Here is a 48,597-nt window from a genome sequence, read left to right as displayed (position 1 = left end):
CACCGCAAGCTCGCCGCCTAACATCAACCCCCAGACGAGGCCCGCTCTCCGCTAATTTACGTCCTCATCTGCGCCAAATGTCCTGACGACGGACAAGCGGCGAGCGCGGGGCTAAGGCCTGTCCAGCGGGCGGGCTGAGAAGCGGATCGGAGGCCTGATCGGACGAGGGCGCCAGGGAGGCGGATGGCTGGTGTTGGGACGCAACGGGGGTGAGCTTGGCGTCGAGCAGGATCAGGACGACCTGGAGGGGGACGCAGAGGATGAGGACGGACGGAAACAGCGACCAGAACGGCAAGAGCTGGGTCCCGTCGTTGATGGCCGGGGCCAAAGCATAGACGATCAGGGTGATCGGCACCGCAGCGGTCACGATCCCGGCCGCAATCCAGAACAGTCTCGGCAGGCCATGCTCGCGCTTCAGCGCCACGGCCAAGCCATCGCAGGCCGCCAGAAGCAGGGCGCCGACCACGCTTGACCAGATCCAGAAGGCGTAGCGCTGCGGCGCGTTGAAGATCGTCGCGGTCTGATAGGGCGCCATCAACGCCAGGATCAGGCCCGCTATAAGGCCGGTCGCGAGCGGTCTGACGAACAGACGCAAGGTTTTGCCGCCCGGCTCGATGGTCATGTGGTGCTGCAAAACGCCCCCTTTGGAGATGTCTTAAAGCAGCCTGTCAGGCAAGCCAACACCAGTCAGACCTGGCTGTCGCGCACCATTGGCGAAGGCGCAAAACCGTTGGCGAAGCGCCAATGGCCGTCCACGAAAACCCGCCTTGGCCAAGCGCAAGACCCGCTCCAGAGGTCCTGGTCGTCGGAGGGCGTCAGATCCTCCCCACCCTCAGGAGCCCGCCTCTTTCCATGCGATTTTCGATCACCTCCAACCCGTTCCCAGGCCTTGCTCTGGCCTGCGCTCTGACCGCTCTGGCGGCCTGCACCCACGCCATGGCCCCCGCAAAGGCGCCGGCCCAGGGCCTGGCTAAGACCGCCGCTAGCGCCCCGGCCAGCGCCTACACCCTGACTCTGCGCGTCGAGGGCGTTCGATCGGCCAAGGGGCAGCTGCGCGCCGAACTTCTGGGCCGCGCCCCCGGCGAGAAGGCTCACAAGCGCGTCACCTTCGGGGTTCAGGACGCCGCGCCCGGGGTCAACCTGATGCGCTTTGAGAACCTTTCGGCCGGCGACTACGCCGTGCAGCTCTATCATGACGAAAACGGCAACGGAAAAGTCGACATGAACGTCCTGGGCGTTCCGCAAGAAGGCTACGGCTTCTCCAACGTGCCGGTGGTCCAGGGCGGCATCCCGCCCTTCGACCGGATGAAGGTCACGCTGGCGGCTGATGCCTCGGCGACCGCCGTTCTGGTGTACCAGCCATGAGCCCGCCGATCAGCCAACCAGACCGGCGCGCCTTTCTGGGCCTGGCCGGGGTCGGGCTTGCGGCGATGGCCGCTGGCTTGCCGATGCCGGCCGCGGCTCGGGCGCAGGACCAAGCCGGGCAATTTGCGGTGGCCCGCCGCCAAGATCCTCGCCTAGTGGCCTTCGATAACGGCCAGGAACGCGATGTGGAACGCGTCCGGATCGAGGGGGTGATCCCCGCGGCGCTGGCGGGTCACTTCCACCGCAACGGTCCAGCTATCTTCGAGCGCGCCGGGGTGCGTTACCATCACTGGTTTGATGGCGATGGCTTTGTGCAGCGCTGGCGGATCCAGAACGGAGCGGTGAGCTACAGGAGCCGCTTCCTACAAACCTCGAAGTTCGCCGTCGAGCAGCCTGCCGGGGCCTTCCTGCTGCCTGTCAGTGGCGGCGGCATCGCCCCGGTCGCGGCCTTTAGCGGTGCCAACAGCGCCAATCCTTCGAACACCAGCATCATCTCGATGGGCGCCGAAAGCTGGGCCCTTTGGGAGGGGGGCAGCCCCATGCGGGTTAATCCCGATACGCTGGAGACCCTGGGTCTTGTCCGCCTCAATAGCGAGGTCGACGGAGCGCCGTTCTCGGCCCACCCGCGGCGCGGCGAGGACGGCCGCCTGTGGAATGTCGGCTCGCTGGGGCCGCGCGCGTTTTTGTGGCGGTTGAGCGCCTCGGGCGCGCTGGAGGCCTTCCGTATCCAGCCCTTGGGCCAGGAAGGCTACTACCACGACTTCCTGCTGACCCAGCGATCGCTCGTCCTTGTTCAGTGCTCCACCGAGGCGCGGGGCGAGCGCTCACTTGAGCGCGGCACATTCGGCGCCACGCGGGGCGTGGCGGGAAAACCGATGCGGGTCCACGTCTTTGACCGCGAGACCTTCGAGCTGGTGCGAGAGGCTGAGCTGCCCAGCGGCTTTGCCTTCCACTTTGGCAATGGCTGGGAGGAGGACGATGGAACCATCCATTTCGACATCGCCCACAGCCTCGACGGGGATCAGTTTCAGGAGTTCTTCAAGCCGATGACGGGGCGGTTCCCGACCTGGCAAGCGGTCTCCCACCGGGTCACTCTGCCGCCCAAGGGCGCGCCGCGGTTCGAACGGCTTCACGCACGTGTGGAGTTTCCCAAGATCAATCCGAACTACGATGCGCGCCGCAACCGCTTCGTCTACGCCACGACCTTCAAAGATGACAAACGCCAGGACTGGTTCGACGCCGTCGTCAAGATCGACGTCGAGCAGGGGCGAAGCCAGATTTTCAACTATGGCGCCGAATGGATGGTCGAAGAGCACGTGTTCGTCCCGCGACCGGGCGCGACGCGTGAAGACGACGGCTGGCTCGTGGGCACGGCATTGAACTGGGTCAAGCAACAGACGGCGCTGACGGTCTTTGACGCGGCCCAGCCTGACAAACCCTTCCTGGCCAGAGCCTGGTTGGACAACGCCATGCCGCTTGGCCTGCACGGCGACTTTAGACGTCTCTAGCGCCTGGGGGCGGGCGGCCTGACCCCACCATCAGCCGTCCGTCCGTGAGCGCCGCCGTCTCGGGGGAGGCGGCGGACAACGTTCAGGCGCCAGGGCGGCCCGCTTAGAACAGCGGGCTGGGCGCGGGGCTGCAAGCCCTGCGCCCGCTTTGGCCCTCGCCTTGACCTGTCCCGTTGTTTCTTTCGCAGATCTGGACGCTTTCCATGGACACCCTTGCGCGCCTTACCGCCGTGCCCGCGCCACGCCCTCTCTGGGCGATGGGCGCGCGTCCTCTGGCGCCAATGAACGGCACGCTGATCCGTCCTGGCTGCGATGCGCAGGCGCTTGTCGGCGCCCAGCGCCAGATCCTGGCCCATACCGCCCCTAGCGCTCCAGCGCACATAGTCGCCGCCCCCGCGCCGGCGGCGAGCGGTGATGCGCCCGCGTCTGGCCCCGTCTTGGCTGGCGGTCTGCGGCTACAGATCACGGTCGAGATCGATCTTGCTGATCTGACCCTGGCGATGGAGACCTTCAAGACGAACCTTCCGGCCAGCGCCCGCCATGAGGCCCGTCCGACTTTGGCTCTCAGTCAGGCCCAAGAGCCTTGCGCGTCCTTGGCCCTGACGGCGCGGCAATGGCAGATCCTGGCGCTGATCGGCGAGGGGCTGAGCAACAAGGCGATCGCACGCCGGCTGGGCTTGTCGCATTTCACGGTCAGGAACCATCTGAGCCAAATCCTGCGCACCATGGGCCTGACGTCCCGTCAGCAGGCGCGGGCGGCGTTCTCAGCCCTGACCCGCGAGGCCTTGCCAGACGCCGCGCGCTGACCCGCCTCGGTGGCGGCTCCATCAGCCTTGGCGTCAAGCGGGCGTGCTGTGCTGGCTGCTTCAGGAGCGGCGGCGTTGGACGCAGTCGCTCAAGTGCTGACGGGCCTTGGTCCCGCTGTGCCACTCCCCCCAGACGAGGGGGAGGTCCTGCAGCATCACCTCGAAATCCTGAACCGGCTCGATGTTGTCGATCAGCGCTGAGGTCGAGGGCACCTTGAACATCAGCATGCCAAGGCGGGGCTCCCAGGGGAGGGGGCCGTGAAAGGCTTGAACGGTCTGAACATGGCCGCCTTGCTTCAAGCTGACCCTCAGGCGCTGGATCTGGTCAACCTTGCGGATCGCGCCGCCAAAAAAGGCCAGATAGCTGCCCGGATGCGCGCCGCCCCAATCCATCAACACCACACCGCCCCGGCGGGTCAGAAAGGTGGCCATGCAGATCTGTTTGGGATCGGCCGGATCCGAGGCCAGGTACTCCCAGTACCCCGCGCTTAGACGCTGATAGACCGGGTCCTTCATCCGCTCGTTCTCAAGCGCGGTTTCCCTCTGGATCGCCACCTCGTTCCAGATTTTGAGCTGTTCAGGATCATAGCGCATCGGCGGCAGACCATCGCGGTATCCGCCGCCCGAGCCCTCATCGGGCGTGTCCTGGCCCTCCATAGGACCCATCGGCGCGCAGCCCAGCCATCCGGCCGCTTCACTGCCGGTCGGATAGAAACCTGGCGGGCAGCGGCCCTCGGCGCGGGCCTGGGGCGTGGCCAGGCACGCCAGGGCCAGCGCCCAAGCAAGGACCCATCCGCTTATTCCAAGGCGTCTCATCGTTTGGGTCCTAAGCTGCGGTCTGAGTGCTGAGCCGAGCGCTGGCAGCCCAGAGTTCGGGCGATCGCCAGCGGCGCGCGCGCGATAGGATGCGCCAGGCGGCCCAGCGGCCCCAAGCGTAAAGATGACCCAGTACAGATTGCACGCGGACCCCGGCTTCAGCCCTCAGGAAGTCCTTCACACGACCCGCCCGGGACCTGCGCAAAGCCGCGCGCGGTGTAGGAGAGCTCAAGACCGCGGTCCTTGGCGATACGATAGGTGACGGCTGGCCCGGTCCCGTCGGTGGCCTCCACCAACCACGCGGCCAGAGGGCCGCTTGGTCCTGTGACGGTTTCGGTTCCGACGACCTTGAGGGCAAAGTGGCCAAAGCCCTTCTCATAGTGCCAGAACGGCAGGCTGATCTGGCTGTCGGCCGCCAGTGGCAGTGCCGCAAACACCAACCCCCAGAGGTTGCCGTCCCAAACCGGTCCATCCAGCGGCGCAGACAGGGGCTGACGGACGTCATCCTTGCTCAGGCGGTAGCCTGTGACCGTATCGCTTCGGTAGGTGACATCGACCATGATCTTGTCGCCGCGCCGGCTCACATAGCGGATCGGCCGCAGATCGGCCGCCTGCAGCACAAACTCATCGCGCACGTCGAAGGCGCCGCCTTGCGCCTGCTGATGGACGATCACCCTGACGGCGGCGCGACCCTGGACCGTCTCACGGCGGACGATCTGCAAGGTTCGTCCCAGAGGGATCATGGTTTCACCCGAGCGCCTTTGCAGCGCATAGCAGGTCCGTCCCTCTTCAAGCCGGGCCCCGAGCGGGTGTGTCGCGCCGCCCTGAGCGAGCGCCTGTAGCATGAGGGCCGCCAAGGCGGACATAGTCGTGATCATCGCGTGCTCCGGTTGCAACGGCGGGGGCGTGAGCTTGCATGTCCCCCTTGCTGTTCAAGGTGGGCGAAGCCTCCGGCGGCGCGCGGCGCCTGCCTAGCGGCGCAGATGCACCGGGTCACCTTGGCTGCGGCGTCAAGGATCGATCGGGATTAAGCCGATTGCGTCTTTTTGGCTTGGCCTGTCGATGCCGCATCCACCTTACCGCTCCTTAAGTCCGCCACCATCGCGGTTGGCGCGCGCCGTCGCGCATTGCCGCACAGTCGTGGGCGATCGCGCCGGGCTCATCATCGCAGTTCTGGCCTTGGCCCTGGCGAGCGCTGCGGTGGGACGTGGCGTGCTGACCGGGCGTGGGGATCCGTGGCCACCGGGGGCAGAGCCAGGACTAGAGCCAAGGCTGGCGGCGGCCGAAGGATCGGCAGGGGTGGCCAAGCCAAGCCTGGCGCGACTGGACCCGCACGCGGCCTTGGCCCTGGTTTTACGCGCGGACCCCAAGCTCGCCACAGAGGCGGGCGAGGCCTTGGCCTTTGAGGCCAAGACCGTCCTGAGGCTTGAGAGTGACGCGGTGCTGATCGCGGCGTCAAAGGCCAGAGCGCCCGCCTCAACGGTCCCGGGCGCGCTGGGGATCTTCTATCTTCGCGCCACGGCGGCGGGACCCGAGGTCGCCGGCGCCTGGCCACGCGCGGCGATCGGCGCGCCAAACGCAGCCGCGCCGGGGTTTGGCGTCACCAACGCGTTTGGCCAATGGCCGGTTGTCGTCGCGCGCAGCCAGGAGGCGCGCTCTGGGGTGGTCTGTGAGCGCACCCAGCTCATCGAGCTTCGGCCAACGGGCCCGGTGGTCTCCGCGCCGTTCGTCTCTGGCTTTGACGCGCGCGAGGCTGAGGGGGCTGCGGGGCGGTTCTGGGTCGGGCGCTTGCGCGATGTCGGATTTGGAAGCGGCTTCACGCTCGACACCGGCCAGGCCAAGATCCGCTTTCATCGCGTCCAGGGGCGCTATGCGCCCGCCAAAGGCGTCAAGCCGCCACACTGCTAGGCCCCCCCGCGGCCAATATCTCGCAGCGCTGGCTAGGCGGTCCCATTCTGCAGGCGCTCGGCGGTTAGGTCCGAGCAAGCTCTTGGGCCATGATCGCCTGGACCAGGCGGATGCTGGGGCGCGATTGCAGTTCCTGATGGGTGACAAGCCAGACCGGCACAGGGATGGGTTTAAGGTTAGGCAACAGGCGCACGACGCCGGGCGTCTGCTCGCCCACCTCGCGCATCATAACCCCGACGCCCATCCCGCGCTTGACCATTTCCCAGACCACGACCGCCGACTCCGAAACGATCCGGAAATCCTCCGGTGAAATCGGAACGCCCAGATCGCGCAAGACGCTGGTGAAGAGCGGATCGTCAAAGCCCATCAGTTCTGCGGTGGCCAGATCGGCTGGCGATTGCGGCTCGCCATGGCGCGCGATCCAGTCCCTGGACGCAAAGAAGCCGGCCTGGACGTCACGGATATGCTGAGCGACGAGCCCTGGACGATCGGGGCGGACATGGCGCACGGCGATGTCGGCTTCACCCCGATGCAGATCGCTGATGGCGTTGGAGGCGGCGATGACCACGGTGATCTGGGGCGCTTCAGCGCGAATGCGAGCCACGATCTGAGGCAGCACATAGGTCGCGGTGACATCTGTCGCCGAGATGCAAACCCGCCCGCCGATGTCCTGAGCGCGCCCGCTGGCCGCCAGGGCTAGGTTGTCGGCCGCATCGCCCATGATCTGGATGTGATCGAGCAGCGCCGAACCGGTCGGGGTCAGCAGCAGCTTGCGACCGCGCCGTTCAAAAAGCCCCACCCCGAGCTCAGCCTCCAGAGCCAGAACCTGGCGCGACAGGGTCGGTTGGGTGAGACCCAATCGGCGCGCCGCAGCCGATAACGATCCGTCCATGGCGGTCGCGTGAAAGGCGCGGATATGGTTCCAGTCCATCGGCTTCATGCAAATATGCATATCATAGCTTCATATTTGCGCAATTTACCTGAATTTTGCATGTGATATGCGCCGGGTGTCAGGAGCAGTTGACCATGCACAAAGCCAGCGACGCGCGGTTCTGGAATCGGATCGCCCGCAAATACGCCAAGGATGTCATCGCCGATCAGGGGGGCTATGAGCGCACGCTGGATTTCACGCGGGCGCTCTTGGGGCCTGAGGATAGGGTGCTGGAACTGGGGTGCGGAACGGGCAGTACGGCGCTGCGCTTGGCTGGCGGGGTCAAGCGTTACCTGGCGACCGACCTGTCGGCGGCCATGATCCAGATCGCCCGGGAAAAGCAGGCTTTGGAGACGCTGCCCAGTCTTTCGTTCCAGATCGCCACCGCAGAGTCGCCGATGCTGGCCCTGGGGGGGTACGACGCGGTCCTGGGCTTCAACTATCTCCACATGGTCCGCGATGTACCGGTGACACTGTGGCGTATTCACAATCTGCTGGTTGCAGGGGGATTGTTCGTCTCCAAGACGCCATGTCTAGGCGACATGACCCCGCTGCTCAGTAGGGTTCTGCTGCCGGGCATGCGCGCCATCGGCAAGGCCCCCTATGTCAGTGTTCTCAAGGAAGCCGATCTTTGCGCCCTGGTCACCGCCGCCGGCTTTGAAATCCTGGCGGTCGAAGATCACGCCACGCGGGGCAAGGGTCACCGACCTTGTATTGTGGCGCGCAAGTCCGCAGCGGCTCAGGCCAGCCCATCCCCGGCGATCTATCTGGACGCCTGACGTTGAGGCTTGGGTCTTGCGAAGGCCCCAGGCTCCCGGGCTCAAGCCCTACACGCCCGGAGACGGCCAGTCTTGAGGGCGGCGATCACCCGGACGGCTTGTCGCGTGCGGCGTTGGGCGTCGCCGGCGCGCGCCCGATCCTTCTCCCGATCCTTCTAAAGCCCCTATGAGAGCGGACCCCAACTATGCGGCCAAGAAAGCAAACGCCAACCGTGCTTGAAGACGTGCGTGTGAACCCCAAGCTGAAAATTGCAGCGCTGTGGACGGGGTTCATGTTTCTATACATCTACGTCGACTATTTTCACCTTTACATGCCCGGCGCGCTGGATGAGATCTTGCAGGGGCAGGTGTTTCTGTTCGACATCAATCAGGCGTTTGTCTTTACGGGGCTCGCTTCGGTGACTTTGCCCGCGCTAATGATCTTTTTATCGGTCGCACTCCCTGCGGAACTCAACCGGTGGGTCAATATGATCATCGCGGCGGTCTATATTCCCTACAGCCTGTTCAATCTGCTGGGCGTGGCTTGGGTCCATATGTACTTCGCCGCCGCGATCGAGGTGGTCATGCTGCTGCTGATCATCCGCAGCGCCTGGACCTGGCCGCGCCGAGCGGTTGTGGCGGGGTAGGGCGCTGTCGGATCAGCCGCGCCAAGTTGAAATGAGTCAATACTTGGCCGTTTCAGGCCGTGGCCTTCGCCCAAGCCGCATGTGCCTGAGCGCGGAAGCGGCGAAGGTCGGCTCGACTGATCAGATGTCGCTGGGGGCAGGACGTGTTGTGGACGGCGGCGTGGGCGGACAGGCAGCGCTGAGCTGATGATGGCTAGCGATGGCGGGTGCTGAGTAGGCCCGCCGTAAGGGTCAGCAGAGCGCCGATCACCAGGCCCACGCGCGGAGCTGTGTCCAGGGGCAACGCGCCGAAGAGTAGCGTCATGACGATGACCCCGGTCGTCTGGCCGGTCAGTCGCGCCATCGCCTGCAGGCCGCCCGCCGCGCCGGTGCGCTCAACAGGGGCCGACAGAAACATGCTGCGGTTATTGGTCACCTGGAAGAGGCCAAATCCAAGACCGCACAGCATGACGATGGGCATGAGCGTCATCGGCGCCTGGGCCAATGGCCAGGCCGAGGCCGCAAAGAGCCCGGCTGAGAGCAATGCGCAGCCGGTCGCGCACAACATGGCCGTCGTGGAGGGTCTAGCCATCCTCCCGGCCAGACTCGCCGCTACGGCGGCCATCAGGGGCCAGGGCGTGATATAGAGTCCGGCTTCCAAAGGACTAAGGCCCAGACTGTGCTGGAGATAGAACGGTAAGGCGACAAGGCCAGCGCCATGTCCGACAAAGCAACATATTGACGCGGTGGCGGACCGGCGGAATGAAGACCTGGCCAGCAAGTCCAACGGCAGGAGCGGAGCGTCATGCTGGGCGTCACGACGGGCGAGCACCGTCAGGCTGATCGTCCCGCAGGTCATAACGATCAGGGCGAGGATTGGGGCGCTCGCCAGCGTCTCGGCGCCAAGGATCAAAAGCCCAAAGCCGCCCATGTTCAGGGCCACGCTGACCCCATCCAGGCGGCGGAGCGATCCGTCTGCATGTGGAAGGGCTCTGGCCGCGCCTAACACAAATAGGCCCAGCGGCAGGTTGATGGCGAAGAGCCAGGGCCAGCTCGCCCACGACAGGACAAGCGCGCCGACCGTCGGGCCGGCCGCCGAGGTTAGTGCGACCACAAGCGCGTTCCAACCGATGGCGACGCCCAGTCTGTGCGCGGGGATCACCGTGCGCAGCAGCGCCACGCCCAGTGACATCGCCGCAGCCGCGCCAAGGCCCTGGACGAAGCGCGCCGTGATCAGCCAGGTCAGGTTCGGCGCGCTCGCGCAGAGGGCCGATGCGGCTGTGAAAAGCGTCACGCCGGCCATGAAGATCCGGCGATGGCCAAGGCTCTCGCCCAGAGCTCCGCAGGGCAGCAGCGCCATGACCAGACCCGCTTGATAGGCCGTCACAACGAGGACGGCCGATGCGGCCGAGACGCGCAGGTCGCAGGCCAAGGTTGGCAGGGCGACGTTGACGATCGAGGCGTCCAGCACCACGAGCATCAACGCCGTCAGGACCGAGGCGATCGCCAAGCTTTGCGCGCGTCTGCTCCGGGTCATCGCGGGGCGACCCGGAACACCCCGTCCTCCTCGACATAGCGGGTGATCTGGCCTTCCTGCTTGTCCTCCTGCAAAAGGTCACGCTCGGTGAAGCGGAACAACAGGGCAGGTCCGGCTTTGCAGTGCGTATCGTGGATGTCACCCGGCAGGTAAGCTAGGGCCATGCCTGGGCGGACCAGGGTGGCGTCACGCTTGACGAGGCGCGCCTTTCCGTCCGGACCAAGATGCTGCGCATAACCGCCCATCTCGGATACGCCGCTTTGGACGCCGTAGAGCACCCAGCTGCGGCCATGATCGTGGGGGCGCCGATAAAGACCTTCCTCTTCGGTGTGGGCCAGGAGCACGAACCCATGGTCGGGATCGCTGTAGAGTTCTTGGCTCGCCGGCTGTTCGTTGAGCAGCGACGCGAGCCAGTCTTCTGTCGGCGGGGCTTGAAGAAGGGTGCGTAGGTGACCACGACAGTCTGCGATCAGTTGGCTTGAGAGCGGCCCCCAACTGGCCCTGACTTCGGCGATGAAGGTCTCGAGCGCGTTTCTAGACATCGGCTATCCTTCCGTGCGGGTGAGAAGCGTCCGAAGAAGGCTAGCGATCGTCAAAACATGGCGGAACGCGCACGGTTTTCAAAAAATCATTGCGTTTGACGCCTTATGTCAGAGCGCGTGATAGTCGCCGCATGCAGATCCCAGACCTCAACCTGCTCGTGACGCTGGATGTGCTGCTCGCCGAGGGCAGCGTCACGCGCGCCGCCAAGCGCCTGCAACTCAGCCCTTCGGCCATGAGTCGAGCGCTGGCGCGGCTTCGCGACGTGACCGGCGACCCGCTATTGGTCCGGGCCGGCCGGGAGCTGGTCGCAACCCCCAGGGCTATAGCGCTTCGCGAGCCGGTCGCCCGGTTGGTCCAGGACGCCCTGGCGGTGTTGCGGCCGCTGGAAGCCCTCGATCTTGGGCAGGTGCGCCGCGTTTTTACCCTGCGCACGAGCGAGGGCTTCGTGGAGACCTTTGGTCCGGCCTTGATCGACAGGCTGGCCCTCGACGCGCCGGGCGTCCAATTGCGCTTCGTGCAGAAGCCGGACAAGGACAGCAAGCCGTTGCGTGACGGCGCGATCGACCTAGAGACGGGCGTCCTGGACGGTGACACCGGGCCGGAGCTTCGAACTCAGGGACTGTTCCGAGATCGTTATGTCGGCGTAGTGCGCCAAGGGCATGCGCTGGCGACGGGGGCGATGACGCCGGCGCGCTATGGGGCCGAGCGCCACGTGGCGGTGGCGCGCGACGCGCTCGCCAAGGGCCTGATCGATGAGGCCCTCGCAAAACACGGCGTTATACGCGAGGTGGCCACGATCGTGGGTGGCTTTGCTACGGCGATTTGGCTAGCGCGCTCGTCTGGACTGGTCGCCACCGTGCCCGAACGCCATACCCGAGGACTGCGCGAAGGGCTAGTCAGCTTCGAGCTTCCCATCTTGGTCCCCTCCTTTCAGGTGTCGCTCCTCTGGCACCCTCGGATGGAGTCCGACCCGGCGCATCGCTGGTTACGCGGGCGGCTGCGCGAGATCTGCGCCGATCCGACGATATAGTCTCTCTTGCCGTCAGCCACGTTTGAGGGGCGCAGAAAGTGCGCGAGGCCGGCCAGTAGCGCCAAGAGGGTGAGGAGGCCAGGAAGGCTGGCCTCAAGGCCAAAGGCGCCGCCGGTGAGCCAAGTTGGCGCGTCGCTGAAGCGGGGAATCAGAAGGCTTGGCTCGCTCTGACCACTGACGCCAAAGCCCAGGATCACGCCCTGCGTCACATTAGCCATGAAATGTAAGCCGATCGGCAGGGCCAGGCTTTGCGTGCGCACAAAGGCCAATCCGAAAAGCACCGACGCCAGGAAGATGTTGCTCGCCGCCCAGAGCTTGGTTGCGCCTTCCATGCCCGGATTGTTGAGATGGGTGAGCACAAAGAGCAGGGCGGTCAGCGCCTGGGCTGGCCAAACGCCAAGTCCATCTATGAGGCGTTGGAAAAGCACGCCGCGAAATAGCAGCTCTTCAGCCATCGCCACGGCCAGCATGAGCGCGATCGTGTTGGCAAGCCGTTGCGGCGTGGCGGGGGCAAGTTCGAACCTTAAGAGGCCGGCGGCCGCGAGGCCAAGCGCCGGTAGCGCCATCAGCAAGCCGCCCAACAACACACCGATCGCCAGACACACGATCCAGCGCCTGTCCATCGCGCCGGTGACCTCGACTAGGGGCCTTCGGCGCAGTGTCTGGATGATGATGGTGGCCACCGCGATCAGCCCAAGCTGTTCCCAGAGGCTCACCTCGCGATTGAAATGCGCCGCAACAAGGATGGCCGGAAACAGAAGCGCTGCAAGAACAAGGAAGAAGGCGGCTAGCCACCAGCCGTTCCGCAACCTGCCTTGGCGGTTGACGAACGCAAGGCTGATCCAGGGTGGCATGGCGGGCTCCGTCCGTGACTGAGCGTTCGTACGATCAGGTGGTCGCACTCTAGGCGAGCGCCAGGCGCAGAAAAGGCTCCCAAGGGCAATACATCTTTGCGCGTCGCGCCTGACCACGCCTGGCAGGCGCGATGCACCGGTACGCCGGGCCGTGCGCCTATCGATCGCGCCTTCGCTAAAGTGCTGGCGGGCCCCGGAAGCGCAGGGGTCAATCCAAGTTACCGGGAATGCCACTGTGATGAACAATTGCCGCAACGGTCTTGCCGTCGGTTTGGCGCTCACGATGTTCCTGCCCGCCGCCGCCTTCGCCCAGGCTAAGGCCAGCAAAGGGCAGAGCTTGCAACAGCAAGCCTCGGCCGAGACGCCGCGTTGCGCGCGCAAGCTTGGGACGCTGTCGATCGTCGACGGCGATGATCCAAGCGGCTGGACGCAATACAATCTCGCCTCGCCGCAGAAGGTCCTACGCGCCATCGTCCAGCGCTCTGATTGCTTCAGTCTCGTCGACCGGGGCGCGGGTCTTGGCGCGGCCGAGAAGGAGCGCGCGCTCAGTGGAGCCCTTGGGCTTCAACGGGGCGCCAATGTGGGCAAGGGGCAGGTCAAGGCCGCCGACTACGTGCTGGTGGCGGAGGTCCAGGGCAGCAACAGCAATGTCGGCGGCAATGCTGTGGCCGGCGCGCTGGGCGGGCTCATCGGGGGGCGCGCCGGCGCGCTGGTCGGTGGCCTTAAAACCAAAAAGCTTGAAGCCAACACCGTGTTGTCTTTGACCAATGTGCGAACCACCGAGACGATGGCTGTCGCTGAAGGCTATGCGGTCAAGAACGATATCAGCTGGGGTGTTGGCGGCCGTCTAGACTTCGCCGGCGCTGTGGGCGGCGGCTACGAAGACACCGATATCGGGCGCATCATCACCCTGTCCTTCATCAACGCCTACGCCAAGATGATCGGAGACCTTGGGCTTGTGGCTGAGGGCGGGGCGGCAGCGGCCGCGCCCGCAAAGTCTTTCACCGCTCAGCGTCCTGTCGCGCTTCGCGCAACGCCCGTGGCGAGCGGCAAACTGGTTCGCACCCTTCCCGCCGGAGCGATCGTCTTTCCCACAGGCAAGAAGCAGGAGCTTTGGTGGGAAGTCTCCGATGAAAACGACAATGTCGGCTGGGTTCTGAACACGGGCTTAGCCCCGAGCCGCTAGAGCCCTGACCCCGCAAGATTTCGGACCCACCCCGAACCTACGGGGGCGTCGGGCTGAAAAATCAACCTTAAATAGTTAATCGCAACCTCTTCGCGCTCGATAGGGCGTGGCGTTGGGCGCGGCGCTTTCCAGCCACAAGGGAAAAATCATGGCCACGATCAATGGGACAAGCAGCTCCAACACGCTTGCCGGCACGTCGGCTGACGACTTCATCAATGGCCTTGGGGGCAATGACCAACTGACGGGGGGCGGGGGTAACGACGTCTTCCTTTACCTCGCGCGCGCCTTCGACAAGGACATCATTACTGACTTTTCTCCGGGAGATCGCATCGACCTCTCGGGACTAAACATCGCCAACTTCTCCCAGATTCAACAATTTATCACTCAAATTGGGCCGGATACGGTCATCGCATTCAAGTATTTTAGCGACATCGAATCGATAACACTTCAAAACGTTCAGGCGTCTTCTCTTTCGGCGGCGTCCTTTATTTTCAATACATCGACCACTGGCCTTGCGGTCACCGGCACCACCGGATCCGACGTTCTCTTTGGAGGACTCGGCTCGGACCGCATAAGCGGCGGCTACGGTAACGACACGCTTTCAGCGGGCGCTGGAAATGACTTCCTGACCGGCGACAGAGACGATGATCTTCTGATTGGCGGTCAAGGCGCGGACACGTTCCAATACGTTGATCGTCGCTTTGACCAAGATACGATCGCAGACTTCTCCGCTGCGGAGGGCGATCGCATCGATCTTTCTGCATTGAACATCGCAGACTTTTCCCAACTTCAGAGGTTCATAACTCAAGTTGGGGCCGATACGGTCGTTACGCTCAACTATTTTAGCAATGTTGAGTCTATAAAAATTCAAAATATGCAGGTCTCGTCGCTTACGGCGTCCGCCTTCATATTCAACACGTCCGCCGCCAACCTCACGGTGAGCGGCACGACGGGAGCCGACGTCCTGTTTGGCGGGATCGGTTCAGACCGTGTCGATGGCGGGATCGGCAACGACACCCTATCCGCCGGCGCGGGCAATGACTTTCTGACCGGGAGCGGCGGCAACGACCTGCTGATTGGGGGGCGAGGCGCCGACACGTTCCAGTACATTGATCGGCGCTTTGACCGAGATACGATCGCTGACTTCTCCGTCTCGGAGGGAGATCGAATTGATTTTTCGGCGCTGAATATCGCCGAGTTTTCTCAATTGCAGCGTTTTATCACCCAGGTCGGACCGGATACGGTCATCACCTTGAGCTATTTTACAGATGCTGAGTCTATAACGATTCAAAATTTCCAGGCGTCGTCTTTGACGGGGTCGGCGTTTATTTTAAACACGTCAACCTCTGGCCTGACTGTAAATGGCAGCACCGGTTCCGACGTTCTATTCGGCGGTCTCGGCTCCGACCGAGTCAATGGCGGGAGCGGCAACGACACCCTTTCCGCAGGCGCGGGCAATGACTTCCTGACCGGGGGCGGCGGCAACGATCTCTTGATCGGTGGCTCTGGCGTCGACACCGCGATCTTTTCCGGTCGGATGTCGGATTACGTTATCACGCAAGTCAATGACGGAACGGGGAACTGGCAGGTTAGGGACATTCGGTCGGGATCCCCTGACGACACGGACACGCTCTCGAGCGTCGAGCTTTTCCAGTTTAGTGATCAGACGTTTCTCACGCCCGTCGGGGCGCTGGCCGCCGGTGTCGTGGACGCCTTCCAGAATGTGCTCCGAAGCGACCCTTCGGCTTTGACGAACGCCGCGTTGGTGACGTCCTTGGCGGGACTGTCGAGCAGCGGGGCTTCCAACGCCATTATTGTCGCCGCGCGCGCGACCACCTCGGTCGCGACGCTGGCCTATCAGTTCTTCACCGGACAAATCCCCAGCCAGGGCGGCGTCGACTATCTGGTCTCGCCAACAGGTCCCAACGGGAACAACCTGAACTCCGCCTACTACCAGAGCTTCAACCTGGAAAACCGCTACATCAATTTCGCGGTGAATCTGGGCAAGCTTGGTGAGGGTAAGGAGGCGTTCTTGGCCAAGTACGGCGCGCTGTCGCTGTTTGACGCCACCCGCGAAGCCTACAAGACCATTTTCGGCTCGACACCGACGGACACCAAGATCCACGCCCTCATCGATACCCGCGCCAACTATTTCGCCTCCTATGGGGGCGATGGCGCAAACGGCCAGGGAACTAAGGCGGCGATGGTCGGCTGGCTGCTGGCTGAGGCGGCGAAGGCCGATGTGGGCATGTACGCCAAGTCCAATGATGCTTTTCTGGCGGACCTTGCGGACGGAGCGGCCTTCGCGATCGATTTGATCGGTGTCTACGGTAAGGCCGAATACGCGTTTATCGGCTGATCCAACGGCGTGAAGACCTTAAGCATCGTGGGCGAAGGTGAGCGCCGATCGTCTTTGAACACGATGCGACGGCGCCAAGCTAGAGCCCACGGCGTGAGTGTGATCGCGCGCCGTTGGCTCTAGGGCATCGTGGGCCCGCGCGGCAGGGCGCGCTTTGATGGCGTTGAAGGCGAGGTCTTGTACCTGCCTTTGGGACGAGCGCTGTTCCTGATCGTTTGAACGATCGGCGGCCAAGCCCAGACCCCCCCCTGTCGTCGCCGACAAAACGGTTGATAGCGCCGAAAATGGGGGCTGATCACTTGGACTTAGCGATTTGACACAGATTGAGCTTCGGCCCGTCACCAGAGAGACCGTGCGCGCGGTCTGCGCCCTGTCGGTTCGAGACGACCAAAGGGCCTATGTCGCGGCCAACGCGCTTTCAATGGCGCAGGCGCATTTTGAGCCCACGGCGGTCTTCCATGCGATCCATCGCGGTGAAGACCCCGTGGGCTTTATCCAATGGCGAAACGCCGACGCCCCCGGCGTGGCGGACCTTTGGCGTTTCATGATCGACCAGGCCCATCAGTCGTCGGGCTTGGGCGGCCAGGCGCTGAGGTTGGCGCTGGCCAAGATGACATCTAGCGGCTTTACCGCGGTGGAGACCAGCGTGGTTCTGGGACCGGTAAGCCCGCTCAAGTTCTATCTTTCCCAAGGCTTTGTTCAAGCCCATCAGACGACGCCCTGTGGCGAGTGGCTGCTGACCCGCCGACTATGAGGCGATCATCGATTGACGCTCCTGCGGGGGTTGTTCGCGGTGTTCCCAGCGCGCCCGGGGCGCAACAGACCGCAACGAGGCCAATATCTCGCTACTAGAGGTAGCTCGCCTTCAGAAGATGGACGTCCAAGTTCCTGACGGCAAGCCAGTGTCCGATGATGGCGCTGGGCGGACGCGCTCGCGGGCGCTAAATGGCCATCGCCCCAAGCCTCGGCGCGGCGAGGCCTGGGGCGATCACGGTCCTCAGGTCAGAGCGAGATATCCAGGTTCGATCTGGCCGACCACGCCTGCTAGGTTCACAACACCGTAACCCTCAGCGACCTCCGTCCATCGGCTATCGCCGTTGCCATCGGCGTAGACCGTCCATTCCGAGCGTCCATCGTCCCACTCGGTCTTGACGACGAAGTCGCCGACCCGCGCGTAGCTCTCATCACGCTCGATCGCTTCGAACTTCAGCTGGCCGTTCTCCTTGATTTCCGCCACCGAGGTCACCGCGCCATCGGCGCTAAAGGTGAAGACATACTGGTCAGAATCTGATCCGCGCCCGATCCCATCATAATCGTCGTGATCCATTGAGCTGTCGTCGTCCCGACCCGGGCCGTGCCAAGCGTCGGCCGAGAAGTCGTTCTCGCTATCATCATCGTGGCCATCCTCCTCCCAGGCGCCGGAGGGGGCGCTCTGCGGTTGGGCGGTTTGGACTGAAGACTTCAGCAGGGTCGCCAAGCCAGGCAGATCGGGCGCTCCATAGCCCGAGGCCAGCTTGGCCCACAGGCCATCGCGGTCGCTGTCGGCATAGGCGGTCCACTCCGTGGATCCGCGTTCGGTCTCGAGCTTGACGACCAAATCGCCATTGCGATTGTAGGTCTCATTCCGGTCGATCCGTTCGTAGGAAAGCCGACCATCACCATCGAGCTCGGCGACGGACGTGACCTTGCCTGACGCGTCAAAGGTGAAAACGTACTTTTCTTGGCTCGATTGAGCGCTGTTGTGATTTCCCGACATTTGAGCTGCCTTCCCATTATGCGAGTTATGTTGCCCCTCCCTGTTAGCACTCGCACCTGAAATGAACCTGAACTGCCCGTGTATAGGTCAATTTTTTACTTGGTGAATATTTTTCTATATTTTGTTTACCGAGTACAGTGACCCGTTTTGAGTAACGCCTCTATGGTTGTGCGATCGCCGCGCTTCCCGTGCGGTCTCTCGAAGCGCGGGCGAGGTTAGTTGTTGGTTCGCCGCTAGGGGCGATCGAGACGCCACCGCACGGCCTGAGGCGGGATCTCCGACGGCAAGTCGATCTTCAGAACCCGGCATTCATGCGTCCGGCCAGGGGCGAAGGTGGGCGTCGCCACAACACCCCTCCAAATCGTCGCGCCTGAGGCGTCTTCAGCCGTCACGGCGAGACGACGGAGCGACGCGCCAGGGGCTCGGCGGCACATCCATCCGCGTAGCGCCGGGGGATTGTCGGGACGTGGATCGAGGTGGACCGACTTTAGAACGAACGCACGGCTGCCGATCTCACCGATCACCACGTCGGGCCGTGGTTTTGCCTGTGAAAGCGCCAGGGCGAGCGCGAGGCTGATCATGGCCGTCATTGCGACACCTCTTCTTCCGAAAGCCAAAGTTCATGGGCGTCCAGGGCTAGTCTCAGCAGTGCGCCCTGGGCGGCGGCGCGGGCCAAGACCTCAGCCCGGCGCGCGTCAAACAGCTGGCGACGCGCCGCAAGCAGGTCCGTCAGGTCCCGCTCGCCGAGCGCGTAGGCGCGCTGTACGCGATCGGTGGCCTGAGCGGCGGCGGCGGCGGATTCGCGGCTGCGCGCCCAGGCGGCGAGCCCCGATCGGGCCTTGGCCACGTCATTGCGTCCCTCTGCCTCGACATTGCGCGCCGCCATGCGATAGCGCGCCTCGGCGGCTGAGGCCGATGCGGCCTGCCGTTCGGCGCTCGCCGAGCGTCCGGCGACGCCGAATGGAATGCTGACGGTGATACCTGCGCCCGTCTCGGCGCCGCCGCGCTCGTTGAAAACGCGCAGGGCGAGGGTCGGGTCGGGACGTTGGTCAAGCTTGGCGCGTCGGGCCAGAGCGCCGTCGCGCTCGGCCAGCGCCTTGGCGATGGTGATTTCGTGGCTCCGCGCGACGACCAGGGGGATCCAGTCGTCCAGGGCGCGGGTTGGCGTCACGGGCTCGGACAAGCTCGGCGCCTGGGCTGGGGTCAGGCCTGGGTAGAGCATGTCGAGCGCCGAGCGCGCCGCCTCGGCGCGTCCTTGGGTTTCGGCCAAGGTCGCATGGGCGCGAGCCAGCGCCGCCTGCGCCAGTTCTAAATCAAGCGCGGCGGCGTCCTTTAGTTCGACCCGCCGCCGCAGGGCCGCGACCTCTTTGTGCTCGACAGCGATCTCGTCGCGATCGACCGCCGCGCGGGCCTCGGCCTCCAGCCATTCGACCCAAAGACCAGCCAGGCGCAGGGAGGCTTGGTGGCGCGCGTCATCCACGCTGTCGCGCGCCGCCAGCGCGCCCGCGGCGCCCGCTGTGATATCGAGGTTACGCTTGCCCGGCGAGCGCAGGGGGCGACTGGCCTGCACGGACCATTCGGCGAAGTCGCCTTCGCCCCGAACCCGGCGCCGATCGCTGGAGAGACCGATGGTTGTCTCATAGGGGCCGGCCGCCAGACCGCGCTGCTCGGCCTCGGCGCCGCGCTGAAGGGCTCGCGCCTCGGCCAGCTCGGGGGAACCCTCCAACGCCGAGAGAATGTGAGCGTCGCTCGGCAGGAAGTCTGGCCGTGTCCAGCCGGTGTCCGCAGCGTTAGCGGCTGAGGCTAGGACGAGGCCGGCCGCAGCGGCGAGAAGAAGGGTCTTCACGATGAAGCCTCCAGGACCGCGGCGCCAGGCTCAACGCCAAAGCGGCGATAGAGGATGGGCAGCAGGATCAGGGTGAGCAGAGTCGAGGTTACGAGACCGCCGACCACGACGATGGCGAGCGGGCGCTGAATCTCGGAGCCGGGACCGGTGGCGGTCAGCAGTGGAACTAGGCCCAGCGCCGTGATGCTGGCGGTCATCAGCACCGGCCGCAGCCGGCGACGGGCCCCTTCGGTCACGGCCGTGGCGACGTCGCGGCCGCGCTGCACCAGCTCGTTGAAGTGCGAGACGAGAACCAGGCCGTTGAGCACCGCGATGCCCAGCAGGGCGATCAGGCCGACCGAGGCGGGGACCGACAGGTATTCGCCCGAGATCCAAAGCGCCACGAGACCGCCGATCATGGCGAACGGGATGTTGGCCAGGATCAGCAGCGATTGGCGCGTGGATTTTAGGCTGATGAACAGGACCAGGAAGATCAGGGCCAGCGCCATCGGCACCACCACGCCCAGACGCGCGGCGGCGCGCTTCTGGTTCTCGAACTGTCCGCCCCACGCGATGCGATAGCCGGGCGGCAGCGGAACCTCGCGCGCGACATTGTCCTGGGCTTCCTTGACAAAGCCCACGAGGTCACGGCCCTGGACATAGGCCTGGATCACGGCGAAGCGGGAAGCGTTCTCGCGGTCGATCTTGACCGGCCCTTCGCGGCGCTGAATGCGGGCCACGTCGCCGGCGCGCACGAGGCCGCCATCAGGCGTGGCGATCTGAGCCTGTTCGAACATAACGGGATCCTCGCGAAGGTCTTGCGGCCCCCGGACCAGGATCGGCGTGCGCTTACCCTGTTCGAAGACGACGCCGGCCGGCGCGCCTTCCAGCTGGGCGCGGAGCTCCTGCTGCAGGGCCTGTGCCGAAAGGCCGGCCCGCACAGCGGCGGCGCGATCGACGTCCAGCTGCAGATAGGTCACGCTGTCGCCGGCGACGGTATAGACGTCGGAGGCGCCGCGCGTTTTCTTGAGGGTCTCTTCGATCCGACCGGCCAGATCGCCCAGGGTCCGGAGGTCGGGGCCGAACACCTTGACGGCCAGGTCGCCGCGGCTGCCGGTCAGCATCTCCGAGACCCGCATCTCGATCGGTTGGGTGAAGGTGGCCTCAACCCCGGGGAACTGAGCGGCGACCTTGCGGATCTCCTCGGTCAGCCAGGCCTTGTCCTTTCGGCGCCAGTCCTTGCGGTCGGCCAGCACCAGGAAGCTGTCGGTCTCGTTCAGGCCCATGGGGTCAAGGCCAAGCTCGTCGGAGCCGACCCGGGCGACGATCCGCTTCACTTCGGGCACTTGCGCCAGGATCGCGCGCTGCACGGCCATGTCCTGTCTGGCGCTGGCGTCGAGATTGATCGAGGGCAGCTTGGCCAGCTGCATCAGGATCGCGCCCTCGTCCATCGTCGGCATGAAGCTCTTGCCGATCAGCACATAGGCGATCGCCGCCAGCACCATGCCGCCGCCCGCCGCCGCGAACACGGGCTTGGGACGAGCCAGGGCGCGGGCGAGCTGTTGTTCATAGAACGGTCCGATCCTGCGCATGATCCAGGACTCTTTGTGCGGATGGGCCTTCAGCAGCAGAGAGGCCAGGACCGGGATCACGGTGAACGACAGCAGCAGGGACGAGCCCAGGGCGAAGACGATGGTCAGGGCCACCGGCGCGAACAGCTTGCCCTCCAGGCCCTGCAGGCTGAGCAGGGGCAGGAACACCAGGCAGATGATCAAGACGCCCGACGTCACCGGCGCGGCCACCTCGGCGACGGCTTCATAGATCGCGTGCAGGCGACGGGAGCCGGTGAGGCTCGGGTTGTCGAGGCGCTCGACGGTGTTCTCCACCACGACGACGGCGGCGTCGACCAGCATGCCGATGGCGATGGCCAGTCCGCCCAGACTCATGAGGTTCGCCGATAGGCCGAAGGTCTGCATCAGCAGGAAGGTGGTCAGCGCGGCCAGAGGCAGGGTCACCGCCACAACGGTCGCGGCGCGCAGATCGCCCAGGAACAGCAGCAGCAGGATGACTACCAGGATGGTGGCTTCCACCAGGGCCTTGTTGACCGTTCCCGTCGCGCGCTGGATCAGGTCGGAGCGGTTGTAGAACGGGCTCACCGTCACGCCCTTGGGCAGGGACGGCTGAAGCTCCTGGAGCCGCGCCTCAACCGATCGGACGACCGCCTTGGCGTCGGCGCCGCGCAGGGCGATGACAATCGCTTGGACGGCCTCTTCCCGGCCGTTCTCGGTGACCGCGCCATAGCGGGTCAGGGCGCCTTCGCGGACCTTCGCCAAGTCGCCCAGGCGTGCGACACCGCCTCCGGGCAAGGCGATGGCGGTGTCGCGCAGGTCGTCCAGGCTGGTGATGGCGCCCGCCACGCGCACGACCAGGGCCTCTTCACCCTCACTAAGACGGCCCGAGCCATCGTTGCGGTTCGAGGCGGGGATAGCGTCGATGATCGCCTGGGCGGTCAGGCCTGAGGCCGCCAGGGCGGTAGGATCAGGGGAGACCTCGAACGTCTTGGCTCTGCCGCCCAGGACGTTGACGTCAGCCACACCGGGCAAGCCGCGAAGGGCGGGGCGGACGGTCCAATCGAGCAGGGTGCGCTTCTGCTCCAGCGTCAGGCCCTCGCCCTCAAGCGTGAACATGAAGACGTCGGACAAGGGCGTGGAGATGGGCGACAGACCGCCGCTGACGCCGTCCGGCAGAGCGCCCAGGGCGTTTGAAAGCCGCTCGGCGGTCTGCTGGCGCGCCCAATAGACGTCCGTGCCTGGCGCAAAATCAATGGTCAGGTCGGCGATGGCGTACTTGGCCGTCGAGCGCAGCATGGCCTGCTTGGGAATGCCCAGCAGCTCCATCTCCAGCGGCGTGATGACCTGACTCTCGACCTCCTCGGGGGTCATTCCGGGGGCCTTGAGAATGATCTTCACCTGGGTCGGTGAGATGTCGGGAAAGGCGTCGACGGGCAGTTTCAGGAACGCGTTGGCGCCCAGACCGACCAGGGCGATGGCCAGCACGGCGGCCAGCAGGCGCTGCGAGAGCGCGAAGGCGATGAGCTTGCGCATCCTAGTGGCCCAGCGCCGACTTCAGCTGCGCTGCGCCAGAGGCCGCCACACGCGCGCCGGGGAAAAGGCCGGTGACGACCGCTTCGGCGCCCGCCGCGCCCACCACGGTCACCGATCGCGCCTCATATCCGGCGGCGGTCTTGACGAACACGCGCGCGCCGGCGCTGTCCTGGGCCAGGGCGCTGCGTGGAATGGCTTGAGCGCCGGTCGGGGCGGGGCTCAGAACTGTCACCGTGACGGTCTGGCCGGGCGCAATCCCGACGGCGGTGTCGAGTTCGGCGCGCAGGGGCAGCGACCGGGTCTTGGGGTCTATGCTGGCGCCCAGCGCCACGATGCGTCCGGCGATGTCGCCGACCTGGACCCGATAGCCGACCTTCAGCTTTCGCGCGATCTCAGGTGACACCCGCGCTTCGACCCACAGGCGATCGGCGCGGTCCAGGGTGACGGCGGGGGCCATGGCCTCTAGGCCGCCGCCAGGCTGGGCGGTGACGGCCGCGACGCGACCCGCGATCGGGGCGCGCAGGACATATTCACCGCTCGTCCCGCCGGCGCCGGAGAGTAGTCGGCGACGCTCGTTGACCATGGCGCGAGCCTGGGCGAGGCGGGCCTGGGCCTCCTCGGCGCGGGCGCCGGCGATCACCCCCTCATTGGCCAGCTGCTGCAGGCGGCGCGCGGCGGCCTCGGCCACGCGCAGCTCGGCCTGGCTCTGGACGAGCTCGGACGACACCGTTAGCGCCTCGCGGCTGAACAAGGTCACCAAAGGCGCGCCGGCCCTGACCGATTGGCCCTCCAGCACGTGGATCCGCGTCACCGTGCCGGCGAACGGGGCGGCGACCACTCGCCGGTCGTTGAGGGGGGGCGTGATCGCGCCGGGCAGCGCCGCCAGGGGGGCGCCCGAGGCGGGCTTGGCGGTGGCCAGGACGATGCCCATGGCCTTCTCCTGAGCCGCGCTCAACGCCATCGGACCCGCAGCTAAGGCGGAGGTGCTCAAAAGGCAGGTCGCGAGCGCGGCGGCGATCAGGGGACGGGCGGGGGGCATGGGCGTCTCGCAAGGCTTGATCCCGCCCAGATGCGCCGCCAGCCTGAAGCCTGTCTGAAGCGAAGCTGAAACGAACCTGAAAGCGCCGTGTCAGGTTCTTTTCAGGCGGTGCTGCTATGATGAGGTGTTAATCAGAGGAGACCCGCCATTCGCATCCTGCTCGTCGAAGATGATCCGGAGATCGCCCGTCGCCTGGCTGCGGCGCTGGCGGAAGCCAGCTTTGTCGTCGAGCAGGCCGAAGATGGCGAGACGGCCTTGTTCCTGGGGCGGACCAACGACTTCGACGCCGTGGTGCTGGATCTTGGCCTGCCGCGCCTTTCGGGCCTGGATGTTTTGAAACAATGGCGCCGCGAAGGACGCGATATGCCGGTGCTGGTGCTGACAGCGCGGGACGCCTGGACCGACCGTGTGGATGGCCTGAACGCCGGGGCCGACGACTATCTGGGTAAGCCCTTCCAGAACGCAGAGGTCGTGGCGCGGCTGCGGGCTCTGACGCGCCGCTCGGCGGGCCGCTCCTCGTCTGTCATGCGCCGCGGCGATATTGTGCTCGATCCCGAGGCCGGCACCGTCCAGCGCGGCGACGACGCTATCGAGCTGACCGCCCGTGAGCTGAAGGTCCTGGCCTATCTGATGCACCGCGCCGGCCGGGTGGTCTCTCAGGGTGAGCTCATCGACCATGTCTACAGCCTGGATGAGACGCGAGAATCGAACACTATCGAGGTCTATGTCGCCCGCCTGCGCAAGAAGTTGGGCAAGGACGCCATCCGCACGATCCGGGGCCTGGGATACAAGTTCGCCTGATGCGCCGGCTCTGGACCAGTTTCCGCACCCGCCTGATTGTTGGCGCCGCAATCTGGATCATTGTCGGCCTCACGGTCAGTGGCGTCCTGCTGTCAGAGCTGTTCAGGGCTCACGTGACCCAACAGTTCGACGACGAACTCCACGGCCATGCCGCCGAACTGGCGGCGCTCCTCGACATTGGGCCAGACGGCAAGCTCTCCTTGCACCGGCGCCTCAGCGATCCGCGTTTCCTGCCCAAGGACTCGGGCTTCTACTGGCGCGTGGAAGCCTCCGGCGGTCAGGCGATCACCTCGCCCTCCTTGGCGGGGCGAGACCTGGCGTTGCCCGATCCGCCGCCCGCGCTTGGCGTCGAGCGGCATGTCTTCATCGACGGCCCCTCCGGACAGCTTCGATTAGTGGAACGTTCGGTGGCCAATCCGCAGGGCCCGCCCTTGCGCCTCGCCATGGGCGTGGAGCAGCGTCTTCTCGATGAGGTTCTGGGACGCTTCAACTGGACGCTCTTCCTCTCGTTGGCCATCGTCGCGACTGGTCTGATTGGGGCGGCGATGCTTCAGGTCTGGTTTGGCTTGCGGCCGCTCACGCGGATGCGTCATGCGCTGTCGGCTGTCCGCTTGGGCAAGGCGAGCCGCTTGCCTGACGATCTTCCCAGTGAAGTGCGCCCCCTGGCGATCGACCTCAATGCTCTGCTGGAGGGGAACCTTGAGATGCTACGCCGCGCCCGCACCCAGGCCGGCAACCTCGCCCATGCGCTCAAGACGCCGCTCGCCGTGCTGACAGACGAAGCAGGGCGGCTGCGCGCCGCTGGGCAAAACGACGCCGCCGACGTCATTGAGCTGCAATGCGAGCGGATGCGACGCCAGATCGACTACCAGCTCGCAAGAGCCCGCGCGGTGGCGTTGAAACGCTCGCCAGGCATCGCTGCTGATCTGCGCTCGAGTCTGGACCCTGTCGTCACGGCGCTTTCACGCCTCTATGGGCGCCGGGACGTGGCGTTCAGCGTGACCTACCAAGACCAGCCGATGGTCGCGCTCGACGCTCAGGACCTCAACGAGATTGTCGGCAACGTCCTCGACAACGCGGGAAAATGGGCGAGGTCGAAAATAGAGGTCCTGGTTCGGCGTCGGGGCGAATTTGCCGAGATCGTCATCGACGATGACGGACCCGGCCTGCCGTCAGAAGCCTACGAGCATGTCTTTGGCCTTGGCGAACGGCTCGATGAGCGAACGCCTGGCCATGGGTTGGGGCTAGCGATCGTCCGAGACCTGGTGGAGCTCTACGAAGGAAGCGTGGCGCTGGACGTCGCGCCGGCCGGTGGGTTGCGGGTGATCCTCACCTTTCCGGCGATCACGGAGTAGCCGACGGCCTTGCGCAGCAAGATGGTGGGCTAGCGCTCGACGAGCGCTGAGCAGATGCGCGTATGTGAAGGTTTCGGTCCGGAAGGCGGCGCGACGTCAGTTCATGATGGCGTCTTACGGGCGGTCTGCTTCAGCACGCGGTTCGCGGGTCGGCGGGGATCTTTAGCCCGCCAGAGAGCACGCTTGGGGGGGATAAGCCCGTGCCGGGAACTTGAGGAACCTGCGCCACTCGTGCGAGGCTTGGCCTCGCCCGTGGGCTTGCTTCGGTTAGGGCGTGGCGGTGGTCCCCAAGGTCCCTACGCCTTGAAGAAGGCCAGGAGGTCCTTGTTGATGATCTCCGGGTGGGTGGTCGCCATGCCTTGGGGCAGGGCCGGGTAGGTCTTCAGCACGCCCTTCTTGACCAGCTTGATGGCCAGGTGAGCGCTGTCGGCGATCGGGACGATCTGGTCGTCCTCGCCGTGCATGATCAGGACCGGGATATCGACCGCCTTGAGATCGTCGGTGAAGTCGGTTTCCGAGAAGGCCTTGATGCAGTCGTCGTGGGCCTTGGCGCCGCCCATCATCCCCTGGCGCCACCAGTTGTCGATCTGGCCCTGGCTGACCTTGGCGCCGGGACGGTTGAAGCCGAAGGGCGGGCCTTCGGGGATGTCGCGGAAGAACTAGGCGCGGTTGGCCAGCAGGGCCGCGCCCAGAGTCAATCGGTCTTGGGCCAGGGTTGGGGATTGAGGCGAGGGCGGCTAGCCCTGAACGGGCGCGGCTTGGCCGGGAGCCATGCTTTCGGCGAGCTCGGTCAGCGCCCGCTGCTGGCGCGGCTCAAGCTTGGTGAACACACCGGCCAGACGCGTGGCGTAGGGCGTGGCGAAGAACGCCGCGAAATGCTCGGCGAAGCCATCGCCGGGATCGGTCTCAAGACCCTCAAAGAGGGCGCCGGGCGGGATCTGCAGAAGGCGGGTCGCTTCGAAGAGCTTGGAGGCCGAGATGCGGTTCATCCCGCGCTCGTACTTCTGGATCTGCTGAAAACTGACGCCGAGCGACTCTCCCAGGGCCTCCTGCGATATCCCCGCCGCAAGGCGATAGGCGCGGATCAGCTTGCCGACATGAAGGTCGGTGGGGTGCGGCGTGGTCACTGGCGCATCGCTCATGGCGCTGGACCTTAGATGCTCAATCCCAGATAGCAAGAACGGCGAGGCGAGGCTGGCCAGACTCGCGCCTGTTGGACTAGGACGGGGGCGATGAGATGGAGATGATGATGTTGCAGCGTATGACCGCCCTGGCCTTGGCCCTGTCACTTAGCGCCTGCGCGGCGGGCCCGACCAAGGCCGCCGAGCCGCTGCGGATCGCCACCTGGAACCTGGAGCATCTGGCGCAAGACGGAGCCCAGGGCTGCCGACCGCGCAGCGAGGCCGACTACGCCTTGCTCAGGAGCTATGCTGATCGTCTCAACGCCGATGTCGTCGCCTTCCAGGAGGTGGAGTCGATCAAGGCCGCCGCGCGCGTCTTTGATCCGTCCCGGTATCAACTGGTGATCGAAGAGCGCCCTGCCGGCGACCGCTTCCCCTGCCGGGGTCAGGAGGGGCGCAGCCTGACGCGCCAAGCTGTCGGGTTCGCCATTCGCAAGGGGATCGCCTTCGAGCGGACCCGGGACCTCACCGATCTGCAGTTGGGCGATCCCAACCTGCGCTCAGGCGTCGATGTGACGATCCGCGCCCCGGGCCGCGCGCCGCTGCGCCTGCTGGCCGTGCACCTGAAGTCGGGCTGCGCCTCGGGCGACAAGGCCGAAGCCTGCGCGACCTTGATGCGTCAGGTTCCGATCCTGGAGGCATGGATCGATGCGCGCGCCAGGGAGGCGACGCGCTTTGCGGTCCTGGGCGACTTCAACCGCCGTCTGGCGCGTAGCGGTGATGTCATCTGGGCCGAGATTGACGACGCCGATCCGGCCAACGCTGATCTGTCGCTGGCCGAAGGCGGGGTTGGACCCAAGTGCGATCCGCGCTTTTCGGAGTTCATCGATCATGTTGTGCTCGACGCGCGCGCCAGCCGTGACCTCGCAGGATTTGAAGAGCTGACCTATGCTAGCGACGAGCGGCCGTCTGATCACTGCCCGGTTGTCGCGACACTGAAGTGACGCCGGCGCCCGACGATTTTGAGGCGATGGCTAAGGCCCTCGAGGCCAGCGGCCGCTATCGTGTGCTGCGCAAGCTGGACGCGCCGCGCTTTGAGATGAGACCCGCCGTCGGCCAGGTCCGCCAGGGTGTCATCCTCGACCTGGAAACCACCGGGCTTGATCCCAAGGTCGACGAGATCATCGAGATCGGCATGGTTCCGTTCACCTATGACGTCGGCGGCCAGATCGTCTCGGTCGGAGAGCCGTTCTCGCGGCTGCGCCAGCCGTCCAAGCCGATCCCCGCTGAAATCACCAAGGTCACCGGCATCACCGATGCGATGGTGGAAGGCGAGGTCATCGATCCGGCGGAGGTCGAGGCGTTCATCGCCGAGGCCGCTTTGATCATCGCCCATAACGCCAGCTTTGATCGGCGCTTCGCCGAACGGTTCTGTCCAGGCTTTGCGAGCAAGCCGTGGGCGTGCTCATTCAGCCAGATCGACTGGCGGGCGGCGGGGCATGAGAGCGGGAAGCTTGCCTTCCTCGCCGCATCGTACGGCTTTTTCCACGATGGCCATCGCGCCCATCATGACTGCCTGGCGACCCTGGAGATCCTGGCTGCGCCACTCGCGGGATCAAGCGGCAGCGGACTGCAGGCGCTCTTGATCGCCGCTCGAAAGCCTACGGTGCGTGTCTTCGCGGAGAATTCGCCGTTTGAGCTGAAAGACGTCTTGAAGGCGCGCGGCTATCGCTGGAACGGCGAGGCGGGGCCCTCGCCTAGAGCCTGGTGGATCGATGTCGAGGAGGCGGATCTGGCCGCCGAGCTCGACTATCTGCAAACGCAGATCTATCGCGGCGAAGTCCACCTGCCGACCCGCAAGATCAGTGCCTTCGAGCGGTTTTCCGAGCGGGTCTAGGCGCCGATCAGGTCAGCCTGGCTCCGGGCCGCTTTTCTGTGGATCGCCGCAGCCTGAGTTTTCGGTGAGCGTGCGGCGGTCGCGCTCGGTCCCGCGGCGTTCGCCGCTCCCTCGGGCGCGCCCCTGACGGGCGGCGCGCAAGAAGGTTGCGCGCCGCCGCCGCACGCTCGACGCCGCTTCCCGACCGCGCCGGGCGCGGTCTCCTGGCAGGCTTCATGGTCATGAGCGCCCGCTTTGCGGGCGCGTGGGCCAAGCCTTGACGGGCTGGCCGGGGCGCGCCTTGTCGCGCTGTGAGCCTTGTCGCGGGCGAGGCCCTGATCGCCGTGAGGCGCGGCGTGTTCGCCTGCGGGTCTGGAGCGATCGTCCTTTAGACCTAATCCCTGGCCAGGGCGCTGGCCGCCTTGCCATCATACTGACCCGCGAAGTTGGCCTTCAGGTGGGCCATGATCATGCCGACATTGGCGCCCGGGGTGTCGGCCCGAAACGCATCAATGACCTCGCGCAGCTGCGCCGGGCTCATCTGCTTTGGGCCATAGGCGGACAGGACCGCCAGCTCGGCTTCCGCCGCCGTGATCCGCTCGTCCACCTTTGACGCATCGCCACCGGTTTGAAGGCGGCGCGCGCGTTCGGTCGCGAGATTTTCCAGCGTCTGTTTCGTGCTCTTCACGAACTTGGCGAGGGTCGCAGCGACCTTGTCGTCGGTGACCTCCGTCACGCCGCGCTTGAACTCTTCGGTCGTGATCTGAGCCGCTTCGCCGATCAGTGTGGTCAGAAGGTCCGCCTTGAGACGGGCGTTGGCTTTACGCGCCGCCAGTTGGTCAGCCTTGAGCTCGTCGAGCAACGCCATCTCGTCGTCCTTTCGCGTTTAGCCAAGGTCATGTACCCATCATCGTGGCGATGCTAGGCCGTCAAAGTCCAGGGGCGAGGCGCTTTGGCGCAGACCCCTGGAGCCTCATCATCACTGATACGGCGATCGCGCGGCGCGCGCGATGACTTTGCGGGTTTGGGTTCATTGAGGACGGGGCGGGGCCGCGCGTTCCGGGCCCGCCTCAGAGTGCCGTTGGGTGACCGGAAAGCCCAAAAGCCGATCTGGGATCAATGACCGGTGCGGGCGGTGAGCGGCGTTCGCGAGCGATCTATGCCGCAACGGGGCGTTCGGCCCCCTCTGGTCATGGCGCGGATCGCGGCGTTTGGCGGCGAGGGGCGGGCCTTGGGTCTGTTGTGGGCAAAGCCTTCTCTCCGAACCGGGTGTTTGGTGAGCGTGCGGCGGTCGCGCTCGGTCCCGCGGCGTTCGCCGCTCCCTCGGGCGCGCCCCTGACGGGCGGCGCGCAAGGAGGTTGCGCGCCGCCGCCGCACGCTCGACGCCGCTTCCCGACCGCGCCGGGCGCGGTCTCCTGGCAGGCTTCATGGTCATGAGCGCCCCGCTTTGCGGGTGCGCAAGCGGCCGACCCTGGGTCGGCCTTGGCTTGGGGCTGGCGCCCCCGGCGCGCTTCGGATCGTCTTCCGCCCACCTTCGGGCGTGTCGGCGGGCGGTCTCGTCGCGACGTCGCGCCCTGCAGGCGGGTCCCCGCGAAGACGCCCCTCCGCTTGCACCCCCCGCTCGCCGCTGGGCAGGGTTTGAAGGCGCGCTTTGCGAGCCTGCAAACCCTGACCCAAGGAGACGGACATGACCCCCCAACCAACCCCTGCGACCGTCGCTGACGCTTTGGTCGCCAAGCCCGGCGCCATCAGCGTTCAGTACGGCGAGGTTCGCGATATCCCGCTCAATCGTCTCAAGGCATCGCCCAAGAACGTGCGCCGGGTGGGCCATAGCGCCGAGGTGATCGCCGCGCGCGCCGCTTCGATCCGCCACAAGGGCGTCTTGCAGCCGCTGGTGGTCGAGCCGGAGATCAAGGCGGGGCGCGAGACCGGCTACTATCTGGTCAGCGCCGGGGAGGGACGGCGCCAGGCCTTGCGGCTCTTGGCCAAGCGCAAGGCCCTGGCCAGGGGCGCACTGGTGCGCTGCGTGGTCGATACGGTCAACGATCCTTCCGAGGTGTCGATGGATGAGAATCTCAGCCGCGAGCCGATGCATCCGGCCGACCAGTTCGAGGCCTTCAAGGACCTGGCCGAGCGCAAGGGCTATGGCGCCGAGGAGATCGCCGCCCGGTTCGGGATCAAGCCCGACACCGTGCGCCAGCGCCTGCGCCTGGGCGCGGTCGCCCCAGCCCTGCTGGACCTCTATCGTCAGGAGGCCCTGACCCTGGAGCAGGTCATGGCCTTTGCGGTCAATCCCGATCCTGAGCGCCAATGGCAGGTCTATGAACAGCTCTCGCCGAACGGCCGCCAGCCCTACGCCATCCGCCGAGCCATGACCGACACCAAGGTCGCTTCGGACGACCGCCGGGTGCGGTTCTTAGGGCTTGAGGCCTATGTCGCGGCCGGGGGCGCGGTCTTGCGCGACCTCTTCACCGAGGACGGCGGCGGCTGGGTCGAGGACGTGGGGCTGCTCGACCGGCTGGTGGCTGAAAAGCTCACCGCGCTCGCCCAGGAAGTTCGCGACCGCGAAGGCTGGAAATGGGCCAGCGCCCATCTGGAGCTCCCGCACGGCCATGGCTGTGCGCGTCTCTGGGAACATCCGCTGGAGCGCACGCCAGAGGAGGCCGCTTTGGCAGAGGCGCTCAGGGCCGAAGACGCCGCCCTGACCGCGCAGTGGGCCCAGATCGATCCGCCGCCGCCGGAGGTGGCGGCGCGCTTTGAGGCCATCGCTACGGCGCTGGAGGCGCTGGACCAGGACTATGGTTATACGCCGCAGGAGAAGGCGCGCGCCGGGGTGATGGTGGTGCTCTTGCCCTATGGCGAGGCGCGGATCGACCGGGGCTTTGTGCGCCCCGAGGACGAACCTCGCCCCGAGCCGCCCGATCCGGCGCGCGAGGCGGCGCCCAAGCAGGCGTTCGAGGACGCCGGCTGCGCCGGGGCGGTCGGCGGGGCTGATCCTGACGACCAGGACGGCGCGGGCGCCGGCTCAGGCGAGGGCGCAGGCGACCCCGAAGGCGAGGCGGCCGAGGAGCCCGATGGCGACGCAAGCGCCCCGTTGCCCGAGCGGGTGATCGCCGAACTCACCGCCCATCGCACGGCGGCCTTGCGCGACGCCTTGGCCCAGCACCCTGATCTTGCGCAGCTGGCCCTGGTCCACGCCCTGGTCAGCCGGGTGTTTGCGTTCGGCGCTTCGGCCTCGTGCCTGGATATCCGCTGGGGGTCTCGCAACCTCAAGGACTTTGGCGAAGGGATCGAGGAGAGCCCGGCGGGCCTTGCCATCGCCGAGCGCCACAGGCATTGGGCGCGGCAGGTCCCGGGCGCGCCCGAGGACATATGGGCCTTCGTGGTCGGGCTCGACGGCGACAGCCGCGCCTGTCTCCTGGCCCACTGCGTGAGCCTGACGCTCGATGCGGTGCGGGCCTGGGAGCGCCGTCCCAAGGCGGTGCTGGGCCATGTCGAGGCCCTGGCCACGGCGCTGAACCTGGACATGCTGGCCTATTGGAAGCCCACCGCCGTGCGCTACCTTGGCCGGGTGACCAAGGCCAAGATCATGGCGGCGGTCAGCGAGGGGGTGTCGGCGGTGGCGGCCGAGCGCCTTTCGGGTCTGAAGAAGCCGCAGATGATCGAGGCGGCCGAGCCGCTTTTGGTGGCGGCGGGCTGGCTGCCGCCGGTCCTGCGCACGGCCTGTCCGTGCGCCGAGGTCCCGGCGGATGACGAGGGTCGCGACCGCGCCGATCACCCAGCGATTGCGCCTGAGGCCCACGAGGTGGCCCACGAGGCGTCGCACCACGTCGGCCAGGACGGCGAGGCGGCGCTCGCACCTTGCCTGGACGCGGCCTTGGGCGGCTTGCCGCCCAAGCCGTCCGCCGCCCCTGCGGTTGAGGTCGAAGCCTGGCCTCAAGAGGCCCCGTAGGGCAGGGACGGGCGGCCTTGGGGCCGCCCGTCGGCTTTGAGCGAGAGGCGGCGCGGTCGATCCGTCGGGATCGGCCGCGTCTGGCGTCGGCGCCGGCCTTTTCCTGTGGGCCAAGGTCTGCGGCGTGAGGATCCAAGGCGTGATGGGGCGCGGAATCGACCTATCGCCGCCCGATGACCCAGGACGAAATCGACCCCATCCTTGACGCGATGCAAGCCGCCTTCGAGGCGACCGGCGATGACGGCGAGCGGCCTGGCCTGATCACCTTTGATCGCGACGACTGGGTCGGCGCCAAGCTTGTGACCTGCTGCACCTCACCGGCGCGCGGCATCCGCTGTCGCGGCGTTGAGATCAAGATCGCCAAGGGGCGCCAAACCCGGGTGTGGACGCGCACTGAAGCCCTGGCCATGGGCGAAGACCCTCGCGGGTTCGAAGACCTCAAGCGCCGTGAAGAGGCCGGGGTCTAAAGCCCTTTCCAATCGATCGGATCGCAAAGAGCGCTGATGCAACGGGCGCAACGCCCGGCGGCCCATCCTGAGCCGCGACGTCTTGGCCGTCCCACAAAGGTCCGTCCCGCCAGACCCGCAAGGGCCGCCTGGCCGCTCTTGTCTTCGCGGGGGCTGGCGCTGCGCGGCCTGACCAGAGGGTGGCCGCATCGATGACCACCTGGGCGGCGTTGATCACCGCACCGAACCCTGGGGCGTCCTTTAGGATCGTGCGGCGCATCGTGAGAGGCCAAGCCGGTCTTTAATCGAGGCGGCCCCGAGAGGGGCGCGGCCAAGCAGCGGCGCCTGGTTATGGGCGACTGTCGCGGACTTGTCCGCCATCGGGCGGCTTTGACCGATACGAGCGGGCTGTAACGCTGGCTATCCCTGAGCGGCGGCCGCCAAGCGCGGGGGATCAGGCGCGGTGGGGCAGGGGCCTTTCACCGTGCTGAGCGTGGCGCGCGTCGAGCGCGTCCTCTTCTGGCCGGATCTGACCGGGACCCGTCCGGTCCCGCAACCTTGGCCTTCAAGTTTCTTCCCCTGGGGCCAAAGCGCCCCATTCCTCGCGGGCCAAGAAACCTGAAAAGCCCTGCGGTCCTGCGCAAGGCTGCGGGAGCGCGCCCCTTCTCTTTGGATTTGGGTCTTTTGGGGCGGGCGCGCGCTCTGCGGGCCGGACCTTGAGGTCCCGGTCCAGCGATCGCCATCGAGGCCGCGATCGGCGCGGCCCGGTTCAGATTGGAGAGACCCCCATGTCCACTATCGGCGCCTTTTCTCGACCAATGATGAGCGCACCGCGCGCCGGATCAGCGACAGTCTGGGCACCGCCACCGAGATGCGGGCGATGAAGAACTACGCGGGCAACCGGCTCTCGCCGTGGCTGGGTCACTTGATGGTCAGCCGGCAAGAAACCGCGCGGCCGTTGTTGACGCCCGGCGAGGTGATGCAGCTTCCGGCCCATGAAGCGGTGATCCAGGTCTCCGGTGTGGCGCCGATCCGGGCCACCAAGGTGCGCCACTACCTTGACCCGGCGCTGGCGGGGCGGGTGGCGGCCCCGCCCGGCTCTGTCGCGCCGATCTCGCGCGAGGGGCCAAGCGCGTGGAACGACAAGACCCCGGGATCCGTCCAGGTGGGAGCTGTGTGTCTCGGTCTCGGCGGGGAGGGCGGTCTTCGGATCGAACCTGAGCCAGAACAACAGCCCGATATCGTGGTGGAAGACCAGCCTGAGCGCCCCTTGCTCGACCTGGGCCTCGACGCTGACGATGGGGCCGCCGCGGAACAGGCCGAGCGGTTACGCTCTGTCGCGCGTCAGGCGGCGCTCGACCCTGATGATGGCATTCCCTTGTGAGCGGCGGGATGAAGGTTCAAGCCAAGGTCTTCTTGTCGGGTGACCTGGCGCGGGCGCTGGATGAGCGCGCCCGCCGCACGCGGCGCTCGAAGTCTGAGATCACCCAGGCGGCGCTGGCCGCGTTCCTGTCTCCAGACAGCGGGGAAGCCGCCGAGGCGGCGCTGGTGCGACGGCTGGATCGGATCAATCGTGAGCTGGAACGGCTCGACCGCGACGTGACGATTTCGAACGAAGCTTTGGCGCTGTTGATCAAGGCTTGGCTGACAGCGACGCCAACCCTCAGCGAGACCGATCAGCGGGCCCAGAACGCTAAGGGTCAGCAGCGTTACGCAGGCTTTTTGGACGCGCTGGCGCGGCGGCTGTCGTCGGGGCGGCTTTTGCGAAATGAGGTGCTGGAAGAGCGCGGGGCGAAGGCGGAAGTCTGACTCATCGGCGAACCTCGAAACGTCTGCTTTCGGGCGTTGGTCGCAACGGGGCCAGCAATGAGCAAGCCTGACTTAGTGCCGGCGATGCGGTCAGCAAATGGGTCCCAGTCGACAGGATCTGTGAAATGAGCGCCCAAAGAGTGTTCACCTCGCAAAGGGCCGGTAAGAAGCGACTCGGTCTACCATTGCTCGCTCGAAAAGAGGATGCCGCGTGGCGGAGCCCGAGTCGGTGCACATTCCCGAAGTCGACCTGGCGCGCGAGGCCATGCACGCCATTCGCGGCTATGTTTACCAGCTTTACGCAACGGCCCAGGCATGGGCGCGACTAGGCCCTGACACGACACTACATGTCGAGCGCGGCGGCGACTACATGACAGTTGCCGCCGAGGCGCTCAGCGGGACGGAGGTCAAATCCACCGAGGGGTCGGGCGCGGTCACTCTGCGTTCGCCCGGCGTGGTCACGCTGCTTAGCCGGTACTGGCGCCTGGCCAAGGCCAATCCGGGCCGCGCCACCGACATGATCTATCTGACTACCTCGTCCCCAGGCGTCGAGCAGGGCTCGCCCTTCGGGCTTGGCGTTGCGGGCCTGGACTACTGGCGCAAGGCCGCGGCCCAGGCGTCGCTCGCACCGCTGCGCGCCCTCCTTAGCACCCTCGATCTCGACCCTGAGCTCAAGGCTTTCGTGGCCGAGGCTTCCGACGAAGATGTGCGCGAAAGGCTTCTAAAGCCGATCCGCTTCGCCTGCGGCGCGCCACGTCTGGACGCCCTGGACACCCTCGTCGGCGAAGCCCTGGTCGATGTCGGTGCGCGCTTTGGCCTGGCTCCCAGCGACTGTCGCGATGCAGCGCCCCGGGTGGTGCTGCACCTGATGCGTCTTGCCGCCCAGGACGGCGAGCGCGTCGTGACCCGCGGCCAACTTCATGACCTGCTGGAGCTGGCGGGCACCTCGCGCGTGTCCAACGCCGCTCTCGCCCAGTGGCGCGCCGGCGCGGCCCCGGCCGCCGAGCCCGACCACGGCGCCATCGATGCGCGCGACCTGCCCATCGAGGACCTAGTGGTCGAGCGCGCGGATCTGCTCAACGAGCTCTCGGCGCACCTGGCGGCCGCCGGCGTTCTTTGGCTGACCGGAGCCAGCGGCTTGGGCAAGACAGGCCTGGCCTTGCAGCTGGCGGCTCGCCGCAATGGCCGCTGGTGGGTGGTCGAGTTCGACGCCAAGACTGCTTCGAACCGGATCGCCGACCGTCTGCGCCGGGCGCAACGCCTGACACTGGACCCCGATTTCGGCGGGATCATCCTCGATGACCTGCCCTCGGGCCTGGACCCGCGGGCGGCCGTGGCGTTGCGCCGGCTGGCGCGATCGGCGCAGTTGGCCGACGGTGGTGTGGTGGTGACGGCCTACAATCCGCCCCCGCCAACGCTCGCCCAGCAGCTCGTCCCCGGCGGGGATCCGGCGCGGGAGGCTCCTTACTTCACCGAAGCAGACGTGGCGGCCTACGTGGCCCGCGAAGGCGGCGACCCCGCGCTTTGGGCCGCGCCCACCCACGTCTATTGCGGCGGTGGCCAGCCCCAGTTCGTGGCCGCCCGCATCCAGGGCCTCAAACGCCGAGGCTGGCCGGCTGCGGACCTGACCGAGCGCCTGGGCATGGGCCCGCCCTCGGACGACGTCGAGGCCGAACGCGCGGCCATCCACGCCCGGCTAGTGCGCGAGCTGCCCGACCACGCCAAGACCCTGCTCTACCGCCTGTCTGTGCCCAGCCTGGGGTTCGACCGTCGCCTGGCCCTGGCCACCGCCGCCGTCGCCCCGCCAATCAGCCTGCCCGGCGAGGCCCTGGACATCCTGCTGGGGCCGTGGGTGGAACGGCGCGGTCAGGACCGCATGCGGGTCTCGCCGCTCGTGGCCCAGAGCGGCGCCAATGCCCTGTCCGGAGCCGAACTCCTGGCCGTGCACGCCGCGGTCAGCCAAGATCTGGTTCGCCGCCGACCGCTCGATCCGCGCACGCTGGATCAGCTGATGATCTCGGCCCTGATCGCGAAGGACCCCGAAGCTCTCGCCGGTCTGGCGACGGCCGTGATCAGGGCCGACTGGGAGACCCAAAGACTTCTCGCCGATCTTCTGCTGGGTCTGCGGTTCCTGACCCTCAACAAGCTGATCCTGCCCGACAGCCCGCGCGTCTCATGGCTCGTACGGATAGCTCAGCTGAGGTTGTGCACCCGCAGCGGCCCGCCCGCGCAGGCGCTCGCCGTCTACCGCCGCTGCTTGGTGGAACTGGACGGCGCCCCTGACGCCGAAGCCGATCCCTTCCGCAAGGCGGCCATCAACACCGTGTTGCTGATGCCTGGCAATCCGATGCCGACGGTGGAGTGGTTCGACCTGGTGAGGGGGTTCGAGGGCGCGCCGGTGACGGACGCCCCTGAGTCCAACGGGATCGCGCCCACCGAAGACCAGGCCCAGATGCTGTTCCTCTGGCGCGCCAACTACGTCGCGTCCGTCGGCGAGCTTGAAGAGATCTTCGAGGTTCTGGACAGAGCCGCGCCGGAGGTTCGGGCCCACTACCTGGCCGCGTTCGCCGATCCGGCCACCGGCCTTCGCAGCCTCGTCCAGCCGGCCTGGGTGCATGAGTCGAGCCAAGCGGGCTTCGCGCCGGTCCAAATCGCTGGACGCTACGAAGCGCTGCAGGCGATCGCCGAGCGCTGGAACACGCCCGATCTCGTGGTCGAGTGCGCCTGCAGCCGGATCGTGCTACTAGCCGAATACGCCGGCGAACCGGAGGCGGCCCTTGCGCTGCTCGACGCTGCCGAGCCCCGATTCCCAGACCATCCCCGCCTGCAGCGCGAACGCACCAAGTTGCTGATCCGCTCGGGCGACCATGCGCAGGCCGCCCCCATCCTCGAGAAGGTGCTGACCCGAACCGTCGACTCCGATGTCGTCGAACGTTTCCACATCCTGCGCGACCTGGCCGTCAGCGCCGCCAAGGACGGAGACCTGCCCCTGGCGGCCACGCGCTTTTCCGAGGCCGCCCTGACGGCCGAACGCGGTCCGACCTTACGCGACATCGCCGCGGCCCTGCACGCCGACCTCGCCGTGGTTCAGCTTCGCCTAGGGCAAGCCATGTCGGCCGGCCAGAGCCTCGTGCGGGCCACCGAGCTGATCGAGACGGTCGATCCCGACGAACCCGAGAAGCAGTACCGACTGCGCGGCGTGGCCGGCGCGGCCGCCTGGGTCTGGAGCATGCTCTGCGGCGGCGCGCAGAACATCCCCGACCATGGCGTGGCCAGCGGCCCGATTCCCGAGCCTCCGTGGCCAGGGATCCGCATCACCCCGCTGCTGCTCTGGTACCAGATGCGTCAAGTCGAGCGGGTCCTGGCCGTCGACCTCGGCGCCAAGGCCCGCCTCGACGAACACCGCGCCCAAGGCGTGTCGCCCTATTTCGAAGGCATGGAGCTGCGCGAGTCGCTGTCTTTCGCCATCGGCCAGGTCGACCTGGAGACATTCCTGGACCTACTGTCGCCCTATTGCCGCGACACCGCCGCCAAGGTGGCGTTGCCCGCCGCCGCCGAGGACCGGGTAACGGCCATCGTCGCCGAGCCGCCTTGGGCGGCGTTCGTGCTGGACCTGTCGGAAAACGCCCAGTTCGTCGCCGGCCGCGTGGCGGTGACCTCATTCGCGATGCGTGCGGCGGCTGAAGGCCGCTGGGATACCCTCGAGCGCCTAGGCGCACGCTTGGCCGCCGATCCGGCCACGGCCGTTCTCATCCCTTTCGTGGCCCTACGCCCCGGCGACCTTCAGACCCTCCTCAACGACGACCACGGCCTGGTCCCTGCGCTGGCGGTGCTGTTCGGCCCGGATCCGGCGGTTCCCGACGAGAACATGCTGCTGGCCGCCTGTCTGAGGGTCCAGGAGTGGTTGCAGGTGAGCGCCTTCATCGAAGTGGTCGGCCCCCAGATCGGCAAGGCCTCGGCCAATCTCTGGCGTAGGCGCGTGGAGACCGGCGCCTTCGCCCTGAAAAATCCCCGGGTGCATGGCCCGGCTATCCTCGCCGCCGCCGCCAAGGTCGAGACCAGCGCCGACCATGCCCGGCTGATCCTCGCGGCCGCGCCCGCCGTGGCGCTCAGGGTGCCGGAAACGCTCATTGAAGCCCTTCGAGCAGCCGCCAACACCCCATGACGCCCACCCGCGAAAGCCTGTCAGGACTCTGGTCGCCCCAGACCCGCGCTCAGTCCTCCAGCACACTGGCAGCCCAAGCCTGCCCGCCGATCGATGGGCTGCCGCTGTCCCAGCCCGAGGCTTGCCACAAATCCTCCAACAGCGGCTCCAACTCGTCGACCTTGGGCGCCCCCAGGTCCTGGATCAGGGTCGGCCCCAAGGCTAGGAACGGCGTCCCTAGCTTCCGGCCGCCGGGGCGCGCGCGGATCAGTCGGACATGCTCGGCGCCCTCGAAGGTCAGGCTCATCACTGCCGGCCCCGAAAGTCCCAGACCCCGATAGAGCTCGCCCGACCGGCGCAGCGACGCGAGGATCCAGCGTTCCAGCGCCACGCCTTCCACCGCGTATTCGAAGACGAAGGCGTCCGGCTCCGCTAGCGCCTTGGTCCACTCGAGATGACCGGGCTGGACCAGCCGCGTCGCCCAGCTCGCCTCGGGATTGGGCTTGCCGGCCACGGCCTGAGGCGGTTCGTGCGACAGCCATTGACCCAGGCTGGTGGACTCCTCGACCAAGGCTGTCAGCGAAGGTGCCATCAGGGCGCGCGCCGTCCGGACGGCGGCCTTGTCCAGACGCGCCCCGGCCTTGGCCGCGAGCGGCAGGACATCGATCACCGCCTTGGGCCGCGTGACCGCCACACCCGATCCCATCATTGCCCGCTTGTTCTGAAACGCGGCCATCAGGGCGAGCGCCTCGTCCGGCCGGTCATCCGCCCGGCCTCGGCCCGCGGCCACGAGCAGGGTTTCCAGGGCCAGCGACAGAGCCTCCGCAAGCCCCGCCCGGGCCCGCCGCCGGTCGCCGTCGCTTATCCCGTCTGCGGCGTCATAACGGATCGGAAAGCGCAGGTGACGCAGGTCGAACGGCAGCTGCTCGGGCGCGCCGAAGGCGGTGTTCATCACCAGCAGCACCTTCCGGGGCCCCTTGGCCTTCAGCGCATAGCCATACTCGATCAGGACGTTGGGATTGGGCGAGACCTTGCCGCCCGACGTCTCGGCGACGAAGGTCAGGTCGGCCAGGAAGACATCGCATGCGTCGATCTTTTGCAGGATGGTCTCGCTGACGGGCGGCGTACCGGGCACGCCCTGGGTGTCGGAATCGATGCGGATTTCCGCCCCGTGGCGCTCGCCCACAGTCGCGGCGGCCGCCTTCAGCGCCTTGGCGATGAAGTGGCGGCACAGCGCCGATGAGCGGTCGGACTGCCAGGCGTAGAAGACGGTGAACGGCGGCAAGCTTGACCTCCAGGGACCCCGCAGGCTGCCACAGTCGCGCGGCAGCAGTCATCAACTAGACCCAGCTCTCCTGATCTTCGCCGGTATGGCAGGATCGTTCGACGATTCTCCCGGACGCCCATGCCCGACGCCCCGCCAGATCTCGCCGCCCTGGACGCCATGGCCGCCCAGCTGGAAGCCAGCGGCCGCTACCGCCTGCTGCGCCGGTTCGAGGCGTGCACCCTGCATCCGGTGGCTGATCCCACAACACTCAAGCGCGGCATCTATCTCGATACAGAGACCACGGGCGTCGACGGCCGCCGCGACGAGATCCTCGAGTTGGCCATGGTGCCGTTCGACTACGATCCCGACGGTCGGCTTTGCGCCGTCCACCACCCGTTCGTGGCCCTCAACCAGCCGACCAACCCGATCCTGCCGGAGATCACCAAGATCACCGGCATCACCGACGCGATGGTCGCCGGCCACGCCATCGATCCTGAAAAGGTCGGCGCCTTCATCGCTGAGGCGGTGATCGTCATCGCCCACAACGCCGCGTTCGACCGCCTGTTCGCCGAGCGTCTCACCGACGCCTTCAAGGCCAAGGGCTGGGCCTGCTCGATGAGCCAGGTCGATTGGAAAGGGGAGGGATTCGAGGGGACCAAGCTTTCCTACTTGGCCGGACAGTGCGGCTTCTTCTTCGACGGGCACCGCGCCGAGAACGACTGCCTGGCGGGCCTGGAGATCCTGGGCCGGCAGCTCAGCGACGGCCGCACGGCCCTTGCCCACCTGCTGGACGCCGCCCGCGCCCCCACTTGGCGCATCGTGGCCGAAGGCTCCCCCTACAATCTCAAGGACAAGCTGAAAACCCGCGGCTACCGCTGGAACGGCGATGAGGCCGCCGGCCCAAAGGCCTGGTACACCGACGTCGCCGACGTCGACCGCGAGGCTGAACTCCTCTTCCTGACCCAGGAGATCTATGGCTACGATCCGGGCCTGACCCCCAGGCGGATCACGGCCTTCGAGCGGTTCTCCGAACGGGCCTGAGCTATTTCGCTCGTCATCCGCCCGCAACGCCCTCGGGTGCCACGACGTCGCCTGCCTGCGATCCGTTCTGCAGCCGATCGGCCAGCCTGCGGGCCTCGACCGTCTTCTGGCTGGCCGCGATCGCCTTCTCCAAGTCCTCCAGGGCATTGGGATCTTGGAGCGCGAAGCGGATGTCATAACGCAATTCAAGGAATTCGCTGCGGAAGTGCTCGGCCTTGAGACGGGCAAGGGCGGAGTCGATTTGAAGCAGAGCTCCGTCGGGATCGCCCAGGGCCAGGCGGGTGCGGGCCAACAAGCGCTCGACCCATTCCGGGTCGCGCTCGACCAGCAACGGAAGCAGCAGCGACTCGGCCTCGGATGTTCGCCCCATGTCGATGAGCAATTCAGCGCGCCGTTGGGTGTTGAACCCGTCGGGCCTGACCATGGCCTCGTAGAACCGCAGCGCCGTCGCCCGTAGCTCCGCAGCGTCCGCTCCCGGAATCCGCGCCGCCTCGGCGTAGATTTCGGCCCATGCGAAACGGTCGCCATCGGACCCGAGCCCCTCGAGCACCGGGGCGGGCAACTGGCTGAAGATCTCGCTGAACAGGGCCGGCATCTCGGTTGAGATGAACCGGCCCAGCGGCGCGAAGGCGCGCGGACCCTGGCCGACCCCTTGGTTCGAAGCCGCGACGATCGTGTCTTTGATCGCCTCGGCATGACGGGCGATGATGTCGTTGCGCCAACGTCCGTCGCCCGCGGGCAACCGCTCGATGAGGCCCAGGATCACCGAGTAGGTCACCTCCTCGCCGGCGGCCCAGCGCGCGAAAACGGTATCGACCAGGGCGATGACCTCGACGGCCTTGTCCGGCTTGGACCGGTAGATGGCAACGAGCTGCAGGCGGGCCTCGTCCATCGGATAGGGTCCGGCCAGGACGGCCTCGAACCGCTCGGCGGCCTCGTCGGACTTGAACAGGCGCTTGAGGGCCTTGCCTTCATGATGCTGAATCTGCGCCTGTTCCCGTGTCGTCAGACCCGGCAGTCGCGCCAGAGCCTCGAACACCAGCATGCGCTCGGTAAGCCGCTCGCGGGACACCCTGGCGCCGTCATGTTTATCGAGCAGAAAGAGCTGTTCCACCGCCTCAATCACCGTGATGACCGCCAGCGGCCCTCGAGGGCCTTCGGCAAGCTTGGCGACCGCGGCGACGGGGTCGCCGACAAGGGCGCGCCGCACCTCGTCCGGCTCCCAGACGGCCAGCAGGCCATATAGACACGGCCCTTCGTCGACGCCGGCGGCCGCCATCGCCTCCAGCTTGGGCATCATGGCCCGAACCAGCGTCCACAGCCGCAGGCCGGGTTCGTCGGCGACCTTGACGATGAACGCCTGGACGGCGCGATCGAGATGGGCCGATCGCGCCGTGTCGCACCAGTCCAGACTGTTCAGGGCGGCGAACACCACGTCGTGCAATCGGATCAGTCCGCCGCGATCGACGCTCGTCAGGCCGAACGCCTTGAGGTTCCGCACGCCGACGTGCCCGACCTCTTCGATCAGGAAGGCGCTGTCGATGGCTGGCAGCTGCGCCCAGAGGAAGACCGACAGTTCGTGCTGCAGCTGGGCTTTCAGGCGCCCAAGCAGACGATCGACAAGGCGAACGCCGTCCTCATCGAGGATTTTCCCGACCGCGCGGCAGTCTTCGGCCAGATCGTCCCAGGACACGCCCGAGCGCGCGGCGGCCCGAAGCAGGCTCAAGCCAAGCGGGTAGCCGTTGACGCTTCTCCATATGACGTCGAACACCGCCGGAGGGCAGGGTGCGCCCGGCGCATCCAGCATGGCGCGCGCCTCGACCTCGGTCAGCAGTGGCGGCATATATGCGTCTGGCGGAGCCAAGCGGCGGGTGAGGATCACATGGGAGCCCTCGCCGCAATATTTAGCCAGCACGTCCAGGGCCAGATCCTGACGGGCGTCATCAATGATCAGGAGGCACCCGCCCGCCTCCAGCAGCGCGGCGATGTTGCGGGGATCGCCGGCCCGGACCAATGGAAAGGCCCGCAAGCTCTCGGCCCGCTTGACGTCCTCGCCATCGAGCCAGATGCGGATCTGAAAAGCGCCACGGTGCGCCTCGGCATAGGTCATGGCCGCGATGGTCTTACCTAGCCCGCCCATGCCCGACACCGTCAACACCGGCTGGACGGCCAACCGAGCGACGATCTGGGCGTCGACGTCCGGCCGCGACAGGATGTCGGCCGGTAGGGTCGGCACCAGAGCGGCGGCGACCTCCTCGTCGACGATGCGCTGAAGATCGGCCAAATACGGGGCAAGGCGACCGACAGCCTGCTCGTCGCCCAGGAGATGATCGACGATCTCGGTCGCCAGTTCCTCGCTGCCCAGCACCGACAGGGTCTTGCCCGCCATATCCGGCCAGGTCTGTGCCCGTGCCTTGAAGTCGGAGACCTTCTGGGGACCGGCCCGTTCGCCGGCCACGAGATAGATCTGGGTAGCGGCTGGCCGGTCTGTAAGGACTTTGCGCAGGTCGCCCTCGGCCTTGGCCATCGCCCCGTCGAAATAGCCGCGCCGGTCCGAATATTCGACCGCGACGGCGCCGTCGTCCCCTTCGCTGTCGACGACGCCGGCGACCGGATAGCCGCGCAGGTTCACCCCGGCGTGCGTTAGCCGCACGTATGATCGGGCGGCCATGATGATGCCCGCGAACCGCTCGAATTCAGGCCCGACGTGCTCGACGCCGCGCGCGAGGACTTCGATGAGGGCGGCGCGGCGCTTGACGTGCATCGGGCGGGGACCAGCGGAAGAGAACGGGCATACTACCTAGCGCCATGCCGCCACGCCAAGTTGCGCCGCGCCTCCAACGGCTGAGCGGCGCGGCGGCTTAGGCGGGCGGCGCGCGCTCATAGAGCGCGAAACCATCGGGCAGAGGCTTGGCGCCCCAGTCCGCCACGATGGCCACACTGTGGCGCGCACGGGTCAGGGCAACGTAGAACTTCGCGCGAGTCATGGGCTTGAGCTTGGTCGCCCGATCCGCCAGCCACAGTCGCATGTCCTCGGTTGGCAGGATGACGACATGGTCAAAGCCGCGCCCTTTCGACTCGCCGAAGTTCATGGCCGGCGCGGCCGGATCGACCCCAGCGCTGGTGATCTTGTCGCGCAGCTGCATCGGCTGCACATGCGCCATGTAGTGGGCGTAGTCGGCCTTGCGGAGAATGTAGAGACCCGCTCCAGGCGGCGGAGGAGCCCGGCAGTCTGCGCAGGCGCAGGCCTGGCTCGCGGTCAGGTCGGGGTAAAGACCCGACGAAAGAGCACAGATCGCGTCGCTGTTGCGATGCGACCGGTTCAGGGTCGCCTCGTCGATTTCCATCGCGAGCTTCTTGGGGAGCTCTTGCCTAAGAAAGGCGACGATCTTGCCGTCGCGGTACTTGGCGTAGCGGGCTTCGTGGTGGGTCAGGTAGGTGACCTGCCGCGGGTCGCCGACCATTAGTAGTCGAGCCGGGCTCCTTGCCAAGGCGCCGAGAATGTCCAGGTCATAGCCGGCGAGGTCCTGGACCTCGTCGACGAAGATGTTGGGGAAGACGCGCGCGATCCGGTCGATCACCGCGCCGCCACTTTTCTCGTTGCAGCGGACAACGAGCTTGGGAAGCTTGTCCGAATAAACCCGTCCGGCCGGGTCGAAAAAGTGGCTCTCGAGGACGTCTTCGCCCCAGAAGACCGGGTAGCCCTGATTGTTCTTGTATCTCAGGCCCGACTGGGTGGAGACCAACTGCATGCCGGTGACGGGGAACTCGAACAAGCCCCCCTGGAAAGGCTTGACCCCATGGGTGATGAGGAAGCTGAACCAGGTCATGATCACCACGTTGGGCGGGACATGACCGATCCGCTCGAAGAACTTCAGCCGGATCTCCGCCTCGTTGGACTCGGTGTAGGTGGTGATCAGCACCCGCTGATCCTTGATCGCCACCGCGGTGTCGACCAGGTAGGTGGTCTTGCCCGACCCGGCGGCCGCGACGACGATCTTGTTGCCGCCCATCACAGGCCGATCGCCTTGGTTATGTAGTCTGGATACTTGATCTTGGTCTTCGAGCCGAAGATCGCCAAGGCGGTCTCGGTCTTGGCGCCTCGCATGTGCAGCCGCAGTTCGTCATCGGTCTGGGTCAGCACCCCCAGAATAGGGTTCAGGGTTGCCCGGTCGTTGGCCTTGAGGAGCTTGGGCTCCAAGGTGTTGTAGTTGTAGGGCTTGCCCTTGATCTCCAGGGGGCCGGTGTCCACGACAGGGTCGTAGCAGAGCTTGACGGTCTTGCTGTCCTCGTAGGCGGTGTACTTCTTGGCGACCGCCGCTGCATCGCCATCGTTGTCGGTCACCACGGCGACCGGGATCTTCAGCGTCTCGGCCAGTTCCAGGAAGCGAAGGAACGCGGTGCCGACGGAGATAACGTCGATCCCGTCCTGGATTGGGAGCCGGCCGGCGTGGGCGTCCATATAGGCGCGCTGGACGACCAGCTCGTCGGAATCGCCCTCCACCAGGATCGCCTTCTTCGCCAGCGCCAGGCGCAAGGTGTCGTAGCCCGCCAGCTTTTTGAAGAAGTCGCTGGCCTTGAGCTCCGAGATCCGCGCCACCGCGCCGTCGCGCAGAACGATCAGGTGATCCAGACCCAGCTTGTTGGCGACGAAGCTGCTGTGGGTGGAGATGATAATCTGCTTTTGACCGTGCTCGTCGGTCAGATCGGCGATCAGTTCGTTAAGCCGGGCATGCGAGAGATGGTTTTCTGGTTCCTCCAGCAGGATCGCCGTGGCCTCGGCGTTCTTCTTGGCGCTGAGCGCCAGCTTGGTCTTGATGACGCATTGCTCGCCCTTGCCGATGTATTGGAAGGGCACCTTGTCAATGTAGGTCATCAGGCTGCTCTCCCAGGCGGTCTGGGACGACAGGTCCACCGAGATACTGACCTTCTTCTGACTGATCTTGGCGGCCTTGGTGATCCGCTGGTTGATCAGGCCGAGATTCGGATCGGCCACGAACGCTTCCTTGAGCTTGCGGTGGGCCTGCGAAATCGATGCGCGCTCTGCCTCCTCCAGCACGTCGCGGATGATCCGCGAGACATAGAGGTCCGAGCCGTTCTGAAGGCGGCTGCTGGAGGAGTCGATCAGCGCGGACTTGATTGGAATGTTCCGAGCTGTGAGCCTCTTGCGTGCAAACGACGTGGTTGTCGCGTCGTAGTATTCGATCGGAATGGACGTCAGCTCGCCGGTCTTCACCAGGGCCTCGTAAGCGTCCTTGTAGTTGTCTTCGTCGAACGCGATCTTGTAGATCACGCCGCTGGCTTTGATCTTCTCCGAGTTGCCGTTGCCCTCCAGCTCGGCCAACTCGGGACCCTCGCCCGCGAAGAACAGCTCGATGGTTATTGCGGGAGGTGGCAACGGCGCGCCGGTGGACAGACTCTCCACATAGCGGTCCTGAGCGGCCAGATTGAAGAGGTAGCTGGTCAAGTCGTGACGTAGCGGCCGCCCATGGAGGAGGCCGGTGAGCGCCAAGTGGATGGCCTCGAGGATCGTGGTCTTTCCGGACTCGTTGGTGCCAACGATGACGTTGAGGCCCGCGTTCAGGTCGAGGGTGAAGGTCTCGTCGTAGCACTTGAAGTGGCTGATCTTGACCTTGCTGATCCGCATTGCCCCCTCCTGGCCTTGCACGGCGTCGCGCCGATCTCTTGATTCGCAGTATAGAGGACCTGCGGTTGGCGACGCGAACCCGGCACCGCCCGCAACCTGGCATGAGTAAGCTCCAGGACGGTCGCTACTCTGCGGGTCGATCCGTTCCGCCAACCGACCGACGTCATCGACCACTTCGAAGAGCCCCGAGCGAGATTCTCGATGGATCCCTGCCGGTGGCTTGTGGAGTCGCACAGCGACTTTAACGGCAGTCGATCGACCGTCTGAAAGCTTCAGTCGCCCCCAAAGTCCATATCCGTCGCCATCTACGGCGTGTAGATCGTGCCGTGACGGGCGACATAGGCGTCCAGAGCGCCACGCCAAGTATCGTTGTCCGTCAAGCTCGACCGGATCACCCGAAGATCGCCCCAACCCTCAATCGCTTTCAGCACCGCGCGAGTGCTCTCGAATAGCGCTTGGTGGACGAATGGGCTGATGATCACGCGATCGATCATAGCTCGATGAAGCGGGGCGGGGAGGACTGCTCGCGGCTCGACCGTGTAGCCCAATAGGCGGAACTCGCGCTCGTCCCGGAAACCTTCCCGCTTTAGAAACGGCAGACGGTGGATGTCGTCTGCCTCAAGCGTACCCACCTGCGTCAGCCGCACATACTCCACTGGCTTGGCCTTGAAATGCATCCTCCCGTCGAAGATCTCTTCGAATGCCGCGCGCTTGAAGACCACGCAGACACCGGCCGAGCCGCCCGCGAAAATCTCCCAATGATGGAAGGTTTCTGGAGCCTCTGTCAGGCACATGGCCCCGACGAAGCCGTAGTGAAGCGTCTCTTGGTAGAGGCGAAGCGCGTGGCGGTCATTGGCGTCGACCCAGTGGGCGTACCCGCCCAAGACGATCTGTTGCCGGACTAGCATGTCGATCAAGCTTGGCAGGCTCGTGTAGCGACGCAGAAGGTCAGAGTTTTCCATCGCTGATCGATAGCTTAGCCGCGAGGCATGGCAAGGCGGCCTGATCCTAGTGCGTCATCATCAGCGAGTTATCCGCTTGCGGCACCACGTCGCCAATGTCCGGCTTCTGGAGGCATGCCAACGGCAGCTCATGTTTAGGTTTCTTGGACGCCCGCCAGGCGCGGCGATGGGTTTGCCCCCGCAGGCGGGTGTCTGAGAAAGCTCAAAGTCTGACCCGCGGGATGG

At 66.2% G+C, this 48,597-nt stretch carries 39 protein-coding genes and 1 pseudogene; 20 read left to right on the top strand and 20 right to left on the bottom strand.

Annotated elements, in window-relative coordinates; all coding sequences use genetic code 11:
* Positions 1-64: 64 nt before the first annotated feature.
* A complete protein-coding gene (locus tag J2X45_RS19845; protein ID WP_310218364.1) occupies positions 65-622 on the bottom strand; it encodes a hypothetical protein in 558 nt (185 codons plus the stop codon).
* Positions 623-852: 230 nt separating this feature from the next.
* Between J2X45_RS19845 and J2X45_RS19840 the strand changes: the two genes are divergently transcribed.
* From J2X45_RS19840 to J2X45_RS19830, 3 genes are all read left to right on the top strand, one after another.
* Positions 853-1,365 (top strand): DUF2141 domain-containing protein, encoded by a 513-nt coding sequence (locus J2X45_RS19840; RefSeq protein ID WP_310218362.1) that lies wholly within the window; start codon positions 853-855, stop codon positions 1,363-1,365.
* A complete protein-coding gene (locus tag J2X45_RS19835; protein WP_310218360.1) occupies positions 1,362-2,873 on the top strand; it encodes a carotenoid oxygenase family protein in 1,512 nt (503 codons plus the stop codon). The genes J2X45_RS19840 and J2X45_RS19835 overlap by 4 nt, the downstream gene beginning before the upstream one ends.
* 203 nt (positions 2,874-3,076) lie before the next feature.
* Entirely contained in the window at positions 3,077-3,679 is a 603-nt protein-coding gene (locus J2X45_RS19830; RefSeq protein ID WP_310218358.1) for a LuxR C-terminal-related transcriptional regulator, read from the top strand.
* Between the two features lie 60 nt (positions 3,680-3,739).
* Here the strand turns inward: J2X45_RS19830 and J2X45_RS19825 are convergent, their stop codons facing one another.
* Positions 3,740-4,495, bottom strand: coding sequence for a hypothetical protein (locus J2X45_RS19825; RefSeq protein ID WP_310218355.1), 756 nt, complete (start codon positions 4,493-4,495; stop codon positions 3,740-3,742).
* Between the two features lie 158 nt (positions 4,496-4,653).
* Positions 4,654-5,373 carry a hypothetical protein gene (locus J2X45_RS19820; RefSeq protein ID WP_310218353.1) on the bottom strand — a complete coding sequence of 240 codons (720 nt, stop codon included), beginning with the start codon at positions 5,371-5,373 and terminating at the stop codon, positions 4,654-4,656.
* A gap of 421 nt (positions 5,374-5,794) precedes the next feature.
* Between J2X45_RS19820 and J2X45_RS19815 the strand changes: the two genes are divergently transcribed.
* Positions 5,795-6,403 (top strand): hypothetical protein, encoded by a 609-nt coding sequence (locus J2X45_RS19815; protein WP_310218351.1) that lies wholly within the window; start codon positions 5,795-5,797, stop codon positions 6,401-6,403.
* Positions 6,404-6,467: 64 nt separating this feature from the next.
* Here the strand turns inward: J2X45_RS19815 and J2X45_RS19810 are convergent, their stop codons facing one another.
* A complete protein-coding gene (locus J2X45_RS19810) occupies positions 6,468-7,355 on the bottom strand; it encodes a LysR family transcriptional regulator (protein ID WP_310218348.1) in 888 nt (295 codons plus the stop codon).
* A gap of 74 nt (positions 7,356-7,429) precedes the next feature.
* Here J2X45_RS19810 and J2X45_RS19805 point away from each other — a divergent pair, with 74 nt between their 5' ends.
* Positions 7,430-8,113, top strand: coding sequence for a class I SAM-dependent methyltransferase (locus J2X45_RS19805; protein WP_310218345.1), 684 nt, complete (start codon positions 7,430-7,432; stop codon positions 8,111-8,113).
* 212 nt (positions 8,114-8,325) lie between these two features.
* On the top strand, positions 8,326-8,739 hold the full coding sequence (locus J2X45_RS19800) for a DUF6326 family protein (RefSeq protein WP_310218343.1): 414 nt from the start codon (positions 8,326-8,328) through the stop codon (positions 8,737-8,739).
* A 193-nt stretch (positions 8,740-8,932) separates the two neighbouring features.
* On the opposite strand, the gene J2X45_RS19790 is transcribed toward J2X45_RS19800, so the two are convergent.
* Both J2X45_RS19790 and J2X45_RS19785 read right to left on the bottom strand, forming a co-directional pair.
* A complete protein-coding gene (locus J2X45_RS19790) occupies positions 8,933-10,255 on the bottom strand; it encodes an MFS transporter (RefSeq protein ID WP_310218342.1) in 1,323 nt (440 codons plus the stop codon).
* Positions 10,252-10,797, bottom strand: a complete 546-nt coding sequence (locus tag J2X45_RS19785) for a hypothetical protein (RefSeq protein ID WP_310218340.1) — start codon at positions 10,795-10,797, stop codon at positions 10,252-10,254. The genes J2X45_RS19790 and J2X45_RS19785 overlap by 4 nt, the downstream gene beginning before the upstream one ends.
* Before the next feature lie 131 nt (positions 10,798-10,928).
* On the opposite strand from J2X45_RS19785, the gene J2X45_RS19780 reads away from it, so the two are divergent.
* The gene (locus tag J2X45_RS19780; protein ID WP_310218338.1) at positions 10,929-11,828 is read left to right on the top strand and encodes a LysR family transcriptional regulator; all 900 of its coding nucleotides are present in this window, start codon (positions 10,929-10,931) and stop codon (positions 11,826-11,828) included.
* Here J2X45_RS19780 and J2X45_RS19775 read toward each other — a convergent pair.
* On the bottom strand, positions 11,729-12,682 hold the full coding sequence (locus tag J2X45_RS19775; protein WP_310218336.1) for a type II CAAX endopeptidase family protein: 954 nt from the start codon (positions 12,680-12,682) through the stop codon (positions 11,729-11,731). The genes J2X45_RS19780 and J2X45_RS19775 overlap by 100 nt on opposite strands.
* A 238-nt stretch (positions 12,683-12,920) precedes the next feature.
* On the opposite strand from J2X45_RS19775, the gene J2X45_RS19770 reads away from it, so the two are divergent.
* The 3 genes from J2X45_RS19770 to J2X45_RS19760 all read left to right on the top strand — a co-directional run bounded on the left by J2X45_RS19770 (position 12,921) and on the right by J2X45_RS19760 (position 16,981).
* Positions 12,921-13,868 carry an SH3 domain-containing protein gene (locus tag J2X45_RS19770; protein ID WP_310218334.1) on the top strand — a complete coding sequence of 316 codons (948 nt, stop codon included), beginning with the start codon at positions 12,921-12,923 and terminating at the stop codon, positions 13,866-13,868.
* Between the two features lie 148 nt (positions 13,869-14,016).
* Positions 14,017-16,227: a type I secretion C-terminal target domain-containing protein gene (locus J2X45_RS19765; protein WP_310218331.1), complete on the top strand. Its 2,211-nt coding sequence runs from the start codon at positions 14,017-14,019 to the stop codon at positions 16,225-16,227.
* 352 nt (positions 16,228-16,579) lie between these two features.
* Entirely contained in the window at positions 16,580-16,981 is a 402-nt protein-coding gene (locus J2X45_RS19760; RefSeq protein WP_310218329.1) for a GNAT family N-acetyltransferase, read from the top strand.
* 243 nt (positions 16,982-17,224) lie between these two features.
* On the opposite strand, the gene J2X45_RS19755 is transcribed toward J2X45_RS19760, so the two are convergent.
* From J2X45_RS19755 to J2X45_RS19735, 5 genes are all read right to left on the bottom strand, one after another.
* On the bottom strand, positions 17,225-17,983 hold the full coding sequence (locus tag J2X45_RS19755; protein ID WP_310218327.1) for a hypothetical protein: 759 nt from the start codon (positions 17,981-17,983) through the stop codon (positions 17,225-17,227).
* A 233-nt stretch (positions 17,984-18,216) separates the two neighbouring features.
* Positions 18,217-18,573, bottom strand: coding sequence for a hypothetical protein (locus J2X45_RS19750; protein ID WP_096054036.1), 357 nt, complete (start codon positions 18,571-18,573; stop codon positions 18,217-18,219).
* A complete protein-coding gene (locus J2X45_RS19745) occupies positions 18,570-19,829 on the bottom strand; it encodes a TolC family protein (RefSeq protein WP_310218325.1) in 1,260 nt (419 codons plus the stop codon). The genes J2X45_RS19750 and J2X45_RS19745 overlap by 4 nt, the downstream gene beginning before the upstream one ends.
* Positions 19,826-22,912: an efflux RND transporter permease subunit gene (locus J2X45_RS19740; RefSeq protein ID WP_310218323.1), complete on the bottom strand. Its 3,087-nt coding sequence runs from the start codon at positions 22,910-22,912 to the stop codon at positions 19,826-19,828. Before J2X45_RS19740 ends, J2X45_RS19745 begins: the two co-directional genes overlap by 4 nt.
* Before the next feature lies 1 nt (position 22,913).
* Positions 22,914-23,951 (bottom strand): efflux RND transporter periplasmic adaptor subunit, encoded by a 1,038-nt coding sequence (locus J2X45_RS19735; protein ID WP_310218321.1) that lies wholly within the window; start codon positions 23,949-23,951, stop codon positions 22,914-22,916.
* A gap of 147 nt (positions 23,952-24,098) precedes the next feature.
* Here J2X45_RS19735 and J2X45_RS19730 point away from each other — a divergent pair, with 147 nt between their 5' ends.
* Both J2X45_RS19730 and J2X45_RS19725 read left to right on the top strand, forming a co-directional pair.
* On the top strand, positions 24,099-24,752 hold the full coding sequence (locus J2X45_RS19730; protein WP_310218369.1) for a response regulator transcription factor: 654 nt from the start codon (positions 24,099-24,101) through the stop codon (positions 24,750-24,752).
* Positions 24,752-26,107 carry a HAMP domain-containing sensor histidine kinase gene (locus J2X45_RS19725; RefSeq protein WP_310218320.1) on the top strand — a complete coding sequence of 452 codons (1,356 nt, stop codon included), beginning with the start codon at positions 24,752-24,754 and terminating at the stop codon, positions 26,105-26,107. The genes J2X45_RS19730 and J2X45_RS19725 overlap by 1 nt, the downstream gene beginning before the upstream one ends.
* Positions 26,108-26,403: 296 nt before the next feature.
* Here the strand turns inward: J2X45_RS19725 and J2X45_RS19720 are convergent.
* Both J2X45_RS19720 and J2X45_RS19715 read right to left on the bottom strand, forming a co-directional pair.
* A pseudogene (locus J2X45_RS19720) lies at positions 26,404-26,793 on the bottom strand (alpha/beta fold hydrolase); the annotation flags it as partial.
* Between the two features lie 51 nt (positions 26,794-26,844).
* Positions 26,845-27,249 (bottom strand): helix-turn-helix transcriptional regulator, encoded by a 405-nt coding sequence (locus J2X45_RS19715; protein WP_310218317.1) that lies wholly within the window; start codon positions 27,247-27,249, stop codon positions 26,845-26,847.
* Positions 27,250-27,356: 107 nt separating this feature from the next.
* Here J2X45_RS19715 and J2X45_RS19710 point away from each other — a divergent pair, with 107 nt between their 5' ends.
* The gene (locus tag J2X45_RS19710) at positions 27,357-28,232 is read left to right on the top strand and encodes an endonuclease/exonuclease/phosphatase family protein (protein ID WP_310218314.1); all 876 of its coding nucleotides are present in this window, start codon (positions 27,357-27,359) and stop codon (positions 28,230-28,232) included.
* Positions 28,229-29,125: a 3'-5' exonuclease gene (locus J2X45_RS19705; protein ID WP_310218313.1), complete on the top strand. Its 897-nt coding sequence runs from the start codon at positions 28,229-28,231 to the stop codon at positions 29,123-29,125. The genes J2X45_RS19710 and J2X45_RS19705 overlap by 4 nt, the downstream gene beginning before the upstream one ends.
* A gap of 373 nt (positions 29,126-29,498) precedes the next feature.
* On the opposite strand, the gene J2X45_RS19700 is transcribed toward J2X45_RS19705, so the two are convergent.
* Entirely contained in the window at positions 29,499-29,972 is a 474-nt protein-coding gene (locus tag J2X45_RS19700; RefSeq protein ID WP_310218310.1) for a GatB/YqeY domain-containing protein, read from the bottom strand.
* Between the two features lie 819 nt (positions 29,973-30,791).
* Between J2X45_RS19700 and J2X45_RS19695 the strand changes: the two genes are divergently transcribed.
* The 5 genes from J2X45_RS19695 to J2X45_RS19675 all read left to right on the top strand — a co-directional run bounded on the left by J2X45_RS19695 (position 30,792) and on the right by J2X45_RS19675 (position 39,476).
* On the top strand, positions 30,792-33,056 hold the full coding sequence (locus J2X45_RS19695) for a ParB/RepB/Spo0J family partition protein (protein ID WP_310218308.1): 2,265 nt from the start codon (positions 30,792-30,794) through the stop codon (positions 33,054-33,056).
* Between the two features lie 173 nt (positions 33,057-33,229).
* Complete coding sequence (locus J2X45_RS19690; protein ID WP_310218307.1) at positions 33,230-33,523, top strand: hypothetical protein; 294 nt, start codon at positions 33,230-33,232, stop codon at positions 33,521-33,523.
* Between the two features lie 607 nt (positions 33,524-34,130).
* Positions 34,131-34,886, top strand: a complete 756-nt coding sequence (locus tag J2X45_RS19685; RefSeq protein ID WP_310218366.1) for a type IV secretory system conjugative DNA transfer family protein — start codon at positions 34,131-34,133, stop codon at positions 34,884-34,886.
* Between the two features lie 8 nt (positions 34,887-34,894).
* Positions 34,895-35,311 (top strand): CopG family transcriptional regulator, encoded by a 417-nt coding sequence (locus J2X45_RS19680; protein WP_310218305.1) that lies wholly within the window; start codon positions 34,895-34,897, stop codon positions 35,309-35,311.
* A 211-nt stretch (positions 35,312-35,522) separates the two neighbouring features.
* Entirely contained in the window at positions 35,523-39,476 is a 3,954-nt protein-coding gene (locus J2X45_RS19675; RefSeq protein ID WP_310218303.1) for an ABC transporter ATP-binding protein, read from the top strand.
* Positions 39,477-39,525: 49 nt separating this feature from the next.
* Here the strand turns inward: J2X45_RS19675 and J2X45_RS19670 are convergent, their stop codons facing one another.
* The gene (locus tag J2X45_RS19670) at positions 39,526-40,740 is read right to left on the bottom strand and encodes a hypothetical protein (protein WP_310218302.1); all 1,215 of its coding nucleotides are present in this window, start codon (positions 40,738-40,740) and stop codon (positions 39,526-39,528) included.
* Positions 40,741-40,860: 120 nt separating this feature from the next.
* On the opposite strand from J2X45_RS19670, the gene J2X45_RS19665 reads away from it, so the two are divergent.
* Complete coding sequence (locus tag J2X45_RS19665; RefSeq protein ID WP_310218300.1) at positions 40,861-41,763, top strand: 3'-5' exonuclease; 903 nt, start codon at positions 40,861-40,863, stop codon at positions 41,761-41,763.
* 13 nt (positions 41,764-41,776) lie between these two features.
* Here the strand turns inward: J2X45_RS19665 and J2X45_RS19660 are convergent, their stop codons facing one another.
* The 4 genes from J2X45_RS19660 to J2X45_RS19645 form a co-directional block, all read right to left on the bottom strand.
* The gene (locus J2X45_RS19660) at positions 41,777-44,527 is read right to left on the bottom strand and encodes a hypothetical protein (RefSeq protein WP_310218298.1); all 2,751 of its coding nucleotides are present in this window, start codon (positions 44,525-44,527) and stop codon (positions 41,777-41,779) included.
* Positions 44,528-44,624: 97 nt separating this feature from the next.
* On the bottom strand, positions 44,625-45,776 hold the full coding sequence (locus J2X45_RS19655; protein ID WP_310218296.1) for a UvrD-helicase domain-containing protein: 1,152 nt from the start codon (positions 45,774-45,776) through the stop codon (positions 44,625-44,627).
* On the bottom strand, positions 45,776-47,410 hold the full coding sequence (locus tag J2X45_RS19650) for an AAA family ATPase (RefSeq protein ID WP_310218294.1): 1,635 nt from the start codon (positions 47,408-47,410) through the stop codon (positions 45,776-45,778). Before J2X45_RS19650 ends, J2X45_RS19655 begins: the two co-directional genes overlap by 1 nt.
* A gap of 305 nt (positions 47,411-47,715) precedes the next feature.
* Positions 47,716-48,372 carry a hypothetical protein gene (locus J2X45_RS19645; protein ID WP_310218292.1) on the bottom strand — a complete coding sequence of 219 codons (657 nt, stop codon included), beginning with the start codon at positions 48,370-48,372 and terminating at the stop codon, positions 47,716-47,718.
* Positions 48,373-48,597: the final 225 nt, after the last annotated feature.

It is taken from the genome of Caulobacter sp. BE264 (genome assembly GCF_031457805.1).
Lineage (GTDB): Bacteria > Pseudomonadota > Alphaproteobacteria > Caulobacterales > Caulobacteraceae > Caulobacter.
The sequence above is the reverse complement of the archived record's forward strand: the minus strand, read 5'-3'. Positions and strand labels throughout refer to the sequence as shown.

Excerpts from the sequence above, each read along its gene's own strand:
- J2X45_RS19770 (WP_310218334.1), top strand. The coding sequence starts at position 12,921 with ATGAACAATTGCCGCAACGGTCTTGCCGTCGGTTTGGCGCTCACGATG.
- J2X45_RS19810 (WP_310218348.1), bottom strand. The coding sequence starts at position 7,355 with ATGCATATTTGCATGAAGCCGATGGACTGGAACCATATCCGCGCCTTT.
- J2X45_RS19645 (WP_310218292.1), bottom strand. The coding sequence starts at position 48,372 with ATGGAAAACTCTGACCTTCTGCGTCGCTACACGAGCCTGCCAAGCTTG.
- J2X45_RS19845 (WP_310218364.1), bottom strand. The coding sequence starts at position 622 with ATGACCATCGAGCCGGGCGGCAAAACCTTGCGTCTGTTCGTCAGACCG.
- J2X45_RS19665 (WP_310218300.1), top strand. The coding sequence starts at position 40,861 with ATGCCCGACGCCCCGCCAGATCTCGCCGCCCTGGACGCCATGGCCGCC.
- J2X45_RS19750 (WP_096054036.1), bottom strand. The coding sequence starts at position 18,573 with ATGACGGCCATGATCAGCCTCGCGCTCGCCCTGGCGCTTTCACAGGCA.
- J2X45_RS19660 (WP_310218298.1), bottom strand. The coding sequence starts at position 44,527 with ATGCACGTCAAGCGCCGCGCCGCCCTCATCGAAGTCCTCGCGCGCGGC.
- J2X45_RS19830 (WP_310218358.1), top strand. The coding sequence starts at position 3,077 with ATGGACACCCTTGCGCGCCTTACCGCCGTGCCCGCGCCACGCCCTCTC.
- J2X45_RS19725 (WP_310218320.1), top strand. The coding sequence starts at position 24,752 with ATGCGCCGGCTCTGGACCAGTTTCCGCACCCGCCTGATTGTTGGCGCC.
- J2X45_RS19695 (WP_310218308.1), top strand. The coding sequence starts at position 30,792 with ATGACCCCCCAACCAACCCCTGCGACCGTCGCTGACGCTTTGGTCGCC.
- J2X45_RS19780 (WP_310218338.1), top strand. The coding sequence starts at position 10,929 with ATGCAGATCCCAGACCTCAACCTGCTCGTGACGCTGGATGTGCTGCTC.
- J2X45_RS19740 (WP_310218323.1), bottom strand. The coding sequence starts at position 22,912 with ATGCGCAAGCTCATCGCCTTCGCGCTCTCGCAGCGCCTGCTGGCCGCC.
- J2X45_RS19775 (WP_310218336.1), bottom strand. The coding sequence starts at position 12,682 with ATGCCACCCTGGATCAGCCTTGCGTTCGTCAACCGCCAAGGCAGGTTG.
- J2X45_RS19700 (WP_310218310.1), bottom strand. The coding sequence starts at position 29,972 with ATGGCGTTGCTCGACGAGCTCAAGGCTGACCAACTGGCGGCGCGTAAA.
- J2X45_RS19765 (WP_310218331.1), top strand. The coding sequence starts at position 14,017 with ATGGCCACGATCAATGGGACAAGCAGCTCCAACACGCTTGCCGGCACG.
- J2X45_RS19835 (WP_310218360.1), top strand. The coding sequence starts at position 1,362 with ATGAGCCCGCCGATCAGCCAACCAGACCGGCGCGCCTTTCTGGGCCTG.
- J2X45_RS19805 (WP_310218345.1), top strand. The coding sequence starts at position 7,430 with ATGCACAAAGCCAGCGACGCGCGGTTCTGGAATCGGATCGCCCGCAAA.
- J2X45_RS19825 (WP_310218355.1), bottom strand. The coding sequence starts at position 4,495 with ATGAGACGCCTTGGAATAAGCGGATGGGTCCTTGCTTGGGCGCTGGCC.
- J2X45_RS19650 (WP_310218294.1), bottom strand. The coding sequence starts at position 47,410 with ATGCGGATCAGCAAGGTCAAGATCAGCCACTTCAAGTGCTACGACGAG.
- J2X45_RS19840 (WP_310218362.1), top strand. The coding sequence starts at position 853 with ATGCGATTTTCGATCACCTCCAACCCGTTCCCAGGCCTTGCTCTGGCC.
- J2X45_RS19655 (WP_310218296.1), bottom strand. The coding sequence starts at position 45,776 with ATGGGCGGCAACAAGATCGTCGTCGCGGCCGCCGGGTCGGGCAAGACC.
- J2X45_RS19735 (WP_310218321.1), bottom strand. The coding sequence starts at position 23,951 with ATGCCCCCCGCCCGTCCCCTGATCGCCGCCGCGCTCGCGACCTGCCTT.
- J2X45_RS19715 (WP_310218317.1), bottom strand. The coding sequence starts at position 27,249 with ATGAGCGATGCGCCAGTGACCACGCCGCACCCCACCGACCTTCATGTC.
- J2X45_RS19790 (WP_310218342.1), bottom strand. The coding sequence starts at position 10,255 with ATGACCCGGAGCAGACGCGCGCAAAGCTTGGCGATCGCCTCGGTCCTG.
- J2X45_RS19680 (WP_310218305.1), top strand. The coding sequence starts at position 34,895 with ATGAAGGTTCAAGCCAAGGTCTTCTTGTCGGGTGACCTGGCGCGGGCG.
- J2X45_RS19785 (WP_310218340.1), bottom strand. The coding sequence starts at position 10,797 with ATGTCTAGAAACGCGCTCGAGACCTTCATCGCCGAAGTCAGGGCCAGT.
- J2X45_RS19690 (WP_310218307.1), top strand. The coding sequence starts at position 33,230 with ATGACCCAGGACGAAATCGACCCCATCCTTGACGCGATGCAAGCCGCC.
- J2X45_RS19710 (WP_310218314.1), top strand. The coding sequence starts at position 27,357 with ATGTTGCAGCGTATGACCGCCCTGGCCTTGGCCCTGTCACTTAGCGCC.
- J2X45_RS19755 (WP_310218327.1), bottom strand. The coding sequence starts at position 17,983 with ATGTCGGGAAATCACAACAGCGCTCAATCGAGCCAAGAAAAGTACGTT.
- J2X45_RS19820 (WP_310218353.1), bottom strand. The coding sequence starts at position 5,373 with ATGATCACGACTATGTCCGCCTTGGCGGCCCTCATGCTACAGGCGCTC.